Below are 56295 nucleotides of genomic sequence, written 5' to 3' on the forward strand. Positions count from 1 at the left end.
CTGGCGCAGAGCTTCAACCGCGCCGCCGACCAGATCGAACAGTTGGTGGGCGCGCACAAGACATTGCTGGCCAACGCCTCGCACGAGCTGCGCACGCCGCTGGCGCGCATCCGCCTGGCGCTGGAGCTGATCCCGGAAGGCATCGATCCGAAACGCCGCGCCGGCCTGGAACAGGACATCGCCGAGCTGAATCACCTGCTGGATGAAATTCTGCTGGCCAGCCGCCTGGGCGCGATTCAGGAAAACACCGACACCGAGGAGCTGGACCTGCTGGCACTGGCGGCCGAAGAATGCGCGCGTTATGACGATGCCGTGCTGGATGGCGAATCGGCCGTGATGAACGGCGATCCGCGCCTGTTGCGGCGCCTGTTGCGCAACCTGCTGGAAAACGCGCACCGGCACGGCGTGCCGCCGGCCAGTGTGCAGATCACCCGCGCCGATGGCATGGCGATTTTACGTGTGTGGGATAAGGGTCCGGGCGTGCCGGAGCCGGAATTCGAGCGCGTGTTCGAGCCCTTCTTCCGTCGTCGCGGCACTTTGGATAACACCGGTGCGGGCCTGGGTCTGGCGCTGGTGCGGCAGATCGCCCGCCGCCATGGCGGCGAAGCGCGCTGCGTCCTGATGCGGGATGGACGCAGCTGCTTTGAGGTACAGCTGCCGCTGGCCTGACCATCACTCCCGCGAACGCGGGAACGACGTTACGGCGATTCGCAGAGGCAGTGGGTGATGGCGGTGAACGGCTTGCGTTTCGCCGTCAGTTCCGACAACCAGGCGAAGTCGCCGGCCACCTCGGTCGCCGCGCTTGGCGGCAGGCCGGTGGTCGCCGCGGCGCCCAGTTTCAGTTGCGCCGACACCGCCTGCGCCACCGCTTGCGCCGTGCCGCCGCCGACCATCTCGATCAAGCGATCAAATTTGCTGATGTCGCGCTCCACATACACCACACGGTAGTCGCCCGCCAGCTTGGCGCGCGCGGCCGCCGATTTCAGCGCGTCGCCATAGCTGCCCAGACGATCGACCAGGCCGCGCTCCTTGGCCTGCGCGCCGGTCCACACGCGGCCCTGTGCCACTTCGTCGATCTTGGCCGGCGTGGTCTTGCGCGCCTGGGCCGCGCGGGCGGTGAACTCCGCGTAGATATGATTGACGCTACCCTGGATCACCTGGCCGAAGCGCGGGTCCAGTGGACGCAGCGGGTTGCCGGCGTCGGCCAGCCAGGTGGTCGGCTGACCGGCGGTATGGATGCCCAGCTTGTCGACCACCTTGTCGGCGGTGGGCAGCAGCGCGAACACGCCGATCGAACCGGTGATGGTGTTCGGCTCGGCGATCACCTCGTCGGCCGACATCGAAATCCAGTAGCCGCCCGATGCCGCCAGGTTGCCCATCGAAACCACCACCGGCTTGCCGGCGGCGCGCGTCAGTTCCAGCTCGCGACGGATCAGCTCCGAAGCGAAGGCGCTGCCGCCAGGCGAATCGACGCGCAGCACCACAGCCTTGATGCTGCTGTCCTCACGCGCGGCGCGAATCAGCTTGGAGGTCGAATCGCCGCCGATCGAACCCGGACCGGCGGTGCCGTCGCTGATTTCGCCCTGCGCCACGATCACGCCGACGGCGTCGCCGGTCAGTTTGCGCGGCACGCGCGCCAGGTAGTCCTCGAAGCTCACCTGGCGGAAGCTCTTGCCTTCCGCGTCCGGCGCGCCACGCTTGACCATCATCTCGCGGATTTCATCCCTGGTTTTCAGACCGTCGACAAACTTGGCCGACAGCGACAGCTTGGCCAGGTCGCCATTCACCGCCGCCACTTGCTGCGGAAGGTCGTTGATGGTCTTCATGATCTGCCCTTGCGGCAGCTTGCGCGCCTTTTCCACGTTGTCGGTGTACGAAGCCCACAGCGCGTTGTACAGATAGGCGTCCGCCTCGGCGGCGGCCGGCGACGGGCCGTTGGCGATGTACGGTTCGGCGGCGGCCTTGTAGGTGCCCACACGCAGCAGGTTGACCGTGATGCCCAGCTTGTCCAGCGCGTCGCGGTAGTAATTGCGATAGCGGCCAAAGCCCTCGATCATCACCATGCCCATCGGGTGCAGATACACCTCGTTGGCATGCGCCGCCAGCAGGTACTGGCGTTGATCATAGCTGGCGCCCCACGCCACCACCGGCTTGCCGGCGGCCTTGAAACGGTCGATGGCGCTGGCCACTTCGCGCAGCGTGGCCTGGCCACCGCCTTGCAGGTCGTCGGCCAGCAGCACCGCGCCGCCGATGTTCGGGTCCTTGGCGGCGTTGTCCAGCACCGCCAGCACGTCGCGCAACTGGATCATCTTGTGCACGTCACCGCCGCGCGCATTGGCCAGCAGCGCGTCGGTCGCATTGACGCTGGACTGCTCGACCAGTTGCCCCTTCAGGTTCAGCACCAGCGTGGTCTTGGGCTGCAGCGGCTTGGCGCCGCCGCCGAAGATCGCATACAGCAGCACCAGCACGAGCGCCAGGAAAATCAGGTTCAGCACCGTGCGGCGGCTGGCGTCCAGCGCGCGCCAGAAAAAGCTGAAGCCACGACGGACATAGGAAAACGGGGATTGACTCATCAACACTCCATGGTTGCGTAATTTGCAATGATGATACTGCTATTGCTGTTTTTTTGAAACAAGCATCAGGCCGGTAAAGACGATCAATCCGTTCAGGATCAGCAACTCCAAACCGATGCGATAACTGCCAAACAGCACTTCCTGATTGAAATCAATAACATAGCACAGTACCGGTCCGGCCAGTGCCACCACTGGCACCCAGCGGTCGCGCACCGCGCGTCGGGTCAGGATACCGAAGGCAAACAAGCCCAGCAATGGCCCGTAGGTATAACCGGTCAGCTTCAGCACCAGGCCGACCATGCTGGCGTTGTCCACCCATTTGAACAGCAGCACCAGCGCCAGGAAAATGGCGCAGAAAGCCAGGTGCACACGGTGGCGCAAGCGTGTCTTGGCCGCCTCGGTCAGGTCGGTGCGGCGCTGCACGCCGAGGATGTCGATGCTGAAGGAGGACGTCAGCGCGGTCATGGCGCCGTCCGCGCTGGGAAACAGCGCCGAAATCAGGCCGATGAAGAAGATCAGTTGCAGCGCCGCCGGCATGTGCCCCATCACCACCGCCGGGAAGATCTTGTCGCCGACCGCCGTCACACCGGCCGCCGGCGCGTACAGGTACAGCAGCCCGCCAAGGTACATGAACAGTACCAGTACAACGGTCAGCACAATCGTCATCAGCGCCATGTTCTTTTGCGCGTCGCGCAGCGTTTTGACCGAGATGTTCTTCTGCATGGTTTCCTGGTCCATGCCGGTCATGGCCAGCACGATGAAGAAACCGGCGCCGACCTGCTTCCACACATTGGCCGGACTGTCGATGGCGGTGGTGAGCACGCGGGTCAGATTTTGTTCATGCATGCGCGCCAGGCTGGCCAGCGGGCCGAGGTCCATTGCATGCAGCAGCCAGCCGGTGCAGATGACCAGGCTCAGCACCATGCCGGCGGTTTGCAGCGTATCGGTCCAGACGATGGTCTTGACCCCGCCCTCGTAGGTGTACAGCAGGATCATCGCCAGAATGACGACGGTGCTGAGCCAGAACGGCACGCCCATGCTGTCGAGGATCGTCATCTGCAGGATGTTCACCACCAGGTACAGGCGCGCCGACGCGCTCAGGGTGCGCGACAGAATAAAGAACGCCGCACCGCTCTGGTAAGAGCGCGGGCCGAGACGCCGCGCCAGATAGGTGTAGATGGACGTGAGCTTGAGGCGGTAGTACAGCGGCAGCAAAACGGCGATGACAGCGATATAGCCCAGCACATAGCCGAGGATCACTTGCAGGTAGCCGAAACCGTCGCGGCCAATGGCGCCCGGCACGCTGATGAAGGTGACGCCGCTCATCGTGGTGCCGACCATGCCGAAAGCGACCAGCAGCCAGTTGCTGTTTTTGTTACCGATGAAGAAGCTGTCGTTGTTGGCGTTGCGCGAGGTGCGCCAGGCAACAATCAGCAACAGGGCGAAGTAGGCGGAGATCAGGCTAAACAGCGAAACGGCGGACATGGTGTGGCGGCGAAGTTCAAATCGCCGCCACTATACACCGCACGGCGAGCCAGCGGGTGTCCAGGCGCGGTCGGCAAAACACTCAAGTTGTTGACGTTTTGTGACCGGCTGGCATGGGTGAAAAGGCATTATGATCGGGCTACCATTCACTTGACCGACCTCATCCATGACGACTGCCCGCGCCGCGTATCGCCGCCACCGATTATCCTTGCTGCCTCGCATGCTCGCGCTGGCCTGTGCAACCCTGACGCTGAACATCGGTGCTCAGGAACTGGGGATTCCGCAGGCTTCCGATGCGCAAAAGCAGCTGGCGCGCCAGCAGGTGACGGCCGATTCGCCGGTGTTTGTGCTGGCCGGCGCGCCACTGGCCAGCGGCGGCAAGCTCAGTCTGTACTCGTCTTACGATGGCGTGACCTTCACGCCGCTGGCGTCGGAAGCGCTGACGGCGAGCGGGGCGATGACCGACACCGTCATCGATGCCGCCATTGTCCGTCACGCCGGCCAATACTATGTGGCTTACGCACAGGGTGCGGGCATCGCCGTCGCCCGTTCGGCCGATCTGAAGCACTGGCAAGCGCTCAATCTCGCCGCACCGGCGCTGCCGGGCCTGACACAGGCGGCCGCGCCGCGCTGGGTAGACGGCGCCGATGGTCAGCCGCAACTGACCGTGTCGCTCGCCACGCAGGCCGGCGTACAAATCTATGTGCTCACGCCGAACGCCGACTTCACGCAATGGTCGGCGCCGCAACCGGCCAGCAACCTGCCATCTGATGCGGCGGTCGTGCGCATCAACGGTGGCACGACGACATCCTACGCCGCCCTGTTCCGCAATGCCGAAAGCGGTCAACTGCAACTGGCCACCGCGACCACGCTGACCGGTCCGTGGAAAACCGCAACGCACGCCAACCTGGCCGCGCTGGGTGCCGCCGGCGGCGCGCCGTCCCTGGTCAAACTGCCCAACGGCGGCTGGCGCCTGTACGCCAACAGCGCCGACGGCCGCCAACTCTGGTACGCCGACAGCGCCGACAACCTGCACAGCTGGAGCGCCAAAACCCAGGTCGGCGGCATCTCCGGCACCGTCGCCCACGCCTCGGTGCTGCTGGAGCCGCGCAAGGCCTACGCCACCACCACCCGGCCCAAGGGAACACCGCGCAAAGTCAGCTGGGACGAGCATTCGCTGATGGTCGATGGCAAGCGTATCGTCGTCTGGTCGGGCGAGATCCATCCGTTCCGCCTGCCCAGCCCCTCGCTGTGGCGCGACGTCATCCAGAAAATGAAAGCCGTCGGCTTCAACGGCATCGCCTTCTACTTCGACTGGGGCTACCACTCGCCGGCGCCCGGCGTGTACGACTTCAACGGCGTGCGCAACGTCGAGCGCGCGATCGAGATCGCCGAAGAGGAAGGCATGTACATCATTGCCCGTACCGGCCCCTACGTCAACGCCGAGCTGACCGGCGGCGGCTTCCCCGGCTGGATGTTCCGCAACAAGGCCGAGGCCCGCACCGACGACCCGGTCTACCTGGCCGCAGCCGATGAGTGGATGACGCAAATTAACGCCATCATCGCGCGCCACCAGATCACCGACGGCGGCGGCAACGTCATCGCCTACCAGCTTGAAAACGAACTGGGCAAGGTCGAGCCGAAACACGCGCGCCAGATGGCGCACCTGGCCAGCAAGGCCCGCGCCGACGGCATCACCGTGCCGTTCTTCCACAACGCCGCCGGCCGCCTGCCGGACTGGACGCCGCCGACCTCGACCGCACCATGGGCCAATCCCGGCCCGACCGACCTGTACGCCTTCGACGGCTACCCCGGCGGCGCCTGCAATGTTCACGGCGATCCGTCCGGCCCGAACCGCGCACCGGACTGGGGCATCTACGGCCAGCCCGGCTTCAAGGCCGGCGCGCTGTCGTCGCCAAAGACGCCGGGCTTCGCGGCCGAGCTGGGCGGTGGCTGGTTCGACTACTGGGGCTCCAACGGCACTTACCGCTGCACCGCCGAGCGCCAGGGCAGCGGCTACCAGCGGGTGTTCTACGGCACCAACCTGATCAACCGCATCACCATCCACAACATCTACATGACCTTCGGCGGCACCTCGTGGGGCTGGCTGGGCGGCCCGGTGGTCTACACCTCGTATGACTACGGCGCGCCGATTTCGGAAGACCGCGGCCTGCGCCCGAAAGCGCTGACGTTGAAGCAGCAAGGCATGTTCGTGCAGGCCGCCGAAGCGGCGCTGGCGCAAATGGACAAGGGCGCGCCGATCAAGACCTCGTCGCCGAAGGTCAAGGTCTACCACAACGTCAATCCGGCGCTGGGCACGCATATCCTGTTCGCCGTGCACAGCCCGTCCGACCAGTTGACGGACGACCGCTTCAGCTTCGAGCTGGACACCAGGGAACGCCGCTACACGGTGCCGCTGCGCCTCAACGGTCAGGACGCCAAAATGCTGCTGGCCTCCTACGCGCTGGAACGCCAGCACCTGGTGTACTCCACCTCCGAACTGCAAACCCACTTCCGCAACGGCGAGCGCGACATCGCCCTGCTACACGGCCGCGACGGCGAGGACGGCGAAACCGTGCTGCGCTACGCCAGCGCGCCGAAGGTCGACATCCTGGCCGGCAAAGTCGACACCAGCTACGACGCCGCCAGCGGCGACCTCAAGCTGCGCTACACGCACGACGGCCTGGCCCGCGTGCGCATCAGCGGCGGCGGCAAGGCGCCGCTGCTACTGCTGATCGCCGACAACAAGAACAGCATCAACTTCTGGACCCAGCACACACCCGCCGGCCAGGTGCTGCAACTGACGCCGGCACTGGTGCGCGGCGCCACGCTGACCGACGGCACGCTGGCGTTGACCGGCGACACCTCGGCCACCAGCGCGCTCGAAATCTGGGGGCCGGCGTTCACCAGCGCCAGCTTCAACGGCGAGCGCCTGACGCTGACCGCGCAGCCCGACGGCAGCTTCCGCAGCGCCGTCCTCGCCGGTCCGGAGGCGGTGACGCTGCCCGACCTGACCCACGCCACCTGGCTGCGCCGCGCCGACAGTCCGGAAGCCCAGCCCGGCTTCGACGACACGCAATGGCTCAAGGCCGACACGCGCGGGTCGGCGGCGCAGACCTGGACCATGCCGGAACGCGGCCAGCCGACGCTGTCCATGAGCGACTACGGCTTCCACCACGGCGACGTCTGGTATCGCGGCCGCGTCAACCTCAGCGATCCGAAAACCAACCAGCTGGAACTGTTCTACGGCGCCGGCGGCGCCGGCATGCTGCAGGTGTGGATCGACGGCCGCTACCTCGGCCAGCACGAGCTGGACACCGGCCGCTCCTTCCCGGAAACCACCGACAGCGTCAAGTTCACGCTCGGCCAACTGACGGCCGGCGAGCATGTCATCGCCGTCATGGTGCGCAACAATTCGCACAACTGGGACCTGATGGCCGACGACTACCACCGCGAAGCGCGCGGCCTGATCTCGGCCTCGCTGACGTCCAAGGGCGGCAAGCGCTTCGCCGTGCCGATCGCCTGGCGCATCCAGGGCAAGCGCGGTGGTGAAACGCCGACCGACATCGCCCGCGGCCCGCTCAACAACGGCGGCCTGTACGGCGAGCGCGAAGGCTGGCACCTGCCGTCCACGCCGTCGCAAGGCTGGAGCGCCGCGCAGTCGACCGACGCGCCGCCGGCGCCGGGCACCTACTGGCTGCGCACCGAGTTCACGCTGGACCTGCCGCGACAGCACGACGTACAGCTGGGCCTGGCCTTCGGCGATACCACCCAGCCGCGTTCGGAGCGCGAAAACCGCGCGCTGATCTTCGTCAATGGCTGGAACATGGGACAGTTCATCGCCCACGTCGGCCCGCAGCGCACGTTTGTGCTGCCGCCGGGCATCCTCAACCCGAACGGCCGCAACACCATCGCGCTGGCGGTCACCACCGACGGCCGGCCGGAGAACGCGCTGGAGCCGGTCCGCCTGGTCAATCTGCGCACCGCGCGCGGCGGCGTGCCGCTGGAGATGGTGTCGGCGCCGCGCTAGGTTTATCATGCCGGCATGAACTCGGAAAAACTCGCCCTGCTGCTGACCCGCGACATGCCTTATGGGAAGTATAAAGGCCGCAAGATCGCCGACCTGCCCGGCCATTACCTGGGCTGGTTCGCGCGCGAAGGTTTCCCGTCCGGCGAACTGGGCGGCCTGATCGCGCTGATGTACGAACTCGACCATAACAACCTGCGCGCGCTGCTCGATCCCTTGCGGCAAACCCGTCGGCAAGAGTGACGTCCCGGCAATGCAAATCCGTGTATAAATACGCTATTGCATTGTTTAGGAGAACGTCATGAGCGCGCACCCGCATGGCTGCACCTGCTTCATCATTCCACCCAAGATGTTGCGCACGCTGGCCGAGCAAACCGCCGACGCCAGCGAGCGCGATTGCCTGCTCGACGCCGCCGAGATCTCCGCCCATCTGCGCGGCCAGCGTTCGGTCGCGCCGGTGGTGCTGGGCATCACGGCGGGCGTGCGCGACGAGAAAAGCCGCCATGTCTACGATGCGCAAAACAAATCCACGCTGCCCGGCAAGCTGGCGCGCGGCGAAGGCGGCAAGCCGGTCACCGACAACGCCGTCAACCAGGCCTACGACGGCGCCGGCGCCACCTACGATTTTTACCGCGAGGTATTGCAGCGCCATTCGATCGACGGCAAAGGCCTGCGCATCGACTCGACCGTGCATTACCAGACGCGCTTCAACAACGCCTTCTGGAACGGCCAGCAAATGGTCTACGGCGATGGCGACGGCAAGCTGTTCCTCGGCTTCACCGGCGCGCTCGACGTCATCGCCCACGAACTGACGCACGGCGTCACGCAATACGCGGTGCCGGGCGGGCTGGTCTACGAGGACCAGAGCGGCGCGCTCAACGAATCGATCTCCGACGTGTTCGGCTGCGTGGTCAAGCAATGGACGCTGAAGCAGAACGTCGAGCAGGCCGACTGGCTGATCGGCGCCGGCATCCTGGCGCCGTCGGTCGGCAAGGCGCTGCGCTCGATGGCCGATCCTGGCAACCAGGCGCTCACCTGGTCGGGCGACGACCAGCCCAAAACTATGGCAGGATATCTGGAACACGGCGACGTGCACACCAACTCCGGCATTCCCAACCATGCGTTCTACGCGGCCGCCATCGCCCTCAAGGGCAACTCATGGGACAAGGCGGCGCCGATCTGGTACAAGGCACTCGGCCTGCTGACGCCCAACGCCACCTTCGCCGACATGGCCAGGGCCACAGCGGAATCGGCCGCGCTGCTGTACGGCGCCGGCTCGCCGGAGCGGCGCGCCGTGCAGGCGGCGTGGAAACTGGTCGGCGTCACGTGAAGGAAGCAGTATGCGCTTGATTTTGACATGCACCGGCGGCTTCGCCGGACCGGCCGGCGCACAAACGCGCACCGTCGATCTGGCGCAACTGCCGCCGGAACAGGCCAGCGAGCTTGAGCGATTGCTGCGGGCCAGCGACTTCTTCGAGCTGCCGTCCCGGCTGGTGAAGGACGCGCCGAAGTCATGGGACTTCAAGTACCAACTGGCGGTCGACGACGACCACGGCGCGCCGCACTGCGTGGTCTACCACCTGGACCAGGCATCGCCGTCGTTGCAACAACTGACCGCCAAACTCAACGACGAAGTCGCGCCGGATTAAGCCGTCAGCAGGCGCTGGAACTCGCCGCTGGCGATCAACCGTTGCAGATCGTTGGCGCCGCCGATCAGCGTGCCGTTGACGAAGATCATCGGGAAGGTCGACCAGCCACTCCACAGCTTGAGCGCCAGCCGCGGACGCCATTGTGAGAAGTAGTTGCCGTAGCTCAGATAGGTGTACGGCGTTCCCTGCGCGTCGAGGATCTTGCGCGCCTTGGCCGGAAAGGGATTCAGGCCCATGCCGACCACCACCACCTTGTGGGCGGCGATGGCGGCCCGCACCTGCGCCACCAGCGCCGGATGATTGTTCTCGATCTGCGCCAGCGCGGCGGGATGAATATGGGCTGAGTCCAGCGTGTTACGCGTCATTATTGCCTTACAAATTGAGTTTGGAAATCTTCGTGCCTTCGAGATTCAGGTTGGCCATCAGGCCGGCGTTGGTCAGCACAAAGCCCTGGATCGGGTTGTTGGCGGTGGCCGTGTCGATCTCGCCGTTGGCGCCAACCTTGATCAGCGCCACCGAACCGTCAACGCCGGCGGTCCAGCCTTTGCCGTTGCGGAACTTGTCGAGCGCCTCGCGGCTCATGAACAGCAGCACCACGGCCTTCGATTGCGCGCCGGCCTGGAAGCCGACCGACAACGAGGCGACGCTGTAGTAGTCGACCGTCTGGCCACCGCTGCGCAGCACGCCCTTGCCGTATTCGGCGCCCACCACCAGGCCGGCCGCCACCACATTCGGGAACACCAGCACGCCGTTGGCCTTGCGCACCAGTTCACGCGAGCCCGGCACTTCCTGGTACAGGCGCTCCAGCGTGTTGTAGGAACCTTGTTCGATTTCGGTCTTGATGGCGGCGGCGCTCGGCTTGGCCTCGCCGGTGGTGGTGGTGCAAGCGGTCAGCGCCAGGCCGGCGCAGGCCAGCGTCATTGCAGCAAATGTACGTTTAAGCATGGAAGTCTCCTTGGGTGGGTACAAACAGACCATTCTGTCAGTGTGTAACATAGCACGCTATCCGCCTTTCGTAGCACACTGATCAGCGGGGGGCGAACGCCAGGCGTTTACCTTCGCGCAACATGGCGGCGAATTCCGCCGCCGGCACCGGCTGGCTGAACAGATAGCCCTGCAACTGGTCGCAGCCCAGCTCGCGCAGGAAGCTCATTTGCTCAGGCGTTTCGACGCCCTCGGCGACGATTTCCTGGCGCAGCTGCTGCGCCATGGTGACGATGGCGCGCGCGATGGCGCAGTCGTTCTCCTCGTAGGGCAGGCCGATGACGAAGGAGCGGTCGATCTTCAGGGTGCTGATCGGGAATTTCTTCAGATAAGCCAGGCTGGAGTAGCCGGTGCCGAAGTCATCGAGCGCGAGCGCCATGCCCATCGCCACCAGTTCATTCATGATGGCGATCACCTTGTCGGTGCCGCGCACCAGCAGGCTTTCGGTGATCTCCAGGTTGATCTGGTCCGGCTGCACCTGGTGCTTGTCCAGCACCAGCGCGATGCGCTTGGGCAGCTCGCTGTCGAACTGGCGCGCCGACAGGTTGATGGCGATCGGCGGCATGATCAGGTTGGCGTCGCGCCATGCGCTGATCTGACGGCACGCCTCCTCCAGCACCCAGGCGCCGAGATTGTGGATCAGGCCGGTCTCCTCGGCGACCGGGATGAACACCCCCGGCGATACCATGCCGCGCACCGGATGGCGCCAGCGCAGCAGCGCCTCGGCGCCGACGATGCGGCCGCTGCGCAGGCTCACCTTCGGCTGGTAGTACAGCTGCAACTCGTGCTGCTGCAGCGCCTGGCGCAACTCGCTTTCGATGCGCAGATGTTCCTTGGCGCGCTGGTTCATCTCCTCGCTGTAGAACAGGAAGTTCGATTCGATGCTCTGCGCCGCCTTGGCCACCGCCACGTCGGCGTAGCGGATCAGCGTCGGCACGTCGGCGCCATCCTCGTTGTAGACGGTGATGCCGATGTGCGCGCCCACCTGCAGGCTGTGCGCGGCGACCAGGATCGGCGCCGCCAACGCCGCCAGCAGCTTCTCGGCAACGATGCCGGCGTGCTCGCGCTTTTCCACCTGCAACAGGGCGACGGCGAAACGGTGACCGTCCAGCCGCGCCAGCACGTCGCCCTCGCGCAGCGCCTGACGGAAGATGCGGCCGATCTGGCACAGCAGCCCGTTGCCGATGTCATGTCCCAGCGTGTCGCTGATGGCGCCGATACGGGTGATCTCCACCACCATCAGCGCGCCGTGGTCGCCGGAGCGCTTGGTTTCGGTCAGCGCCTGCCCCACCAGCGTGGTCAGCAGGCACAGATTCGGCAGACCGGTCAGCGGATCGTAGTTGGCCATGCGCTGCATGCGCGCCTCGGCGTCCTTGTGCACGCTGATGTCGGAAAACAGCGAGAACGTATGGCTGATCCTGCCGCGCTGGTCGCGCACCGCGCTGATGGTCACCGATTGCGGGAACAGCTCGCCGTTCTTGCGCCGGCCGATGATCTCGCCGCGCCACGGACCGCCGCCCTGCATCGCCGCGCGCACCTTGGCGTGGAACTCGGCGTCGTTGACGCCGGAACGCAGCAGGTCCGGCGTCTGGCCGATCAATTCGGCCGGTGTGTAGCCGGTGATGCGGGTAAAGGACGAGTTGATCGACACGATGCGCTCATGCGCGTCGGTGATCAGCACGCCCTGCTCGCTGTCTTCGATGATGCGCGCGTGCAGCTTGATCTGGTCCTGCGCCGACAGCGCCGGGCCGGCCTCGGCCACCCGCACCAGCATGCCGAGCGGATCGCCGCCGGCGTCGTGGCGCAACTCGACGTCCAGGCACACCCGGAGGATGCCGCCGTTCTTGTGGCGCCGCCGCACCTCGGTGCGCGCGGCGGACGCAGCGGGAGCGTGCGCGGCGAACAGCTCGGCGATATCGCCGCCGTCATCGTCCTCGGCGTACAGGCACAGCACATGCTGGCCGATCACCTCACCGGCGGCGTAGCCGAACAGAGCCTCGGCGCCGGCGCTCCACGCGGTCACATAACCTGTGAGGTCAAGCTCGAAGGTGGCGCCGGGATCGATCACCGCCGGCATATCGGCCGGCTTCATGGCCAGGCGCGCCAGCGTCAGGGCGGCGTCCAGCTCGCTCAGCTTGTGGTCCAGCGCCGCGCCCTGCAAACCGCGCGCCTGCCGGCTCAGTTCAAAGCAGTGCTCGATCGCATTAAGCATGCGCGCCACCTGCCTTGCCGGCGGTGACGTCCTGCATCCACCGATACGCATCGGCGACGATGCGATTGAAGGTGGCAGTGTCCAGTGGTAGTTGCGCCAGGCGCTGAACCAGGCCGTCGTAGTCCTCGCGCTCGGCCGATTCGACCAGCCACAGCAGCCGGCCCAGCTCGCCCTCGTGCGCCAGCAGTGCCTGTTGCACGGTCTCGCCGATGGTCAGCGGCTGCAGCACCTCGGCCAGCGGCATGCCGAACAGCATGCCCAGCAGCGAGAACATGCCGACCATAAAGGCTTGCTCCTGATGCTGCTTGTCTTCGCCAAGCGCCTTCGACAGCAGCTCCATCGAGCGTGCCCGCACCGCCACCCGCGCCAGCAGCATGGCCGCGCGCGGATCACCTTCGCGCGCCGAGAACAACATCAGATTGAGCCAGCGGCGCAGTTGCGAGCGGCCGAGAATCAGGATCGCCTGCGCAAAGCTGGTGACGCGGCGGCTGGCCCCCATGCCCAGCGAATTGACCAGCCGCAGCAGGTGGTACGACAGGGTCGGGTCCTGACGCAGCAGCGCTTCGATTTCGTGGGTGTCGGCATCGTCCGAGACCAGTTGCACCAGTTGCAGCGCCAGCGCGCGCGAGGCCGCTTGTGCGCCGACCGGCTTGGGCGGGGGCGCGAGGAACCAGTCGCCCTCGATCCACTGGATGGCTGGCGCCAGGTCTTTCGGCAACGCCTGGTCGGCGCGCTGCACCTTGTCGGCCGGCAGCGGCTTCCAGCCGGCCTGTTCCAGAGCCTGATTAAAGCCCGCGTCCGGGCCGGGCCGGTAAAAACAGCGCATGCCGCCATTGGCCAGTTCTTCCAGCGCGCTGACCGGTGCTTCACCCGCCGTCGCCGGCAGCCGCGCGGCGTCCAGCAGCAGCGCCGACGGACTGCCGTTGCGGTCAGCCAGAGGATGCAAGAACACGGGCGGCATGGCGGTCATGGAAAGTTTCAACGGGGACGTTAGGCAATCTTGGTATGTTGCCCGAAACTATTGGCCTCGGTCAATATATGATGCGGCAGCTGACTGACCAGGCGCGCGAACAAGCCGGGCTGACGCATGCGGTCGATCCACCAATTCAGCGCGGCGCCGTTCTCGCCGCTGCGCCAGGCCAGATAGAAGGTTTCGGCCGGTTTGGGCTCCTCGACCTCTTTCTCCACCAGCAAACCGGCGGCGATGGCCACGCGGGCGCACGGCTCGGGCAGAAATCCGAAGCCCATGCCGGCCAGTTGGTACTGGAATTTGGTCTGCATATTCGGCACGGTCAACGTGTCCTGCCCCAGCAACAGGCCGACCGTGCGCGGCGCCATCTGGCGTGCCGAATCGGCCACACTGACGGCACGATGGTGTTGCAAATGAGTGCGACCCAGCTTGCCCTGAACAGCCGCCAGCGGATGCGACGGCGCCACGGCAAACACGAAATTGAGCTTACCCAGCGGCTCGGACACATAGCCGCCGCCGGCCGGACCGTCGCCGGCCGCGCCTACCAGCAGGTCGGCGCGGCGATCCAGCAACGCTTCCCAGGTGCCGGACAGTGCTTCCTGCACGATGCGCAGCCTGGTCTGCTTGGCAACCGCATAGAACGCCGGCACATCGTCGTGCAGCAGGCAGGCCGAGAACATGGAATCCATGCCGACCGCCAGTTCCGTCTCCCAGCCGGACGCCACACGGCGCACGCGGTGCTCCAGGTCCAGCGCCGCTTTCAGCAGGTAGCGGCCTTCCTTCAGCAGTTCGGCGCCGGCCGGCGTCAGCCCCACACGCGGGCCGTTGCGCTCGAACACCTGCACGCCGAGATCATCCTCCAGCTTGCTGACGGTGTACGAAATCGTCGATGGCACGCGGTGCAACTCCTTGCCGGCGGCGGAGAAGGAACCGCGCCGGTCGATGGCGTCGACGATTTGCAGGGCTTCCAGGCTTAATCTGAGCATTCGATTTTTTCGATAATAGGACGGTAATTTTTCCGTTTTTTTATTTGGAATCAGCGGTCTACAATGTGATTCATGGATGCGGCGAATTGCGAACAGTGAACGAAAGCACTTTCAAAATTATCGCACATTAACCCAATCAAAAAGAAATGGAGCTCATCATGTTGCAAGTACGTCATTCCGATTCGCGCGGCAAAGCCAACCACGGCTGGCTCGATTCCAAACACAGCTTCTCGTTCGGCCACTATCACGATCCAGAACACGTCGGCTTCGGCCCGCTGTTGGTGATCAACGAAGACCAGGTGCAAGGCAGCCAGGGCTTCGGCACCCACGGCCACCGCGACATGGAAATCATTTCCTACGTGCTCAGCGGCGCGCTGGAACACAAGGACAGCATGGGGACCGGCTCGGTGCTGCACTACGGCGACGTGCAGCGCATGAGCGCCGGCACCGGTGTGCGTCACAGCGAGTTCAACCATAACCGCGATGAAATCGTGCACTTCCTGCAAATCTGGATTCAGCCTAACCAGATCGGCATTCCGCCAAGCTATGAGGAAAAGAACTTCGCCCCGCAGAGCAAACAAGGCAAACTGGCCCTGATCGCCTCGGACGATGGCCGCCAAGGCTCGGTGCTGATCCACCAGAATGCGGCGATCTACGCCAGCATCATGGCCGAGGGTGACAGCCTGAAGCATGAGCTGAAGGACGGCCGGCTGGGCTATGTGCACCTGATCCGCGGCGCGGTCACCGTCAACGGCGTCCATCTGAAAGCCGGCGACGCGCTGAAACTGAGCGACGAACCGCTGGTCACGCTGAACGACGCGGAAGACGCCGAGCTGCTGCTGTTCGATCTGCCTAAACCTGCATAAACAATAAGCAGGCTTGTCGGCCCGAGGGGGCCGTCAAAACATTTCCGCCAGTTTTGGTATCATGAAGGGCGCGCCGGGTCTGTTGGAACAGCCCGGCGCGCCTTTTTACCTCACATGAACAGAATAAAGAGCAAAACCATGTCGCAGAGCGCAGAACTCCCGTCCCAAGACGAACTGAACTACGTCACCTCCTGCGCCCTGCCCACCCCCTGGGCCCAGTTCACGCTGCACGCCTTCGTCGAGAAGGCCACCGGCAAGGAGCATCTGGCCATGGTGCTGGGCGAGATCGGCGACGGCGCGCCGGTGCTGGCGCGCGTGCATTCGGAATGCCTGACCGGCGACGTGCTGTTCTCGCAACGCTGCGACTGCGGCGCCCAGCTGGAAGGCGCGCTGAAGAAGATCGCCGAGGAAGGCCGCGGCGTGCTGCTCTACCTGCGCCAGGAGGGCCGCGGCATCGGCCTGGTCAACAAAATCCGCGCCTATCGCCTGCAAGAGGCCGGCGCCGACACGGTGCAGGCCAATGAACAGCTGGGCTTCAAGCCGGATCAGCGCACCTACGGTCTGGTCAAGCCGATGCTGGAACAGTTCAACGTGAAAAGCCTGCGCCTGATGACCAATAATCCGCGTAAGATCAACGCCATGACCAATCTGGGCGTTGAGGTGGCCGAGCGCGTGCCGCTGCTGGTCAACCGCAACGCTTTTAACCAGTATTATCTGGATACCAAGGCCGCCAAGCTGGGCCACATGATGACGCCGCTGATGCCGGCGCCAGTGGAGGACGGCGCGCTGTAACGTTGTTTTAAGGACTGCATGAAAGTCACCAAGCTCGCCAGTACTTTATTTGTCACCTGGGCCTGCGCCGGCGTCGCGCTGGCGGCGCCCTCATCCGCACAACAGCCCGCCACGCCGACGCCCGCCTCCGCGCGGCATGTCCCTCAGGCGCCCGCCGGCCCCGTCGCCGATGCGGCCGAGGCCGCCAGTGCCGACGGCGCGCCATTGCCGCCCCCGTCCAGCGCCGCGCAGCACCTGTACGCCGCCGCCAAGAACGACATCCTGCAAGTGCGCTCGCTGCTGAAAAGCGGCCGCACGCAATCGTCGGTCGGCTCCGGCTTCCTGATCGGCACCAGCAACCTGGTGCTGACCAACTACCATGTGGTGTCGCAATTCGCGCTCGATCCCGACACCTATGTCGGCGAATGGGTCGACACCAGCGGCCAGCGCGGCAATGTGGAACTGCTGGCGGTCGATGTGCTGCACGATCTGGCCGTGCTGCGCGTCAACCGCAGCGGCACCGGCTTCTTCAAGATGCCGGACCAGCTGGCGCGCCTGACGCAAGGCCAGTATCTGTATTCGATGGGCAATCCGCTCGACCTCGGCTTTGCGATTTCCGAAGGCGCCTACAACGGCGTCATCACCCGTAGCTTCTACGACCAGCTGATGTTCACCGGTCCGATCAACTCCGGCATGAGCGGCGGCCCCAGCGTGACGGCCGATGGCTCGGTGGCCGGCGTCAACGTCTCCAAGCGCCTCGACGGCGAACTGGTCAGTTTTCTGGTGCCGGCCCGCTACGCGCAAGACCTGCTGAAGCAGGTCGAGGCCCAGCAGAAAGCACCGACCGACTTCACGGCGGTGGTCGCCGGCCAGTTGCTGGCGCACCAGTCCGCCATGGTTAACCAACTGCTGTCCAGCCCGCTCAGCCTGAAGCCGATGGGCCCGTATCAGGTGCCGGTGCGCGAATCCGAGCAGATGCGCTGCTGGGGCCGCTCCAACGTCAAGGCCGACAAACCGTTCTCGGTGGACGACGCCAGCTGCGCGATGGAAACGGCGATCTTCGTCAGCGGCTCGCTGCAGACGGGACAGATCGCCATCCGCCACCAGTTCCTGCGCAGCACCGGCCTCGACAAGGCACGCTTCGCCCAGCTGTCCAGCACCTCGTTCAAGAACGAGCACTTCGGCAGCAACCGCGACGCGCGCCTGACCGGCCCGAACTGCACCGAAAGCTTCGTCAAGAACAAAACCCTGCCGCTGCGCGCCGTGCTGTGCGTGCGCGCCTACCGCAAGTTTAACGGCCTGTACGACTTCGCGCTGCTGACCGCCAGCACCGACCAGGGCTTGATGAGCCTGCAAAGCAGGCTCGACGCGCGCGGCGTGTCCTACGACAACGGCATGCGCCTGACGCGGGTGTTCCTCGATTCGCTGGCGCTGGCGCCGGCGCCGGCGGCGAAGAAAGGCGGCGCCAAATGAAGGCCCCCTACTTCGTCGAAATCCTCGCCCGCAATGGCGATGTGCTGCACCGTCACAAAGTCGCCGCGCTACCGATCCGCATCGGCCGCAGCTACGACAACGACATCATTCTGGACGACGCCCACAGCGCCGCCAGCCACGCCATCATCGAAACGGACAGCCACAACCAGGTGGTGCTGCGCGACCTCGGCAGCAAGAACGGCATCGTCCACAAGGGCCGCAAGCAGACCAGCATATCGCTCGACGGTGAAGCCGTGGTGCGCCTCGGCCACACGCGGCTGCGGGTGCGCGGCGCCGACTTCCCGGTGGCGCCGGAAATCGCCGACACCACCATGCACGGCTGGGAAGGCACGACACCGGCCATTATCGGCCTGGTGCTGATCGCCATCTTCAGTTGCCTTGAAACCTGGTTGTCGGACGTGGAGCCGTTCGCGCTGATCCGCTACCTGCTGGTGCTGGCGTCCAGCCTGGCCGTCGGCCTGCTGTGGGCCGGCGTGTGGGCGCTGGCCAACCGCCTGTTCGGCAGCCACGCGCGCATCGGACGGCATCTGTTCATTCTCGGCAGCGCGCTGGCGGTGGTGGGCTTGTGGCGCGTCGGCAGCGCGGTGCTGGCGTATGCCTGGTCGGCCGAATCGCTGACGCGCTATGGCAATCTGGTGACGCTGGGCATCGCCTGTGCGATGATCTTCTTCCACCTGATCACCATCAAGCCGCATCATCCGCGCCGCTTCCTGATCACATCCACAGTCATGCTGCTGGCGGGCTCGGCATTGATGGTGCTGTCCAACCTGCAAACCACCGGCCGCGCGGCGGACGAGCTGTACATGTCGGTGCTGCTGCCACCGGAAGTGCGGCGCAGCGCCGACCGCAGTGTCGATCAGTTCCTGGCAGACGCCGCCAAGCTGAAGGCCGGCGCCGACGCGGCCCGCTCGCAAACCGTCAAGGACGGCGCCGACAACGACGAGGAAGAAGACGACGGCAGCGCTGAATAGTCTGCGCCGGTTACAGTCGAATACGGCGATAGGCGCCGAGGAAGACCTCGGCGTCTTGGTCCGACAGCACCTTGATGGCGTCGCCGTGCCAGACATACAGGTACTGCGGACCGCCCAGGCGGTCGGTCAGTTTGGCCTCCACCAGGAAGCAGGTGCCGACCGGGTAGACGCTGGTGTCGCGCATGCGGCGCGAGCATTGCACCGGCAGGTCGGTCGAATAGGCTTGGCCGGGCAGCGGGTAAATCGCCACCTGCCCGCCCCACGCCACCGATTGCACCGCCAACTGGCGGTACGCAGTCATATCCCGCGCCATCTTCACTCCCTAAAAGGCGTCATAGTAGCAGAGACTTAGCGCCGCGCGACACGGGTGGCGCCGACGTCCAGCCCCATCCGCTCATCGCCTTGCCACACCAGGCAGGACGCGGCCTCGTTAGCGTGGTTGAACGACCAGGCCGGCATCGGCTCGCCCCGCGGTCGCTACGGCTGGGCAATGTGCCAAAAGTCCAGGCCTTGCCATAGCTGTCCATGTTGGTCTTCATCAGCGCCTTCTCGGTGACCTTGGGGACGCCGGCAACTGGCCGCTGAGGATCTCGCCGGTATGCGGCAGCCATAACACGCGCTCCGGCAACGGCAAAGTCGGAAACAGTTTTCCGAGATGATATACGCGACACCATTCATATTCGCGTTTTTCGCGCTCCCGTTCTGGGTAAAGTGAGAATAAGTGAGTTTTGCAGAATGGCAAGATGCTATCCTAGATGCCGTCGACAGCGTTCGGCCAAACCGGACCTTGGAAAAATGGGAAAACTAAACACCGTGACGTCTTCTGAACGCATCGTTCTTGTCGTGCTGTCAATTTGCCTTGCGGTGGGCGGCAGCACGCATGTTGTCGATATCATCTTAGGAGGATTCCTTCCTTACCGTGGAGTTCCACTTCCGTTGAATGCTTTCTGGACGTCGTTGGCGCTATTTGATTTCGTCGCTGTCTTTCTTCTTTGGAAGAGCCGAAAGGCTGGATTGCAGCTAACAGTGGCAATTATGTTTGCAGACGTGATTATCAACTCTTATGCAGCCTACGTTTTGAAAGTTTTTCAAAGCTTCGCACCGCTACAGGCCCAATCGCTATTCCTTGGGTTTGTCTTGGGGGCAATTACTATCCTTTGGCCTATTAAGTCAAAATAGCCGATTTTCAGCTGTCTCATATCGGCCAGAAGCGGCCAGTCAAAAAGCGAAAGACAATTAATACATGCTGAGCCTTGAGGATAAAAAGTGGCAAGAACTCCACGGCGGCTATAGAGTTCCATATGATGTGTCGGTAGCCTTGCGGTCGATGCAAGACGGAATTGATGTATGGGATGAGCTTTGGAATGAGCTTCACCATCAAGGTGACGTCGATATGGCTTCTTACGCGGCGGTTCCTCAACTTGTGCGCATCGCAAGCTGCGGGACAGGACGCGATTGGAATTTTTACGGACTGCTGGCTACCATAGAGGTTGCGCGCCATCGCAAAGGTAATCCCGCAGTACCCGCTTGGTTGAAAGCAGATTACGATGGCGCGTGGGCGCAAGCCTCCGCCTTAGCTTTGGCTGACATCGGCTCAAAAATCGACAGCCCAACTACCAGCGCCATTCTTGGCGTACTCGCTTTGGCAAAGGGAGAACTGAAGCTCGGTGCCATGCTTTCCGGCTTAGATGAATCCGAGCTAGATGAATGGCTGGAAGAACGACTAGCTTGGTCCGAGTTGTATGAATAATTCGCCTCTCGGCCAACAGCAGCCAGTCACTTCCTTAAGCCGTTACAGTTAGCGAGTTTTCTGTGTGTCTGACGAAGCTAAACTACGGGCCTCAACCCACTGGAGATTTGTGATGAAAAATACCTCGTGCTTCGCAATGTTAGTTGGCAGTGGACTGATGTATCTTCAATCTGCAAATGCTGCGTGCAATGTGCAGTCCGTGGCAATATCAAGCGGCAAGGTTGAAGTGGCACACTATGACGTTCTGTCTCCTGAAATTCGCCGACTTACACTACCAAATGGTTTTTCTTTAGGTTTGAAAATTGAACCTGCGTCGCCAGAAAAACTTCAACAGATTGCAAAAGGAAGCGAGGGGCGAGCACCCACCGAGTGGGTAAAGATCTCTCTCTATGACCTCCGGAAAAGTCCAGCCAAGGAACTTACTTCCACTTGGGGGCCGGTAAATTCTTATCAGGGATACGGGCCTGCTGGCGGGGCAGATCGGGTGGTAGAAATCGGTGAGCCAGGGATAGATCTTAAACTTAGCAAGCCCAAATGCAGTTCCTGATTCTTTGCCCGTAATCGGCCACAAGCGGCCGGTCAGTTTCGCAAGGATTTTAAGAAAGTCTGCACATGAAAGTAATTGCTGCGATTAGCGCTTTTCTTTTCATTGCACTCGCTGCGATGTTCGGTAGCAATGCTAGTTCAGCTCAGACGGCCCTTGGCTTTCAGCGCTGTTGATTCTTGTGTTCATTGCAGGGACGTCGCTTTTGATGGATATCATTTTCGGTCGAAGTACGTTGCGCGTCACAACAATTTCTGGTGGCTTGGCGTTACTTATCATGTGGCTTTCATTTCAATATTACGCGACTGAAGAATCGTTCATTCGCTCTGCAACGGCGCTTCTGCTTATAATCCTCGCACAAGTTCCGTTGTTTTTAATCGGTGGGTTAGCCCGAGCTTGCGTAGAAACACGGATGCTACGTGAAAATTAGGTCGGCTGTTGATGGTCATAGCCAGACTCATCCGAATGGGAAACACTGCTGAAGCCGCTACAGCAGTAGAAAGGAAATTTATGAGTTTTTACGTTGAGCCAGTTTATCTTAATGAGAAAATGGTTTTGAACTGTGCTGCCTATGTATTTAAAGGCGTTTCTATGGAGTCAGAGGTTTCTGAAGGTAATATTTCAAAAAATAAAGGAAATCTCAACATCGGCTTTAAATTCTTGAATGACTTAATATCTCCCCTGTCAGCATCAGCAGAGCAGCATAAAGAAATAACTCTGGCCACGAAGACCGCAAGGCGATACACCTTAGGCGGATTACACATGTCCTTAATTGACGCGCTGAAGGATAGTGAACACCTTGTGGAACTGACCGAATTGGAAAGCTCCGATAGTCATAAGCACTATGTGGAAATGGACGTCATTCTCCGTCCAATTGACTTTTACTCAATAATTGAGGCGTTAAAAGTTGCTTCACCGTTAATCTCTCAAGTGCTTCAAAATTTTGGTGAAAAAATTAATGCACATGTTTTTAACAAGGGCATGAAGACTGATTTGGTTAAATATGAATCTTTGATAGCAAAAGTATTGTCGGAGCTTGAAAGTGATTACCTGAAATCTGGGCAGCTTGAGATGATAATGATAGACCCTGTAACGAAAATGCAACTAGGTGTTGTTGATATTGACGTCAATGACATGGAGCCACTAGCTGTCAAAGCGAAACTAACTGACGGCCGATTTAAAGTTATTGGTAGAATATCCCGTTATGTCGAAGAAGGAGAGAGCATTAGCCTTGTTCAAAGAACGGTGTTGTCGTCGGCTTTAGATATTCTAGAAAAGCTTGTGGGGCTCGGCACAGGTATTGACCAGTACAGAGAGGGAATGGGAGCGGCAAAAGTCGTTGCGCAACAGGTTTGTCAGTTGTCGATGCCAGGACCTGCAATTCGAATTATGGCTATGTCTGTATGTATATGAAGAAGATTACGTCCCGTAAAATATTTCGCAGAGAATTCGACTTCCGCTTTGGGGCGGAAGCTGCCAATCGCACCGGGCACTGAGCGCGTGGTACTCATTTACAGCAAAATCAAGCGGCGTTTTTGCAAGCGCATCGCTGGCCGGTCTGCGATGCCAAACGGTGGTGGGTTCGATGCTAAAACTCACGGCAGGACTATGGCCGCATTGCTGCACGACTATCCGGCCATCTCGCGGTACATGGCGACGACGGTGCTCGACGGCGACGCCACACTTCTCTATGCGTCAATCAGCATAGCTTTGGATAAAATAGGGCACGTCCCAAGCGAAAGACCTCTTCATGCATGACATTGCGTCCCAGTATCCCCAATCCACTTCCACCGTCATCAATCTCGAACACGGCTATTTCGGCGCGATGGCGTTGCCGGTGCAGACGGCTTTCGAGGACGCTGTCCGCCACGCGAACGCGCATCTGAGTCCTTTCGTGCGAGGGGAATTCACCGCACGGCATGTGGATATTCTGCGCACGCGTCTGGCCGAGCTGATCAATGCGGAACCACACGAGATACTGCTGACCCGCAGCGGCACCGAATCGATGCAGGTGCTGATCGGCCAGTACGTCCCGTTGCAACGCGGCGATGTGGTCTTGTGGAGCAATCTCGATTATCCGGCCATGCGTGACAGCATGGCCTGGCTGGAGCAACGACGCGGCGTCACGCCGCTGGCGCTGCGGTTTGAATTGCCGATCAGCCAGGAGCAACTGCTGGAGCAATACCAGGACGCCATCCGCAGCACACCCAAGCTGAAGCTAATGCTGTTGTCGCAGGTCTATCCATGCAACGGCCAGCAGGTGCCGGTACGCGAGATTGTCGCGTTCGCCCGCGAGCACGGCGTCGATGTGCTGGTCGACAGCGCTCACGCACTGGGCCAGTTGCCGGTGGATGTGCAGCAGATGAACGTCGACTTTGCCGGCTTCAACTTGCACAAGTGGATCGGCGGGCCGCCGGGGCTTGGCTTCGTCTTCATCCGCGCCGCGCAATTGCAAAAGATCGAGCCGCACATGGGCGACAAGGATTATCCGGTCACCGACATCCGCTGCCGGCTGCACGCGGGCATGCCACCGCTGGGCGCCATCCTGGCCACGCCGGCAGCGCTCGACTTACACGCCACCCTTGGTGGCACCGAAGCCAAGCAGGCGCGCCTCGCCGAGTTGCGGGAATACTGGATCAGCCGCGTCGCTCACCTGCCCGGCTTGCGCCTGCTGTCACCGCGCGCTGCGGAGCACGGTACGGCGCTGGCCGCCTTCACCATCGACGGCATGAGTGCACGCGCGTTGCAGCAAGCGCTGCTGCAACGCTTCAACATCTTCACGGTCGAACGCAATGTCGGCGATACCAACGTCGTCCGTGCTACGGTGGCGCTCACCACGACCACCGAAGAACTGGATCAACTGGTAACCGGGCTCACCGCATTGGCGCAGGAAGCTTACGAGGACATCAGCAAGGCGATGGATTCGGCGGCGATGCCTTCTTCGCGGCCCAGGTAGCCAAGCTTTTCGTTGGTCTTGGCTTTGACGTTGACCTGGCTGATGTCCACACCCAGATCCTCCGCGATGTTGGCGCGCATCTGCTGGATGTGCGGCGCCATCTTCGGACGCTGGGCGATGATGGTGCAGTCGATGTTGCCGATGCTGTAGCCGGTCGCCACCACGCGCTTGGCCGCCTCCTGCAGCAGCTTGCGCGAGTCGGCGCCTTTGAATTCCGGATCGGTGTCCGGAAAGTGTTTGCCGATGTCGCCCAGCGCCGCCGCGCCGAGGATGGCGTCGGTGATGGCGTGCAGCAGCACGTCGGCGTCCGAGTGGCCCAGCAGGCCGACGTGGTGCGGGATATCGACACCACCGATAATCAGCTTGCGACCTTCAACCAGCGCGTGGCAATCATAGCCCTGGCCGATGCGGAATGGGAGTTTGTTCATGCTTAGTCTTCCTTCTGTGCCAGATACATCTCGGCGATGCGGATATCGGCCGGCAGCGTTACTTTCAAATTTCTTGGATGGCCTTCGATCAGCCGTGGCGCGTAGCCGAGCATTTCGACGGCGCTGGCGTCGTCGGTGATGGCGTTGGCGTCGGGCGCGCTGCCCAGTGCCCGCAGCAGCAGCGCGTAGCTGAACATCTGCGGCGTTTGCGCCGACCACAGACCGTTGCGCGGCACGGTGGCGGCGCTGACGCTCGCGCCATCGGCACCAGGCGCGCCGCGTTTCATGGTGTCGACCACCGGTAAAGCCAACAAGCCGCCAGCCGGATCATCACCGACGCCCTCAATCAGCCGCGCGATCAGCGCCGGCGTCAGGCCCGGACGGGCGGCGTCATGCACCATCACATGGTCATGGGCGGCGAGTTGACCGGCCAGCGCGCGCAGGCCGTTCAGCACCGAATCCATGCGGGTGGCGCCGCCAACGCGCAGCACCGTCACGCCGTCCAGCTCCGACGGCAGCACGGCATCGATCACGCCGTCGTCGGGGCTGACCACGACATAAGTGTGATTCACCAGCGGCGAGGCGCGAAACGCATCCACAGCGTGACGCAGCATCGGCTTGCCGCCAACGATCAGATATTGTTTGGGGCCGTTCGCCGCCATGCGCGCGCCAACGCCGGCGGCGGGTAGCAGCGCGAAATAGCGTGGTGTCGTGTTGTCTGTCATAACTCTCTTTACTTGCGGCGGCGCGCCAGAATCTGCGCGATTTCGCCGTTACATGCCTTGCCCAAACGGGCGTATTCTTCCGGCGAGTCGATCTTCTCCTGATCGGCTTTGCCTTTTTCAAATTCGTCGCGGATGAAGTTGAACCAGGTGCTGCTGATCTCATGCTGCAACGCCGACATCGCGGTGCCGGACGGCGCATACATCGGCTGCCCGGCGAAGCGCTTGTTCAGCGCGTCGCCGACCACTTTCTGCACCCGCGCCAGATTGTCCATGTGCGCTTTCAGGTGCCGCATCTCGTGCGCCAGGATTTCCTGGTACGCGCACGTGCCGGGCGCGAATTCGTTGCCGACATAAATCCGCACCGGCGCATAGTACAACTGGATATCCACCTTGGGCGCGATGCACTCGTAGCCGCTGGCCGGGTCTTGCAGAATCGGGCCGCCCACCAAGGCCTTGTGCATGCCTTGGGTGACGGTCAGGCCCAATGTCTGCATGCCGCGGTTGCTGCTGCCGGTGCGCGTGGTAAGCGCTCGGTATGGCAGCTGGTTGTTGACGGTGTAGCCTTCCTGCTGCGCCTTCAGCACCGACACCGACTTGGTGATCGTGTCCTCACAACGGATCTGAAACGGCGTGCGCTGCGCCGCTGCCTGGGCGCCGCCAAAGGCGGCAAGCAGCATGGCGAACGCCAGCCAGTGTTTCATAGCTTCCAGTCGCCCGCGCGCAGCTTGTCCAGCCAGAAAATGCCGATGACGGTTTTAACATCGGTAATCTTGCCCTCGCGGACCCACTGCAACAGCTCGTCGATGGTGGCGGTGAAGGTTTCCAGGAACTCGCCTTCGTCCAGCTTCTGCGCGCCGGCTTTGAGGCCGCGTGCCAGATACAGGTCCAGATGTTCGTCCGAGTAGGCGATGGCGTTATGGATCTTGGTGACGAACTGCCATGCGCCGCCGCTGTAGCCGGTTTCTTCTTCCAGCTCGCGCTTGGCGGCGACCAGCGGGTCTTCGCCCGGATCGATTTTCCCTGCGGGGAATTCAATGAACACGTCGCGCAAGGGATAGCGGTACTGGCGCTCCATCAGCACCGTGCCGTCGTCCAGCAGCGGCAGTATCACCACCGCGCCGGGATGCAGGATGTATTCGCGCTTGGTGCGGTTGCCGTTGGGGAGTTGTATGGTGTCGCGCTGGACTTTGAGGAAGTGGCCGTCATAGGCCAGTTCGCCGTCCACATGCGTTTCTTTGAGGTTGTCCATCCCTGCTCCACGATCGTATGAGAACGATAGTGTATCAGCCGTGACGCTTGCGCAGGTAGCGGACGATGAATCCCGGAAAACCGAGAACGATGAACAGGCAGGCGGAGATCGCGTAGAACTCCCAGGTCTGCGGGAACCGGGCCCCGATCTGGGTCTCCAGCGCGAATCCCACCGCGCCAACGACAAAGTACAGCACCGTCATTTCCAGCAGGCGCACAAACAGCGGTTTGCCCTGCCATTTGGTGCCGACGACGGCGAACACTTTGTCGTTGAAGAACGGCAGGTTGGCCGCCGCGAGTGCCATCGCGATGACCAGCCAGCCGGCGGTGGAGGTATCCATCAGGCAGCCAGCGTGGCTTTGATGGCTTTGAGCGACACGTCCAGCAGCGGGCCAGGCAAAATACCCAGCGCCACGATCGCCAGACCGTTCAGGCTCAGCACCAGTTTCATGTCGGCCGGCGCGGCCAGCGGCGCGTTGTCGACCGGCTCATCGAACCAGATATGCTTGATCACGCGCAGGTAGTAGAACGCGCCGATCAGCGAGAACATCACGGCCAACACGGTCAGCCAGATCTGGCCGGTGGCCAGCACCGAGTTCAGCACGGCGAACTTGGCGGCGAAGCCCATCATCGGCGGCACGCCAGCCAGCGAGAACAGCAGGATGGTCATCACGGTGGCGAACCAGCCGCTGCGCTTGCTCAGGCCTTTGAAGTCGGCGATGTTGTCGGCGTCGAAGCCGGCGCGCGACAGCAGCATCAGCGTGCCGAAGGTGCCGACGGTGGTCAGCACATAGGTCAGCACGTAGTACATGGCCGAGCTGTAGGCGGCGTCCATGCCGGTGCGGTTGGTGGTGCCGGCCACGCCAGCCAGCAGGCCCAGCAACACGAAGCCGATCTGTGCAATGGTCGAGTACGCCAACATACGCTTGATGTTGGTTTGCGCGATCGCGGTGACGTTACCCACCACCAGCGACATCACGGCCAGCACCATCAGCATTTGCTGCCAGTCGAACGCCATCGGCAGCAAACCTTCCACCAGCAGGCGGATGCAGATCGCGAAAGTGGCGATCTTCGGCGCGCCGCCCAGCAGCAGGGTCACGGCGGTTGGGGCGCCATCGTAGACGTCCGGCACCCACATGTGGAACGGCACGGCGCCCAGTTTGAAGGCCAGGCCGGCAACCAGGAACACCAGGCCGAACACCAGGATGGTCGGCTTGATGGTGCCGGCGGCAACCGCGGTGGCGATTTCACGGATGTCCAGCGTACCGGTCGCGCCGTACAGCATCGACATGCCGTACAGCAGGAAACCCGACGCCAGCGCGCCCAGCACGAAGTACTTCATCGCCGCTTCGGTCGCGCGCACGTTGTCGCGGCGCATGGCCACCAGCGCGTACAGCGACAGCGACATCAGTTCCACGCCGAGGTAGATCGACAGCAGGCTGGAGGCCGAGATCATGATCATCTGGCCCAGCATGGCGAACAGCGCCAGCACGTAGAACTCGCCGCCCAGGTTGCCGCTCAGCATGTCGCGGTCGGCCGCATACTGGCGCGAGTAGACCAGCGTCATGCCCACGGTCAGGTAGGTGAACAGTTTCAGCAGGTTGGCCATCGGGTCCGCGACGAACATGCCGTGGAAGGTGTAGGCCGTGGTGCCGGCGGCGAAGTCGGCATAGCTGATGCCGGCCAGTACCACCAACATCAGCAGGGACAACACGTAAGTGATCGAACGCTGCGCCTTGGACAGGAACATGTCGATCAACAGGATGGCCGAGGCGCCGATCAGCAACGCGATCTCGGCATGGGCCGGGACCAGGTTCATGACCTCTTGAGGAATAGGTGTAGTCATTTATGTCGTTCCGTTTCTTCTTAAGGCAGCTTGCTGTGCGCTACGTGGGCCAGCAGGTCAGCGACCGAGGTTTGCATCGTGTCGGTGAAGGGTGCTGGATACAAGCCCATGTACAGCGTGGCCACCGCCAGAATGCCCAGCATGAAGAACTCGCGGCCGTTCAGGTCGACCAGTTCCGCCACGTGGTGGTTGGTCACCTTGCCGAAGATGACGCGCTTGGCCATCCACAGCGAGTACGCTGCGCCGAAGATCAGTGCCGTTGCCGCCAGCAGACCGATCCAGAAGTTGTACTGGGTCGCGCCGAGGATCACCATGAACTCGCCAACGAAACCGGAGGTCGCTGGCAGGCCGCAGTTGGCCATCGAGAACAGAATGAAGAAGGCGGCGAACTTCGGCATCTTGTTGACCACGCCACCGTAGTCGGCGATCTGGCGCGAGTGCGCCTGATCGTACAGCACGCCGATGCACAGGAACATCGCGCCCGACACGAAGCCGTGCGAGATCATTTGCATCAAAGCGCCCTGCACCGCCATGTCGTTGAACATGAAGAAGCCCAGCGTGACGAAGCCCATGTGCGCGATCGACGAGTAGGCGACCAGCTTTTTCATGTCTTTCTGTACCAGCGCCACCAGACCGATGTAGATCACGGCGATCAACGACAGCGTGATCACAAAGCCCGACAGATAGTGCGAGGCGTCCGGGGTGATCGGCAGCGAGAAACGGATGAAGCCATAGGCGCCCAGTTTCAGCATGATCGCGGCCAGCACGGCGGAACCGCCGGTTGGCGCTTCCACGTGGACGTCCGGCAGCCAGGTGTGGACCGGGAACATCGGCACTTTCACGGCGAACGCCATGAAGAAGGCCAGGAAGATCAGCACCTGCTCGGTCATCGTCAACGGCGTTTTGTGCCACATCAGGATGTCCCAGCTACCGGTGACGTTGTACAGGTAGACGATGGCGACCAGCGTCAGCAGTGAGCCGAAGAAGGTGTACAGGAAGAACTTGAACGACGCGTACACGCGGTTGTCGCCGCCCCAGATACCGATGATGATGTACATCGGGATCAGCGTCGCTTCAAAGAAGAAGTAGAACAGCAGGCCGTCCATCGCGGTGAACACGCCGATCATCAGGCCGGACAGGATCAGGAACGCGCCCATGTACTGGGCGACGCGTTTCTGGATCACTTGCCAGGCCGAGATCACCACGATGATGGTGATGAAGGCGGTCAGCGGCACGAACCACAGCGACAGGCCGTCGATACCCAGCGAGTACCAGATATTGAAGCGCTCGATCCACGGCGCCTTCTCGACGAACTGCATGCCGTGGGCGGCGTTGTTGAAGTGGGTGATCAGCGGGATCGTCGCGGCGAAGCTGACAACCGCGCCGATCAGCGTCAGCACGCGGGTGAACGGCGCGTTGCTGTCACGCCCTACCGCCAGCACGATCAGGCCGAAAATAATCGGAAGCCAGATCGACAGGCTCAGGTACGGAGGTAATGAAGATAGTGTTGACATCATGGTTATCGTTATCTCTTTGCGTATCAGCTAATTAAGCGTGCCAAAACGGCAGGAAGTAGACCAGGAACCCCAGAATGCCGAGGATCATCACGAAGGCATAGTGGTAGATATAACCCGTCTGCGCCAGGCGGGTGATCGAGGAGAACCAGCCGACCAGCTTGGCGCTGCCGTTGACCAGCAGACCGTCGATCAGTTTCTTGTCGCCGAAGTTCCACAGGCCCTCACCCAGCAAGCGCGCGCCACCGGCGAACACGGTCTGGTTGAATTTGTCCATGTAGTACTTGTTGTCCAGCAGCGTGTGCACTGCCTTGAACTGGGCGAAGAACCAGGCCGGTACGCGCGGGTTGATCATGTAGCAGTAGTACGCCGAAGCGACACCCGCGATGGCCAGCCACAGCGGCAGCGTGGTCAGCGAATGGATCGCCATGCCGACGGCGCCGTGGAACTCTTCGCCCAGTTTTTCCATCGCGTGATGGTTTTCACCGATGAAGATGACGTCCTTGAAGAAGTCGCCATGCAGCATCGGCTGGATGGTGAAGAAGCCGATCAGCACCGACGGGATGGCCAGGGCCACCAGCGGGAACCAGACCACGAATGGCGATTCGTGCGGTTTCTGGCCAGGCGCCAAACCGTGGTGCGCGTGGTCGTCATGATCGTCGTCATGATCGTCGTCATGACCGTGGTCATCGTGCGCGTGGTCGTCATGCGCGCCATGTGCGGCGGCGGGAGCATGATGGTCGTCATGGCCGTGCGCCTGACCGAAGCGCTCTTTACCGTGGAACACCAGGAAGTACATGCGGAACGAGTAGAACGCGGTCACGAACACGCCAGCCAGCACGGCGAAGTTGGCGAAACCGGCGCCCCAGATATGGGTCTCGTGCACGGCTTCGATGATCGAGTCTTTCGAGTAGAAGCCCGAGAAGAACGGCGTACCGATCAGCGCCAGCGAACCCAGCAACGAAGTGATCCAGGTGATCGGCATGTATTTGCGCAGACCGCCCATGTTGCGGATGTCCTGGTCGTGGTGCATGCCGATGATGACCGAACCGGCGCCCAGGAACAGCAGTGCCTTGAAGAACGCGTGGGTCATCAGGTGGAACACCGCGACCGAGTACGCCGACGAACCCAGCGCCACGGTCATGTAGCCCAGCTGCGACAGCGTCGAGTAAGCGACCACACGTTTGATGTCGTTCTGGATGATGCCCAGGAAGCCCATGAACAGCGCGGTAATCGAACCGATCACCAGGATGAAGCTCAGCGCGGTGTCCGACAATTCGAACAGCGGCGACATGCGCGACACCATGAAGATGCCGGCGGTAACCATGGTCGCCGCGTGGATCAGTGCGGAAATCGGGGTCGGACCTTCCATCGAGTCCGGCAGCCAGACGTGCAGCGGGAACTGCGCCGACTTGCCCATCGCGCCGATGAACAGGCAGATGCAGGCCACGGTCAGCAGCGCCCAGTCGGTGCCCGGCAGGGTCAGCAGGGACAGCGCCTCGCGCTTGGCGAATACTTCCTGATAGTTCATCGAACCGGCGTAAGCCAGCAGCAGGCCAATGCCCAGGATGAAGCCGAAGTCACCCACGCGGTTGACCAGGAAGGCCTTCATGTTGGCGAAGATGGCGGTCGGACGGGTGTACCAGAAGCCGATCAGCAGGTAGGACACCAGGCCCACGGCTTCCCAGCCGAAGAACAGTTGCAGGAAGTTGTTGGCCATCACCAGCATCAGCATGGAGAAGGTGAACAGCGAAATGTACGAGAAGAAGCGGTTGTAGCCCTCGTCTTCCGCCATGTAGCCGATGGTGTAGATGTGCACCATCAGCGACACGAACGTCACCACGCACATCATCATCGCCGACAGCGAATCGATCTGGAAGCCGACCTCCAGCTTCATGCCGGCCACCGTCATCCAGGTGTAGATGGTTTCGTTGAAGCGCGCGCCGTCGAGCACGGCATTCAGCGTCATCGCCGAAATGATGAATGCCACCAGCACGCCCAGGATGGTCGCCGCGGTCACGGTCTTGCGACCGACCACGTTGCCGAAGAATTTAGTTCCCAGCAAGCCGGCCACCGCCGCCCCCGCGAGGGGCGCCAGTGGAACAGCTAGCAAGAGATTAGCGTTAAGTGTACCCGCCATGATGAACCTTAATCGTTATTTTTCGGAGGTTAAAACTTAGCCCTTCAGGCTATCCAGGTCTTCTACGTTGATGGTGTCCAGATTACGGAACAGCACCACCAGGATCGCCAGGCCGATCGCCGATTCGGCGGCGGCAACGGTCAGGATAAAGAAGACAAAGATTTGGCCTGCCGCATCACCGAGGTAATGCGAGAACGCGATGAAGTTCATGTTCACTGCCAGCAGCATCAGTTCGATGGCCATCAGAATAACAATGACGTTCTTGCGGTTCAGGAAAATACCGACGATCGAGATCGCGAACAGGATCGCGCCCAGAACCAGGTAGTGAGCCAGGGATAAAGTCATGGTGCCTCCTTAACTTCAGCATTCGAGTCAGCCGCGCCTGCTACGCGCGTGGTCACCGGATCGATCTTGACGATCTTCAGGCGGTCATTACGCTTGACGCGGACGGCGTCGGCCGGGTCGAAGAATTTGGTGTCTTTGCGCTTGCGCAGCGTCAGCGCCACGGCGGCGATGATCGCCACCAGCAGCACCACGGCGGCAATTTCAAAGCCATAGATGTATTTGGTGTAGATCAGCATGCCCAGTTCCTTGGTGCCGCCGATGTTGCCTGGATTGGCCACTTGCTGATCGAAGGTCAGGAACGAGCGCCACAGCACGGCGGCCATTTCCAGCACGATGATCACGCCGACGAACGACGCCACCGGCAGGTAGCCCCAGAAGTTGGCGCGCAGCTTTTCGGTGTCGATGTCGAGCATCATGACCACGAACAGGAACAGCACCATCACGGCGCCAACGTAGACCAGCACCAGCACGATGGCCAGGAACTCGGCTTCGAGCAGCATCCAGATGCCGGCGGCGTTGAAGAACGCCAGCACCAGGAACAGTGCCGCGTGCACCGGATTGCGGGCCGTGATAACGCGCAGCGAGGCCAATATCATGATGGCCGCGAAGACGTAGAACAAAGCAGTTTTAAATTCCATAACTAACCCAAGAGACGTACAGTTTTATTGATCGAATCCCTGATTAACAGGTGCCTGCCGGTGGCCTCGCCTTGGCGAGGTCAGGACAGGCGCCGTCTCAGCGATAAGGAGCGTCCGCTGCGCGGGCCGCGGCGATATCGTTTTCGTAACGGTCGCCGACGGCCAGCAGCATCTCTTTCGTGTAGTACAGATCGCCGCGCTTCTCGCCGTGGTATTCCAGCACATGCGTTTCGACGATCGAATCAACCGGGCACGACTCTTCGCAGAAGCCGCAGAAGATGCACTTGGTCAGGTCGATATCGTAGCGGGTGGTACGGCGCGAGCCGTCCGCGCGCTGCTCCGACTCGATGCTGATCGCCATCGCCGGGCACACCGCTTCGCACAGTTTGCAGGCGATGCAGCGCTCTTCGCCGTTCGGGTAGCGGCGCAGCGCGTGCAGGCCGCGGAAGCGCGGCGACATCGGCGTCTTCTCTTCCGGGTACTGCACGGTGATCTTGCGCGAGAACATGTACTTGCCCGTCAGCGCCATCCCTTTGATCAGTTCGGTCAGCATGAAGCTGCCGATGAAGTCTTTTAATCGTTCCATAGTCTCTATTCCTTACTTCCAGATATTCCAGGAGGTCTGCATCCAGCCGGCGACGAACACCAGGTACACCAGCGTCAGCGGAATGAATACTTTCCAGCCCAAACGCATGATCTGGTCATAACGGTAGCGTGGGAAAGTACCGCGCACCCAGATGAAGACCGATACCAGGAAGAACGCCTTGGCGAACAACCAGAAGAAGCCGCCGAAACCGCCCCAGAATTCGAGGAAGGCAAACGGCGCGGACCAGCCGCCGAGGAACATGATCGACGCCAGCGTGGCGATCAGGATCATGTTGGCGTATTCGGCCAGCATGAACATGGCGTAGGCCATGCCCGAGTATTCCACCATGTGACCGGCGACGATCTCGGACTCGCCCTCGACGACGTCGAACGGGTGACGGTTGCACTCGGCCAAGCCGGAGGTCAGGTAGACCACGAACAGCGGCAGCAGCGGCAGCCAGTTCCACGACAGGAAGTTCAGGCCGTGCTCGACCATCATGCCTTTTTGCTGGCCGGCGACGATGTCGCCGAAGTTCAGCGAGCCGGACACCATCAGCACGACCACCAGCACGAAGCCCATCGGGATTTCGTAGGAAATCATCTGTGCCGAGGCGCGCATCGCGCCCATGAACGAGTACTTCGAGTTCGAGGCCCAGCCGGCGATGATGATGCCGTAGACTTCCATCGAGGTGATCGCCATCAGCAGCAGCAGGCCGGCGTTGACGTTGGCCAGCACGGCTTCCGGACCGAACGGCACCACCGCCCAGCACGCCAGCGCCGGCATGATGGTCATGATAGGACCGATGACGAACAGGCCGGGATTGGCCTTGGCCGGGGTGATGATCTCTTTGAACAGCAGTTTCAGCGCGTCGGCGATCGGCTGCAGCAGGCCCATCGGACCAACGCGGTTGGGGCCGACGCGGATCTGAATCCAGCCGATGAACTTACGCTCCCACAGGGTCAGGTAAGCAACCAGACCCATCAGAGGCAGCAGCACGACAACGATACGGATCAGCGCCCACACGGCCGGCCACACAGGGGCCAGCACGCTGTTCGCGCCGAGCGAATGGATGGTATTGACGAATTCAGGCAGAGCCATTATTTCACCTCTCCTGCTTTTTCAACGGTGATGGAACCAAACATGCCGCCCAGGGCGGCGGTCGACGCGTGCGCGGCGGCCACGCGCACGGCGTTGGCCGGCAGTTTGGCGTCGACGGTCGCGACCAGGATCGCGCTGCCGGAACCTTGCGTGACCTTGACCTTGTCGCCCTCGGCGACACCGATCCGCTGCGCCAGGGTGCTCGACAGGTGGGCTTTCGGCGCGGCGGCGTCGGCCATCTTCTGCAGCGACTCGGCGCGGCGGACCACGGCGTCGGCGAAGTAGATCGGCACATCGGCGATCCGTTCGGTGCCGGTCGAGGTCGATGTGGCGGCGGTCAGCGGCAGCTTGGACACGTTGTTCAGCTTGGCCGATACATCGGTCACGCCGGCGCCCAGCAGTTTGTCGCGGATCTGTTCCGAGGTGTCGTAGTCGAAACCGGTCAGGCCCAGGATGTTGCCCAGAACGCGCAGCACTTTCCACGCCGGACGGGTTTCGGCCAGCGGCTTGACGGTGCCGTTGAAGCTTTGCGCGCGGCCTTCGGCATTGATGAAGGTGCCCGAGGTTTCGCTGAATGGCGAGATCGGCAGCAGCACGTCGGCGTAGTCCATGCCGTGCTTGTAGGCGGACATGACCACCACCATATCGGCCTTCTTCAGCGCGGCGACGGCGGCTTGCGGGTTGTGTGCGTCCAGCTCCGGCTCGACATTCAGCAGCACGTAGGCGGCTTTGGTTTCCGAGAACACCGGCGCCTTGCCGGCGTTGGCGTTGGCGACGTAGGCGCCGACGGTGTTGGCGGCTTCGGTCAGGTAACCCAGCTTGGCGCCGGTCTGTTCAGCGATCCACTGTGCGGCAGCGTGCAGCGCGGCGGCTTGCGGGTGCTGGACAGCGGCGTTACCGAGGAACACGCCTTTGTTTTCGCCCGACAGCAGCGAGGCGGCGATCGCGGTGGCGGCGTCCGAGGCTTGCACACCCTCGAAACCGGCCGGTGCGGCGACGTCCTTGGCTTTGGCCACGGCCACCACCACTTGCGACAGCGCCGACAGCCATTCCGATGGCGCGGCGATCAGCTTGTTCGCCACGGTCATCAGCAGGTCGTCATCGGTGGCGTGCAGCATCGACAGCTTGGCGCCGCCCTTCACCGCGGTACGCAGACGGGTCGCCAGCAGCGGGTGATCCTTGCGCAGGAACGAGCCGATCACGAAGGCGCGGTTCAGCGCGCCGAATTCGGCGATCGACATGCCCAGCCATGGCGTCACGTCCAGCGAGAAATCGCTGTGGCGCAGGCGGGTGTCGACGCTGTCCGAGCCCATGGCGCGGGTCAGCTTTTGCAGCAGGTGCAGCTCTTCCAGCGTCGAGTGCGGCGTGGCGACGGCGGCCAGCGCGTTGGCGCCGTGTTCGTGACGGATGTTTTTCAGGCCGTGCGCGACGTATTCCAGCGCGGTCTGCCAGTCGACTTCCTTCCACTCGCCGCCCTGCTTCAGCATCGGCCGGGTCAGGCGGTCGGCGGTGTTCAGGCCTTCATACGAGAAGCGGTCCTTGTCGGAAATCCAGCACTCGTTGACGGCGTCGTTTTCCAGCGGCAGCACGCGCATGACTTTGCCGGCCTTGACCTGAACGATCAGGTTGGCGCCGAGGCCGTCGTGCGGCGAGACCGATTTGCGGCGCGACAGTTCCCAGGTACGGGCGCTGTAGCGGAACGGCTTCGAGGTCAGCGCGCCGACCGGGCACAGGTCGATCATGTTGCCGGACATTTCCGAGTTGACGGTCTGGCCGACGAAGGCGGTGATTTCCGAGTGTTCGCCGCGGCCGATCATGCCCAGTTCCATGACGCCGGCCACTTCCTGGCCGAAACGCACGCAACGGGTGCACTGGATGCAACGCGCCATTTCCTGCATCGACACCAGCGGGCCGGCGTCCTTCGGCACGACCACGCGCTTGTCTTCCTCGTAGCGCGATTCGCCCTTGCCGTAGCCCACGGCCAAATCCTGCAACTGGCACTCGCCGCCCTGATCGCAGATCGGGCAGTCCAACGGGTGGTTAATCAGCAGGAATTCCATGACCGACTTCTGTGCCTGCGTGGCCTTGTCGGAATTGGAGCGCACAATCATGCCCGCCGAGACCGGCGTTGCGCATGCTGGCAAAGGCTTGGGCGCCTTCTCCACTTCGACGAGGCACATGCGGCAGTTCGCGGCGATCGACAATTTCTTGTGATAGCAGAAGTGCGGAATGTAGGTTCCCAGTTTGTTGGCGGCGTCCATCACCATGCTACCAGCAGGGACTTCGACTTTTTTGCCGTCTATTTCGATTTCAACCATGATGATCGTTACCTGACGCAGCTTAGATATATGCGGGCACACAGCATTGCTTGTGCTCGATATGGTGTTCAAATTCTTCGCGGAATTGCTTGATGAACGCACGCATCGGCATAGCCGCCGCGTCGCCCAGCGCGCAAATCGTGCGGCCCTGGATGTTGTCGCAGATCGAGTTCAACACGTCCAGGTCCGACTTGCGGCCTTGACCGTTTTCGATACGGTGGATCATGCGGTACATCCAACCGGTGCCTTCGCGGCACGGGGTGCACTGGCCGCACGACTCTTCAAAGTAGAAGTACGCCAGGCGTTCCATGGCCTTGACCATGCAGCGGGTCTCGTCCATGACGATGACCGCGCCCGAACCCAGCATCGAACCGGCTTTGGCGATCGAATCGTAGTCGAGGTCGGTTTGCATCATGATCTCGCCGCGCACCACCGGGGCGGACGAGCCGCCAGGGATGACCGCCTTGATTTTTTTACCGCCGCGCATGCCGCCCGCCAGTTCCAGCAGCTTGGCGAACGGGGTCCCCAGCGGCACCTCGTAGTTGCCCGGACGCTCGACGTCGCCCGAGATCGAGAAGATCTTCGAGCCGCCGTTGTTCGGGCGGCCAATCGCCAGGTACTTCTCCGGGCCCATGTTCAAGATGAACGGCACGGCGGCGAAGGTCTCGGTGTTGTTGATGGTGGTCGGCTTGCCGTACAGGCCGAACGACGCCGGGAATGGCGGCTTGAAGCGCGGCTGGCCCTTCTTGCCTTCCAGCGATTCCAGCAGCGCGGTTTCCTCGCCGCAGATGTAGGCGCCATAGCCGTGGTGCGCGTGCAGCTGGAAGCTGAACTCGCTGCCGAGAATCTTGTCGCCCAGGAAGCCGGCGGCGCGCGCCTCTTCCAGCGCTTCTTCAAAGCGGGTGTACACCTCGAAGATCTCGCCGTGGATGTAGTTGTAGCCGACGGTGATGCCCATCGCGTAGGCGCCGATGGCCATGCCTTCGATCAGCGCGTGCGGGTTGTAGCGCAGGATGTCGCGGTCCTTGAAAGTGCCCGGCTCACCCTCATCTGAATTGCAGACCAGGTACTTCTGGCCCGGGAACTGGCGCGGCATGAAGCTCCACTTCAGGCCGGTCGGGAAACCCGCACCACCGCGACCGCGCAGCGACGACGCTTTCAGGTCGGCGATGATCTGTTCCGGGGTGATCTTTTCTTCGATGATACGGCGCAGCGCGCTGTAACCACCGCGCTTGACGTAGTCTTCCAGGTGCCAGTTATCGCCATTCAGGCCGGCCAGGATGACTGGATCAATGTGTCGGTCGTGGAGTGACGTCATTTCTTCAGTTCCTCCACGAGGGAGTCAATTTTGTCGTTGGACATAAAGCTGCACATGCGGTGATTGTTCACCAGCAGCACCGGTGCGTCGCCGCAGGCGCCCATGCACTCGCCTTCCATCAGCGTGAACTCGCCGTCCGCCGTGGTGTCACGGTAGTCGATGCCCAGCTTCTGTTTCAGGTGATGCGCCGCGCGCTCGCCGCCCGACAGGGCGCAAGGCAGGTTGGTGCACACGGTGATCTTGTGCTTGCCGACCGGCTTCAGGTTGTACATATTGTAGAACGTCGCGACTTCCTGCACGGCGATGGCCGGCATGCGGATGTAGTCGGCCAGTTCCTGCATGGTGTCCGGCGAGATCCAGCCCAGTTCGACCTGGGCGTGCGCCAGCGCGGCCATCACGGCCGATTGACGCTGATCGTCTGGGTACTTGGCCAGCTCGCGATCGATTTTTTTGTAGCACTGCTCAGATAACAACATACTTTTTGCCTCTCGCACTTAGCGGTCAATACTGCCGAACACGATGTCCTGCGTACCAATGATGGTGACGGCATCGGCAATCATGTGGCCACGCGCCATTTCATCCAGCGACTGCAAGTGTGCATAGTCTGGAGCGCGCAGTTTCACGCGGTATGGCTTGTTGGCGCCGTCCGACACCAGGTAGACGCCGAACTCGCCTTTCGGGTGTTCCACCGCGCAGTAGGCTTCGCCAGGCGGCACGTGGAAGCCCTCGGTGAACAGCTTGAAGTGGTGGATCAGCGATTCCATGTTGGTCTTCATGTCCACGCGGCCCGGTGGCGCCACCTTGCGGTTGCTGGTCATGACGGGACCCGGATTGTTGCGCAGCCATTCGACGCACTGCTTGATGATGCGGTTCGACTGGCGCAGCTCTTCCACGCGCACCAGGTAGCGGTCGTAGCAGTCGCCGTTGGTGCCGATTGGAATGTCGAAGTCCATCAGGTCGTACACTTCGTACGGCTGGTGCTTGCGCAGATCCCACTGCACGCCCGAGCCGCGCAGCATGGCGCCGGTGAAGCCCATGGCTTTCGCGTCTTCCGGCGAGACCACGCCGATGCCGACGGTACGCTGTTTCCAGATACGGTTGTCGGTCAGCAGCGTTTCATATTCGTCGACATAGGTCGGGAAGCGCGCGGTGAAGGCTTCGATGAAGTCCAGCATCGAGCCCTGACGATCCTTGTTCAGGTTGTCGATGGCCTTGGCCGAGCGGATGATCGATGGCTTGTGCTGTGGCATCGCGTCCGGCAGGTCGCGGTAGACGCCGCCCGGACGGTAGTAGGCCGCGTGCATGCGCGCGCCCGACACCGCCTCGTAGCAGTCGAACAAATCTTCGCGGTCGCGGAAGCAGTACAGGAACGGGCCCATGGCGCCGACGTCCAGCGCGTGCGCGCCCAGCCACATCAGGTGGTTCAGGATGCGGGTGATCTCGTCGAACATCACGCGGATGTACTGCGCACGCAGCGGCACTTCGATGCCCAGCATCTTTTCGATGGCCATCACATAGGCGTGCTCGTTGCACATCATCGACACATAGTCCAGACGGTCCATATACGGCACCGACTGCAGGTAGGTCTTCTGTTCCGCCAGCTTCTCGGTGCCGCGGTGCAGCAGGCCGATGTGCGGGTCGGCGCGCTGGATCACTTCGCCGTCCAGCTCCAGCACCAGGCGCAGCACGCCGTGCGCGGCCGGGTGTTGCGGACCGAAGTTCAGGGTGTAGTTCTTAATTTCAGCCATGTTTTACTTCCCGTAATTTTCTTCGCGGATCACGCGCGGCACGTTTTCACGCGGCTCGATGGTGACCGGCTGGTAGACCACGCGCTTCTGCTCGGCGTCGTAGGTCATTTCCACGTAGCCCGAGACCGGGAAGTCCTTGCGGAACGGGTGGCCGATGAAGCCGTAGTCGGTCAGGATGCGGCGCAGGTCGTTGTGGTTCTCGAACAGGATGCCGAACATGTCGAACGCCTCGCGCTCGTACCAGTTCAGCGAACGCCACAGCGGGGTCAGCGACGGCAGCAGCGGCATCTCGTCGTCGGCGCAGAAGGCGCGTACACGGACGCGCCAGTTGTGCTGGACCGACAGCAGATGGGTCACGGCGGCGAAGCGCAGACCATCCCAGGCGCCGTCGCCGTAGTTCAGATAGTCGACGCCGCACAGGTCGATGGCGGTGTCGAAGCCCAGCGTGGGATCGTCGCGCAGCGTCTGCATGACGGCGTAGTAATCGGCGGCCTTGACGGTCAGCGTGATCTCGCCCAATGCCACGACCGTAGAAACGCGGTCGCCCAGGGCGGAGCCGAGGGCGGTTTGGAGTTGTTCCAGATGTGTAGTCATAGTGTGTTGCGCCCCCGTTAGCGTGCGATCGTGTTGGTGCGCTTGATCTTGTTCTGTAACTGCATGATGCCGTACAGCAGGGCCTCGGCGGTGGGCGGGCAGCCCGGCACGTACACATCGACCGGCACGATGCGGTCGCAGCCGCGCACCACCGAGTAGGAATAGTGGTAGTAGCCGCCGCCATTGGCGCAGGAACCCATCGAGATGACCCAGCGCGGCTCCGGCATCTGGTCGTAGACCTTGCGCAGTGCCGGGGCCATCTTGTTGCACAGCGTGCCGGCCACGATCATCACGTCGGACTGACGTGGCGATGGACGGAACACCACGCCGAAGCGGTCCATGTCGTAACGGGCCGCGCCCACGTGCATCATTTCGACCGCGCAGCAGGCCAGACCGAACGTCATCGGGAACATCGAACCCGTGCGCGCCCAGTTGATCAGCTTGTCGGCCGAGGTGGTGATGAAACCTTCGTTTAATACGCCTTCAATAGCCATGGCTTATTCCCAATCAAGGGCACCTTTCTTCCAGATATACCAAAAACCGACCACGAATTCGGCGATGAACACCATCATCGTCACGAAACCTTGCCAGCCCAGTTCGCGCATCGAGACGCCCCACGGGAAGAAGAATGCCGTTTCCAGATCGAACAAAATAAAGAGAATTGCGACGAGGTAGTAACGCACGTCGAACTTCATGCGCGCGTCTTCGAACGCTTCGAAGCCGCATTCATACGGGGACAGCTTGGCCGCGTCGGGCTTTTTCGGGCCCAGCAGATGGCCCAGCACTTGGGGAGCGATACCTACGCCGAGACCGACGAGGATGAACAACAGGACGGGGAGATAATTTTCGAGGTTCACGATTGAAGAGCTTATGTTGAACGATCAGTTTAAAGGACACATCGCGGTGCTCTGCGGTGCGCTTAACGTTCGCCCCAATCGTAAAAATGCTCTGACCAGGATCGAACGACACATCCTCGTAAAAAAGCCAGCTTGGTACACCCTTGCTGGCCTATATTCTGGTGCCGACGACGAGACTCGAACTCGTACAGCTTGCGCCACTACCCCCTCAAGATAGCGTGTCTACCAATTTCACCACGTCGGCATAAGGCCGTTATTTTACTTTGTTTTCACGCGCTTGTTAATGCCGTATTGCGTCAAAACAAGGAAAAATCAAATAAATCCTTAAGTATTTTCTCTGCCCACAAAGATACTGCCAAAACTATGAGCAAACAACTTAAAAAAATACCAACAGCACCAAATTACTACAGCGATTATATTACTTCGGGATCGAGTTCGCAGGGGCCGGGGCGGCCGGCGCCGAAGCGGCCGGTGCCGCTGGCGTGGCGCCCGGTGCGGCGGCAGGCGCCGCCGGCGTGGTGGTTTGCACGCGATCCATGACGCCGCCGCTGACATTGTTGGCCTGGTGGGTCGTGATGTACGACAGGCTCAGCGTGGCGATAAAGAAGATCGCGGCGGCGACGCCGGTCGACTTCGACATGAAGTTGGAGGAGCCGGTGGCGCCGAACAGGCTGCCGGACGCGCCGGAGCCGAAGGCCGCGCCCATGTCGGCGCCCTTACCGTGCTGCAACAGCACCAGACCGATAATGGCGATGGCCGAAACCACCTGCACGACGACAACCAGATTAAAGAAGTTCATGTTATTCCGTTCCAAATTAAAAGTTTTGTATCGTTTTGTTTCTACTGCTTAAACGGCCTGAATAATCCCGAGAAAATCACTCGACTTTAATGCGGCGCCGCCAATCAGGCCGCCGTCAATATCCGGCTGCGCCATCAATTCTTTTGCATTCTCCGGCTTCATACTGCCGCCGTAGAGTATTTTCACCGCCACCGCCGCGCCGGCGTGCTTGTTCGCCAGGCACGCGCGCAGCGAGCGGTGCGCCTGCTGCGCCATCTGCGGCGTGGCCGTCTTGCCGGTGCCAATGGCCCATACCGGCTCGTAGGCCAGAACGACATTCGCCACCGCTTCCGGCGCGATCGCGTCCAGCACCGCCTGCAACTGAGCGCAGATCACCTCGTCGGTCCGCCCCGCCTCGCGCTCGGCCAGCGATTCGCCAACGCACACCACCGGGGCCAGGCCCGCCGCCAGCGCCACGACCGCCTTTTGCGCCACCAGCGCGTTGCTCTCGTGGTGATAGGCACGACGCTCGGAGTGACCGCACAGCACGTAAGTGGCGCCAAAATCCTGCAGCATGGCCGCCGACACTTCGCCAGTATACGCTCCGCCGGCGTGGATGGACACATCTTGTGCGCCCCATGCCACCGGCGTACCGGCCAATTCCGCCTGGCACTGCGCCAGGTAAGGCGCCGGCACACAGACCGCGCAATCGGCGCCAAAGTCATTCAGACCGGCGACTATTCCCGACAACAGAGCCGTGTTGGCGGCGCGATTGCCGTTCATCTTCCAGTTGCCGATAACGAGTTTGTGACGCATAAGCTTGCCCAAGGGTTTAATTAACCCGGCATTCTACCGCGCTCAAAAACGCATGGTCAAACAGGCAAAGCCCGTCCCCGGCCAAGCAAAGCCGTAAATTTACTACGCATTTTACATCGAAACGCCCTTCAAATCACCTGCAACATGATTTTTCCGACATGGCTGCTACTCTCCATCAGCGCATGCGCCGCGGCGGCCTGCTCCAGCGGGAAGACGGTGTGGATGACCGGCTTGAGCTTGCGCTCGGCCATCATCGGCCAGACTTTTTCCTTTAGTTTTTTGGCGATGGCGCCCTTGAATTCCGCCGAACGCGGGCGCAGCGTGGAGCCGGTGACGGTCAGCCGGCGACGCAGCACCTGCCCCATGTCCAGCGTGCCCTTGGCGCCGCCCAGCGTGGCGATGATCGCGATGCGGCCGTCGTCAGCCAGGCAGGAAACCTCGCGTGGCAGGTAGTCGCCGGCCACCATGTCGAGAATCACGTCAACGCCACGGTCGTTGGTCAGCGACTTGACGACGGCGGCGAAGTCCTCGGTTTTGTAGTTGATGCCGCGCTCGGCGCCGAGGACGACGCAGGCCGCCACCTTGTCGTCCGCGCCGGCGGTGGCGAACACCCGGTGCCCTATCGCCGAGGCCAGCTGGATGGCGGTGACGCCGATGCCGGAGCTGCCGCCCTGGACCAGCAAAGTCTCGCCGGCGCTCAGCTGGGCGCGGTCAAAAACGTTGCTCCAGACTGTGAAGTAATTTTCCGGAATTGTCGCCGCCTCAAGCATCGACCAGCCTTTCGGGACCGGTAAAACCTGCTGTATCGGAGCAACAACGTACTCGGCATAGCCGCCGCCCTGCACCAGCGCGCAGACGTGGTCGCCGACATCGAGGGTGGTGTAGTCGAGATCGCCGTCGACGATTTCGCCGGCCACTTCCAGGCCGGGAATGTCGGACGCGCCCGGTGGCGGCGCATAGTTGCCGGTGCGCTGGAACACGTCCGGACGGTTGACGCCGGCCGCGTGCACCTTGATCAGCACCTCGCCGGCCTTCACCACCGGCATCGGGCGTTCACACAGTTTCAGGACATCGGCCGGGCCGGGATGGGTGATTTCAATTGCGCGCATGGGGTGCCTTTCACAGAAAGTGCGATTTTACCCCTGTCGTCGCTGCCGCGCAGGCACGCAACGACGATGGCCTCAGCCGCCACCGCCGGTACGCGACTTTTGCGGCAGCGGCGTGTTCGGACGCCAGGCCGCCGACAGCGCCTGCCCTTCCTCGATCTGCTCCAGCGTCATGTGCTTGAGTACCTGGGTGCGCTGCTCGACCGCGTTCGCCGAGCCGTTGGCCGCCGCCAGATTCCAGAGCATGTAAGCGATCACATTATCCTGCGGCACGCCGCCCATGTGATAGCGGTACATCAGCCCCAGCACTTGCTGCGCCTGCGTGTGGCCCTGCTCGGCGGCCTTGCGGAACCACGCCACCGCCTCCTTGTGATCCTGAATCACCGCGTTACCGGTGTAGTACATCGCGCCCACCACGTATTGCGCGTCGGCCTTGCCCTTGAGCGCGGCTTTGCGGTGCCACTCCAGCGCGATCTTGTAGTCCTGCGGCACGCCGCGGCCCATGTAGTACATCAGGCCCAGCAGATGCTGCGCGTCCGGATTGCCGGCCTGCGCCAGCGGGCGTATCTCTTTTAATGCCACCGCATAGTTTTTATTGTTGTACGCGGTCGCCCCTTCGGCGAATCCCGCCATCGCGGCCGGCTGCCAGCCGAGGGCGAGGACGATCGCTAGTATGAATTTGCTCATATCGCGTTATATATTAGGTATGTTTATTTCCAGCTGACCTTGCCCAGACCGTCGACCGACACATTACGGTTCAACGGCTTGCCATACACAGTGACCGATCCGAGGCCACTGAGGTTCAGCGTCGCGTTGGTTTTGGCGGTGACGGTGGCGTTGCCCAGGCCGCTCAGGTCGACATTGACCGACTCCGCCTGGAACTGCTGCGCGTTCAGGCCGCCGACGCCGCCCAGACTGGCCTTGAGCAGCTTGCTGCGTCCGCCCAGCGTGATGTAGCCGGCGCCGCGCAGGTCAAGGTCGGCCTCGTCGTTCTCGCTCAGCCACAGATTCATGCTGCCGACGCCGCCCAGGTTGGCGCGCAGCATCTTGTAGTCGCACACCACCTTCATGCTGCCGGCGCCGTCCATGGTCAGCTCCAGCAGGTCGCCGCTAAAGCCGTTGATTTCGGTCTGACCGACGCCTTCGGACACCACTTCCCGCAGGTTCGGCAAGATCAGCTCGGCGCGGGTGGTGTTGCGGCCGATTTTGATGCCGCGTGCCTCGCTTTCCAGATGCAAGGTGTCGCCAGATTGCGACGCGGTCAACTTGTCCAGGTAGCGCTTTTCGCCGATGATGCGCAGCGTCGGCGTGTCACCCTGGCGCAGCTTGAGGTCGACGACGCCGTCGATCTTGACCCGCACCACGCGGGCGTCGATCGGAATCATGCGCGTTTCGGTGACGTCCTCGGCGGCGCCGGCGCGGCCGAACAAGGCGCAGAACGCGGCGAACAGCAAGCCGAACTGGAAAAGCTTCTTCATATCGAATCCTCTGATGTTGACGCAATCATCATAGCCCGCGCGCGCGGGCCGGCCACCGGGGATTGCGACGAACTGCATAAAACGGTGGCTGGATGGCAAAAAAGTCGTCCTTCCCGCGCAGGCGGAATGACGCGGCATGGTCAGCGGTTGATGATGCGCGCCACCATGCCGGCGCGGCCGGTGCGGTCGAAGGCGGCGGCCGAGATCGTACCCTTGGCGGCGATCAGCCCGGTCACTGGCTTGCTGCGCGCGGTCGGCGCGCTGCCGTCGGTGGTGTAGCGCAGCGTCAGCCCCGGCAGCACATGATTGACCAGCACCTTGCCGCCCTCCACCACCATCCCCGGCGGCGCGATGCGATAGGCCACGTCGCCCCGCTCCAGATCCAGACGCGGCAACACCCGCTGTCCCAGCACATTGACAAAGCCCGACCACGCCGCCCGCCGCAAGGCCGCCGCCCGCGCCGCGTCGCCGGCCTGCGCCCAGTCCGGATCGGGCGCCCAGGCGCGCTCGGCCACGGCCAGCAAGCGCGGCATCATCAAGTAATCCAGTTGGCTGGTCGTGCGGACCGTCTCCGAAAACAGCGTCGCCTCCACGCCACGGATGCGCTTCCTGCCCGCCTCGGTTAGCTGCGCGCTCATCGGCTGAAAGTTGTACACCGTCTCCAGCTCCACATACCCGCCCCAGTTGACGCCAGGCTCCTCCGGGTTGGCGTTGGTCGCCATGTCCAGATACATATTGGTCACCGGCGCCAGCACGATGTCATAACCGGCGTTGGCCGCCCGATAGGCGAAATCCTCATTGCCCGGCGTGTTGTTCCACACGTACAAACTGAAACCGCGCTGCGCGAAACGCGGGTTGACCGACAGCGGCGCGTCCTCCTTCGCCGTGCGCCGCGCGCCCAATTCCTCCCAGCCGGACGCCGTCACGCCATGCTTGCGCAGGATGCCGTCGACGCGGTCATAGAAGTAATCCCACAGATCGGCAATGCTGGCCAGCTGCTCGCGCCGCATCAGCGCCTGACTGGCCGGCGAACGCTCCCACGCACCAAGCGGTAGCTCATCGCCACCGACATGCATGGTCGTCAGCGGCACGCCTGCCTCGCGATGCATGGCCGCGATCTGGCCGACCACATGATCGATAAAGGCATAACTGGATTCCAGTCCCGCATTGATCACATGGTCGTTGTACTGCTGCGGCGAGCGATACACCGAACGGTCGTCGAAATCGGTCAGCAGGAATTGCGCCGCGTCCTTGTCGCCGGCCGCCGTCATGTGGTGATAGCGCGCCTCCATCGACTTGACCGCCGCCCGCGCGTGGCCCGGCATCTCCACCTCCGGAATCACCTCGATGTGGCGCGCGGCGGCGTAGCGCAGAATCTCGATGTAATCGGCACGCGTGTAATAGCCGCTGCCATGCGGATCATTGATGCGCGGACCGGAACCGTAAGCCGGCGGCAGACGCACGCCTTCCAGCGCGCTATGGCCACGCACCGCGCCGATGCTGGTCAACTCCGGCAGGCCGCCGATCTCCAGCCGCCAGCCCTCATCGTCGGTCAGGTGAAAGTGCAGCTTATTCAGTTTGTAGGTGGCCATCAAATCCAGCGTCTTCATCACCACTTCCTTCGGCTGGAAGTTGCGCGCCACATCGAGCTGGAAGCCGCGATAGGCGAAGCGCGGCGCATCGGTGACAGACAATTCCGGCAGGTCGAACTGCGCTTCGCCGGGCGTGGGCAAAGGCAGCAAATCATGCAGTGACTGCAGGCCACGCGCCACACCCGCCGCGCTATTGCCGGTGATGCTGATGCCATCGTCGGCGCTGATGCTCAGCTCATAGGCCTCCGGCGACCGCTGCCCGTCCACTACGCCGATGCGCAAGCGCAGCGGCACCGGCGTGCGTGACGCGTCGCCTTGCGGCAGATAGCGCGCAAACAACGCGCGCGCAAGCGCTGTCTCGTATTTCAGCCCTGGTCCGGAAATGACCTGCGGCGCGCGCGCCAGGTGCACGCGCCCGGCGCCGGGCTTCAACGCCAGCGGCGTCGGGAACACCAGCGGCAGCGCGGCGGCGGGCAGCACGTCGGCTCCCGCGTTGTTGCGGTATGTCTGCTGCGGCGTCACCAGCTCATGCTCTCCCGCCGGCCGTTGCAGCTGCGCAGAACGTGTCGGCAGCAGCATCTGATAATCGCCGATCACGTGCGCCACATCCGGCTCGGCGTCGTAGACCAGATAAGGCCCGGCCGGCGCGCGCTCCATCTTGATCAGCAGACCGGAAAAATAATAATCCACATGCAGCGTGCGTCCCGCGTTCAATCCCTTGAAACCAGCGGCCGGCCGCACGCGATACAGGCCGCCGCTGACCTTCTCCATCGTCAGTTGCCCATCCAGCTGACCGGTGACGATGCCGTAAGCGGTATTGAAATACAGCGACCATCCTTGCGCCGGCAGCGCTTTTCCCTTCAGCGCCGTGATGCTGATACGTGCCTTGGTGCGGGAACGTGGCTGGGCCAACTCATTGCGCAGCACCTCCCAACGCATCTTCAGCGGTTCGCGCTGGGCCGCATGGACGGGAAAAGTCAGCGTGCTTAAAGCCAGCACGCAAGCCGCAAGGTGGTATCTCATCATGTTTAGTGAACCTGAATAAGGAGGGCGACGCCGACTTGTCAGATTGCCACATCCCGGGCGCGTGCGCATCAATATTCGGCGAATGACCACTCTAATAACACCAAGGGGAGCAAATGCCGCAACCTGCGGGTCAACGTTCGACGAGCGCTGTTCCGACTTTGCTGCGCACCAGATCGAGCCAGGCGCGCGCAGCGAACGACAGATGTCCACCGCGCCGCCAGGCCAGCATCAGCTTCCAGTCCAGCGCCGGTTCCTGCAGTTTGACCACGGTGAACTGGCCCTTCTCCAGGGTATCGCAAAACACCTTGGGCAGCAGCGTGACGCCCACGCCCAGCCGCACCAGCGAGGCGACAAAGTCCCATTGGCCGCTGCGGCTGCTGATGCGCGGCTTGAAGCCGGCGCGCAGACAGGCGTCGGCAATCACCTCGTTCAGCGCGAAGCCCTCGCCGTAAAAGATAAAAGCGCAGTCGGCCAGCTCGGTCAGCGCCACGCCGCGCCGCCCTCGCCACGGCGAGTCCCTGGGCGCCAAGAGGCAGATGGGCGATGTCGTCAGCGGGAAGGAATCAAAATCCTGCCACGCCGCCGCGTTGGACGGATAGTCCAGCATCGTCCCCATTTCCAGCACGCCGCTGCGCAGGTCCGCTTCGATGCCCTGCGAGCCGCCTTCAAACAGCTTGAGTTCTATCTGCGGATAGCGCTTGTGATACGCCGCCAGCAACGGCGCCAGCGGCGCGTGCGCCTGCTGGGTGACGCCGATGCGCAAGTCGCCACGCCGCAGTTGCTGAAGGTCCGCCAGCTCGACGCCCATCTCTTCATGCATCGCCAGCAGCGCGCGGCCGCGTTGCAGCACCACGTTGCCGGCATCGGTCAGCGTGAAGCGCTTGCCGACGCGCTCCAGCAGCGCAAGGTCGAGCGACTGCTCCAGTTGCTGGATCATCTTGCTGACGGTGGGCTGGGTGACGTGCAGTGCTTCGGCGGCGCGGCTGAAACCCTGATGATCGACGACGGCAACGAAGTAGCGCAGCGCGCGGATATCCATTATTTATTCCACTTTAGAATGATTTTCATAATTTTAATTCATTTTATCTTTTAAACGGTGGCGCCTAGAATGGCAGCATGAAACGGATTCTCTACACACTGGCGCAGGTTCTGGGGCTGATCGCGGCATGGTATGCCGCCGACCGCTTCTCGACATGGGTCGGCTTACCCTTCTCCGGCGGCGTGGTTGGCCTGATCATCATGGTGGTGCTGCTGCAATGCGGCTTGCTGCATCCCGCCGCCATCGAGCATGGCGCGGACTGGCTGCTGTCGAACATGCTGCTGTTCTTTATTCCGCTGGTGGTGTCGGTGGTGCAGTTCACCGGCCTGCTGGAGCATGAAGGACTGAGGCTGTTCGCCGCCATCGGCATCGGCTTTACCTGCGTGATGCTGGCCACCGCCTTCACCGTTGAATGGGTGTGCCGCTTTGAGCGCGGCCGCAAGCTGCGTCGCCTGCGCACGGAGCGTGCCGCATGAAGCCGCTGCTGTTCCTGCTGCTGACACTCGGCCTTTTTTACGCGAATCAGGCTTTGCACAACCGCTATCCGCGTTTGTGGCTGACGCCCGCCATCGCCACGTCGGCGGTGCTGATCGCGGTGGTGCAACTGTCGTCCACGCCCTTCCCTGTGTACTTTGGCGACACGCGCTGGCTGTCGTGGCTACTCGGCCCGGCGACCGTGGCGTTCGCGCTGCCAATCTATCAGTATCGCGATCTGGTGAAAGAGCACTGGCTGGCGCTGACGCTGGGCAGCCTGGCCGGCATCGCCGCCTCGGTGGGCAGCACGCTGCTGCTGGACCGCCTGCTTGGGCTGCACGGCAGCATGGCGCAAAGCCTGCTGGCGCGGTCGGTATCGACGCCGTTCGCGCTGGAAGCCACGCGCCACCTGGGCGGCTCGGCGCAGTTGACCGGTGTGTTTGTCATCATCACCGGCTTGTTCGGCATCCTGCTGGGGCAAGTGCTGCTGGCGCGCCTGCCGCTGCGCATGCGCATTGCGCGCGGTGCGCCATATGGCGCGGCGGCGCACGGATTCGGTTTGAGCAAGGCGCGCTCGATCGGCCCGCAGGAAGGCGCGGTCGCCAGCCTGACCATGATCTTCAGCGGCGTGCTGATGGTGCTGCTGGCGCCCATGCTCGGCCACCTGATCACCAGCGCATAATCTCCCGCACCTGCGGCAGCAAATCGTCGGTCATCTTGACGTGCTGCTCGCGCGTCGGATGCGCATCGGTGGCGTCGCCCGGATAGTGGCTGGACGCGATGGCGCGCAAACGCGGATCGGCCACCAGACGCACGGTGTCGGCGATGTAGCTGTGCAGCGCGGCCTGTTTTTCGCCATGCAGGATACTGCCCTCGGTAAGCATGATCCGCGCCTGCGGATGGTCGCGCAACAGAGTGCGCACAAGCGAGACATAGGCTTGCACATACTGCTCGCGTTCCGGTATGCCGGTGGTCATGTCGTTGGTGCCGATGGCGACGATGATCGCGTCCGGCTGATAGTCGCGCTGGTCCCACGACACGCCGGCCGGCTGCGTCGGCAGCGCCATGCCGTAGTAGTCCGCCAGATTCAGTTCATTGGTTTTGCCTTCCCAGGTGCGGATCAGGCCACGACCGCCATAGCACACCAGTTGCACCTGCGCGTTCAGACGGCGCGCCAGCAACATGCCATAAGATGCGCGCGGATCGCCCCAGGCGGCGGTTGGTTTTTCATCCGCCACCCGATCAATCGCCGCGCCACAGGTGACGGAGTCGCCCAGCACCATCAGCTTGCGCGCCGGCAGAGCGGGAGTGGATTCCCACGTGCCGTCCGTGTCGAACGACAGTAGCGCGGCCGTGCCCTGCCAGGTTTCCGAGCGGTTGACGATTTCCGCCGTGTGCGGGCCGGCGTGGAGGCCTTCGGCCAGCACCACGCTGTGGCGCCCCGACGCCAGCAGCAGCTTTTGCGGCACGCCGTCGATCAGCACATCCAGATAACTGTCCTTGCCGCTGGCCTCCGCGATGACGCTGAGCAGCGTTCCCTCAAAATTCAGGTAGAAACTCACGCCCGGATAACTGAAACGCACGCCGCCATCGCGACTGATTTGCGCACGCCCCATGCGGGCCACATGCGCATCGCTGGCGGTGATGGGCGCGCCGGCCACGCCACCCGCCGCCAGCGCGGCAAGCAGCACGGCAATGGCATGCAGCCGCATGGCTTAGTCCATCAGCTTGCGAACTGCCGGCAGCATGGCGTCTGCCCAGATCTGGTAGCCCTTGGCGCTCGGATGCAGGAAGTCGCCCATCACCTCCGCCGATATGTCGCCATTCGGCTGCAGGAAGAACAGACCATAATCCTGATAGAACACATGTTGGCCGTCGTTCAGGCCCGCCACCATGCGGTTCAACTCCACCACTTTGACGCGCTGCGGGCTATGCGTGAACTGGCCATACGGCAGCACCGCGTTCAGCAGGATGCGCGCCTCCGGATAGATCTTGCGCAGTTGCTCCACCACCGCCTTGACGCCTTTGTAGGCCTGCTCCGGCGTCGCATCGCAGAAGCCGAAGTTGTTAACGCCAATGGTCAGCACCACCGCCTTGGGATGCAGCTTCTCGGCGTGGCCATTTTGCAGGCGCCACAGCAGATTGCCGGTATGGTCGCCGCCGATGCCGAAATTGGCGGTGCGCCAGCCGCCGAAGGTCCGCTGGAAAATCTCCTGGTTCCACATCTCGGTGATCGAGTCGCCAACGAACAGCAGGTCCACGCCTCCTTTGTCGGCAACGGCGACGTCTTCATCGTAGAACTGCTGCCACTTCACGCGCGACATCCATGGATAGTCCTTCTGGCGCGGCGCCGGCGTCAGGCTGCAAGCGCCGCCGTCCAGCTTTTCAACTGCCGGCGCATCCACCGCCAGAACCGGAGCACAGGCCGCCGCCAGCAGCACCGATATCATCAACTTACGCATCAACTTACGCATCATCTTACTTATCCTTTGGTTTTCAGACGCAGCAACAACACACTATGCGGCGCTACTTTGGCATCCAGCTTTGCGCTGGTGTCGCCGGACTTGCCGCCCCAGATGTCGTGCCAGGCATAGGTGGCCTTCTTGAAGTCGACCTCACGCTTGCTCACCTCGTCGCTGACAAAATGCGCCTTCCAGTCGTAGTTGGTCGACACCACCTGCTCGCCGCGATTGAGCACCATCACAGCCCACTCGTTGTTCGCCAGCGGCTTGGCCCAGTATTCCAGCCGACCGTCATCGAAGAACTTCCAGGCTTGAATGCCCGCCTTGTCCTGATTGATGGCGATGACGTCCTTGTTACTCAGGATGCGGAGTGTGGATTCAGGCATCTTGCGCAGGTCATTGCCCAGAATGAGCGGTGACGCCATCATCGCCCAGATCGAGAAGTGCGCGCGGTCCTCGTCGGCCGTCATGCCCATGCCGACTTCCAGCATGTCCATGTCGTTCCAGTGACCAGGGCCGGCATATTTGCGCAAGCCGGCCTGGCGGTCGAGGATGCGCAACACGCCCAGGCGCGAGAAGGCGTCGTGATTCAACTCGCAGTTCCAGCATGGGTAGATATCGGCGCTGGTGCGCCACGAATGGCCAACGTCCTTGGCCCATTCCCACGGCTTGTTCTCGCCCCATTCGCACATGCTGAACAACATCGGCCGGCCGGCGGCTCGGATGGCGTCGCGCATGGTGGTGTACGCGCCTTGCGCGCTGAGGCCCTTGGTGTCGCACCAGTCGTACTTGACGTAGTCGATACCCCACTCCGCGTAGGTCTTGGCGTCCTGGTACTCGTGGCCACGGCTGCCCGGTTTTCCGCCGCAGGTGGTGGCGCCGGCGTCCGAGTAGATGCCCAGCTTGAGGCCCTTGCCGTGCACATAATCGGCCAGCGCTTTCATGCCCGATGGGAAGCGCTCGGGATCGGGATGAATGAAGCCATCCTTGTCACGCTTGCCGTGCCAGCAATCGTCGATGTTGACGTACTGATAGCCGGCATCCTTGAGACCCAGCCTGACGATGGTGTCCGCCGTGTCGCGGATCAGCTTTTCATTGATGTCGCAGGCGAACGAATTCCAGCTGTTCCAGCCCATCTGCGGCGCGTCGGCCAGCCCATCGAATTTCTGGGCGTGGAGGTTAACGCTGACGAGCAGCGTCAGTAAAAGGAACAGGCGCTTCATCGTTTGATCCCCTGCAGTTTGTCGGCGTATTCCTTGATCAGCAGCAGCGAGCTGACATCGGAGTCGAACACCGAGTAAAGGCCCTGCTCTTCCTGCGGCGGATCGCCAACGAAGTCATTGCCCGGCTTCCACCAGTAATCGGCGTTGGCCGCGCGACCCATGCCGCCCCATGCCCAGAAATTGAAACCGGCGATCGGATCGCCTTTCTGCGCGCGGGTGGTGACGATGTCGAATACTTCACGGTAGAAGCGGTCGCGGATCTTGGTGGTGGCCTTGATGCTGAACGAAGGGCCGTCACGGTCCAGTCCAAATTCTTCCAGCACGATAGGCTTGCCCAGTTTCTTGGCAAGATCGATGTGCGAGTTCAGATAGTCGCGGCTCTTGCCGATGGCGTTATCCCAGCTGCCGGTCGGGTTATTGGAATCGAACCAGCCCCAGTTCTTCGGCCACAGGTGGTAGGTCAGGTAGTCGACATTGCTGCTGCGGTGGGCGTCGAGGAACAGCTGCACATCCTGCGCGGAGCCTGCCAGGCCTTCGCTACCGGTACTGACCATGTGGTTCTTGTCGAGGCTATGAATATAGCCCGCCGTCTCGTCGATCCACTTGACGTAGACCGCCTTCTCTTCCGGCGTCGCCTTGCCGTTGCCCGGACGCGGCTCGTTGGCCAACTGCCAGGACAGGATATGCGTGTCGTCGGAATACGGCTTGCCGGTGATGGTGTTGACGCGCTTGACGATCCTGGCGATCACGTTGCGGTACTCGGCCTGCGCGGCGGCGTTGCGGTAGAAGCCCGCGGTCTTCTGCATGTAGGTGTCGTAGTCCTTGGTCACGTTCGGGTCCAGCGCCGGCGTGCCTTCAAACCAGTTCAGATACTGCGTCATGCCGCCCGACCACTGCCAGAAATTATTCAGATAGATCACCACGGTCATGTCGCGCTTGGCCACTTCCGCCATCAGGAAGTCCAGGCCGGCCAACAGGTTCTCGTCGTACTGCCCTGGCGCGCTGGTGGTGGCCGGGCTGACGGCGCTCTTCATGTCGGTCTTCTCGGAGACAGCCAGCACGCGCAGATTGTTGATGCCGATGGCCTTCATGTTATCCAGCTCTTTCAGCAGGCGCGCGCGGTCGCCCACGCCGCTGGGCGCGCCCAGATAGCCGCCGTACCAGAAGTTGGCGCCGGCGATGTAGTAGGCCTGTCCCTTGCGCGAAAAGTGGGTTTTTTTGACGGTGACGAAATCGCCCTTTGCGGCCGGCGCGGCTTCGACCACGCAACAGGCGCCGATCATCATCGCGGCGGCGCACAATTTGTACAGTTGTTTCAAGTCTCGCTCCTCTGTTTATGAATGGTTTTTATATTGTTGATAAAAACACAGTTGGCACCAACCGGTCAAATAACAAACGAATTTGGGTCGCAGTTTAGCCCTATTCACTAAACGGATAGCGTTTAGTAAATTACGCTAAACTCAAAGGCTAACTTGATGTCGCGGTTGACCGTCCGTAGACGTTAATGCAAGACTTCCATCACAGCGAGGAGACATCAGAACAATGGATAACAACGTCACGATCAGGGACATCGCACAAGCCGCCGGCGTATCGGCGGGCACGATCTCGCGCGCGTTGAAAAATGAACCCGGCCTGACCGAGGCCACCCGCCAGATGGTGCTGGAAACCGCGCGCAATCTGGGCTACGACTTTTGCAAGCTGCGCCCGAAGCGCCTGCGTCGCCTGACCTTCCTGCTGCACCGTCAGCACAACACTGCCGCCAGCAGCCCGTTTTACTCGCCGGTGCTGCACGGCGCGGAGGAAGCCTGCCGCAAACAGGGCATCGTGCTGTCGTTCATGGCGGTGGGTCCGGCCGATGGGCTGATCGACCAGATTCGCATGCACGCGCCGGACGGCATTGTGTGCGCCGGCTTCTTTGAACCGGAAACCCTGAGCGCCCTGCGCTCGACCGGCAAGCAGTTGGTACTGATCGACATGCAGCTGCGCGGTTACAGCTCGGTCAATCCTGACAATATGATGGGTGGCTATCTGGCGACCCGGCACTTGATCGACACCGGCCGCTCCCGCGTGGGCTTCATCTCCGGCCCGCTGGGGCACTACTCGATCCGCGAGCGCGCGCGCGGCTACCGGCAGGCCTTGTTCGAGGAAGGCATCCTGGCCGATCCGCGCATGGAAGCCTATCTGCCGGATGGCGTGGATCTGGAAACCGGCGCCTGGGAGGCAACCGAGCAGTTGCTGTCGCTGCCGCATCCGCCGGACGCGCTGTTCTGCTACAACGACAGCGCCGCGCTGGTCGCCATGCGCTGCTGCCTGGCCAAGGGGCTGAAGGTGCCGCACGATGTGGCCATCGTCGGCTTCGACGATATCTCGACCGCCGTGCTGGGACACCGCCCACTGACCACGCTACGCATCGATAAGAAAGCGCTGGGCGCGTTGGGCGTGGAAATGCTGCTCAACGGCCAGCAGGAAGCACCGATGGAAAAGATCTCGCCGGTGGAATTAATTGTACGCGCCAGCACCGTCACAGAGGGCTGGCGGCCCAAGAACCTCGTGAACTTCAAACGAACCTGATACCTGATACCTGATACCTGATACCTGATAATGGCCCCTGATTTCCGATCCCCCGCCACACTGCTGAACCACATCCGCCACACCAAGCA

The 56295-nt window shown here is 62.3% G+C and carries 56 protein-coding genes and 1 tRNA gene (2 of these 57 only partly in view); 18 read left to right on the forward strand and 39 right to left on the reverse strand.

Annotation, left to right across the window (positions count from 1 at the left end; genetic code table 11):
• Positions 1-669, forward strand: partial view of a sensor histidine kinase gene (locus GTP44_RS06125; protein ID WP_160991694.1) — the 3' portion only. Its footprint begins 585 nt before the window's first position; 669 of the gene's 1254 nt are visible here — the last part of the coding sequence; its start codon lies beyond the left edge, outside the window; the stop codon is at positions 667-669.
• Between the two features lie 29 nt (positions 670-698).
• Here the strand turns inward: GTP44_RS06125 and sppA are convergent, their stop codons facing one another.
• A complete protein-coding gene (sppA, locus tag GTP44_RS06130; protein ID WP_161018731.1) occupies positions 699-2573 on the reverse strand; it encodes a signal peptide peptidase SppA in 1875 nt (624 codons plus the stop codon).
• Positions 2574-2612: 39 nt separating this feature from the next.
• The gene (locus GTP44_RS06135; RefSeq protein WP_160991692.1) at positions 2613-4058 is read right to left on the reverse strand and encodes a sodium:solute symporter; all 1446 of its coding nucleotides are present in this window, start codon (positions 4056-4058) and stop codon (positions 2613-2615) included.
• 166 nt (positions 4059-4224) lie between these two features.
• Here GTP44_RS06135 and GTP44_RS06140 point away from each other — a divergent pair, with 166 nt between their 5' ends.
• Genes GTP44_RS06140 through GTP44_RS06155 form a run of 4 tightly spaced genes read left to right on the forward strand, consistent with a single transcriptional unit; the run spans position 4225 to position 9734 of the window.
• Positions 4225-8088 (forward strand): beta-galactosidase, encoded by a 3864-nt coding sequence (locus GTP44_RS06140; RefSeq protein ID WP_229256801.1) that lies wholly within the window; start codon positions 4225-4227, stop codon positions 8086-8088.
• 15 nt (positions 8089-8103) lie between these two features.
• Complete coding sequence (locus tag GTP44_RS06145) at positions 8104-8328, forward strand: DUF3820 family protein (protein ID WP_160991690.1); 225 nt, start codon at positions 8104-8106, stop codon at positions 8326-8328.
• 58 nt (positions 8329-8386) lie between these two features.
• Positions 8387-9415 (forward strand): M4 family metallopeptidase, encoded by a 1029-nt coding sequence (locus GTP44_RS06150; protein WP_161018732.1) that lies wholly within the window; start codon positions 8387-8389, stop codon positions 9413-9415.
• Positions 9416-9425: 10 nt separating this feature from the next.
• Entirely contained in the window at positions 9426-9734 is a 309-nt protein-coding gene (locus GTP44_RS06155) for a protealysin inhibitor emfourin (RefSeq protein WP_161018733.1), read from the forward strand.
• Here GTP44_RS06155 and GTP44_RS06160 read toward each other — a convergent pair.
• From GTP44_RS06160 to GTP44_RS06180, 5 genes are all read right to left on the reverse strand, one after another.
• Positions 9731-10099, reverse strand: coding sequence for a glutaredoxin (locus tag GTP44_RS06160; protein WP_161018734.1), 369 nt, complete (start codon positions 10097-10099; stop codon positions 9731-9733). The two genes, GTP44_RS06155 and GTP44_RS06160, sit on opposite strands and share 4 nt — an antisense overlap.
• A 7-nt stretch (positions 10100-10106) precedes the next feature.
• Complete coding sequence (locus GTP44_RS06165) at positions 10107-10679, reverse strand: BPSL1445 family SYLF domain-containing lipoprotein (protein ID WP_160991686.1); 573 nt, start codon at positions 10677-10679, stop codon at positions 10107-10109.
• Between the two features lie 82 nt (positions 10680-10761).
• Positions 10762-12930, reverse strand: a complete 2169-nt coding sequence (locus GTP44_RS06170; RefSeq protein ID WP_161018735.1) for a putative bifunctional diguanylate cyclase/phosphodiesterase — start codon at positions 12928-12930, stop codon at positions 10762-10764.
• On the reverse strand, positions 12923-13900 hold the full coding sequence (locus tag GTP44_RS06175; protein WP_161018736.1) for an EAL and HDOD domain-containing protein: 978 nt from the start codon (positions 13898-13900) through the stop codon (positions 12923-12925). The genes GTP44_RS06170 and GTP44_RS06175 overlap by 8 nt, the downstream gene beginning before the upstream one ends.
• Positions 13901-13920: 20 nt before the next feature.
• Complete coding sequence (locus GTP44_RS06180; protein ID WP_161018737.1) at positions 13921-14886, reverse strand: LysR family transcriptional regulator; 966 nt, start codon at positions 14884-14886, stop codon at positions 13921-13923.
• A gap of 158 nt (positions 14887-15044) precedes the next feature.
• Here GTP44_RS06180 and GTP44_RS06185 point away from each other — a divergent pair, with 158 nt between their 5' ends.
• The 4 genes from GTP44_RS06185 (at position 15045) to GTP44_RS06200 (ending at position 18988) form a co-directional block, all read left to right on the forward strand.
• Complete coding sequence (locus GTP44_RS06185) at positions 15045-15752, forward strand: pirin family protein (protein ID WP_161018738.1); 708 nt, start codon at positions 15045-15047, stop codon at positions 15750-15752.
• A gap of 138 nt (positions 15753-15890) precedes the next feature.
• A complete protein-coding gene (ribA, locus tag GTP44_RS06190; RefSeq protein WP_160991681.1) occupies positions 15891-16544 on the forward strand; it encodes a GTP cyclohydrolase II in 654 nt (217 codons plus the stop codon).
• 18 nt (positions 16545-16562) lie between these two features.
• Positions 16563-17996: a trypsin-like peptidase domain-containing protein gene (locus GTP44_RS06195; protein ID WP_161018739.1), complete on the forward strand. Its 1434-nt coding sequence runs from the start codon at positions 16563-16565 to the stop codon at positions 17994-17996.
• The gene (locus GTP44_RS06200; protein WP_161018740.1) at positions 17993-18988 is read left to right on the forward strand and encodes an FHA domain-containing protein; all 996 of its coding nucleotides are present in this window, start codon (positions 17993-17995) and stop codon (positions 18986-18988) included. The genes GTP44_RS06195 and GTP44_RS06200 overlap by 4 nt, the downstream gene beginning before the upstream one ends.
• A gap of 10 nt (positions 18989-18998) precedes the next feature.
• Here the strand turns inward: GTP44_RS06200 and GTP44_RS06205 are convergent, their stop codons facing one another.
• The gene (locus GTP44_RS06205) at positions 18999-19289 is read right to left on the reverse strand and encodes a hypothetical protein (RefSeq protein ID WP_229256574.1); all 291 of its coding nucleotides are present in this window, start codon (positions 19287-19289) and stop codon (positions 18999-19001) included.
• A 512-nt stretch (positions 19290-19801) separates the two neighbouring features.
• Here GTP44_RS06205 and GTP44_RS06210 point away from each other — a divergent pair.
• From GTP44_RS06210 to GTP44_RS06230, 5 genes are all read left to right on the forward strand, one after another.
• Complete coding sequence (locus GTP44_RS06210; RefSeq protein WP_202424000.1) at positions 19802-20167, forward strand: hypothetical protein; 366 nt, start codon at positions 19802-19804, stop codon at positions 20165-20167.
• A 64-nt stretch (positions 20168-20231) separates the two neighbouring features.
• Entirely contained in the window at positions 20232-20738 is a 507-nt protein-coding gene (locus GTP44_RS06215) for a hypothetical protein (RefSeq protein ID WP_161018741.1), read from the forward strand.
• A 112-nt stretch (positions 20739-20850) separates the two neighbouring features.
• Positions 20851-21285 carry a hypothetical protein gene (locus GTP44_RS06220; protein ID WP_161018742.1) on the forward strand — a complete coding sequence of 145 codons (435 nt, stop codon included), beginning with the start codon at positions 20851-20853 and terminating at the stop codon, positions 21283-21285.
• 507 nt (positions 21286-21792) lie between these two features.
• Positions 21793-22695, forward strand: a complete 903-nt coding sequence (locus tag GTP44_RS06225; RefSeq protein WP_161018743.1) for a DUF6414 family protein — start codon at positions 21793-21795, stop codon at positions 22693-22695.
• A gap of 337 nt (positions 22696-23032) precedes the next feature.
• Entirely contained in the window at positions 23033-24238 is a 1206-nt protein-coding gene (locus GTP44_RS06230; protein ID WP_161018744.1) for an aminotransferase class V-fold PLP-dependent enzyme, read from the forward strand.
• Here the strand turns inward: GTP44_RS06230 and ispF are convergent.
• The 27 genes from ispF to GTP44_RS06365 form a co-directional block, all read right to left on the reverse strand.
• Positions 24178-24666, reverse strand: coding sequence for a 2-C-methyl-D-erythritol 2,4-cyclodiphosphate synthase (gene ispF, locus GTP44_RS06235; protein WP_161018745.1), 489 nt, complete (start codon positions 24664-24666; stop codon positions 24178-24180). The two genes, GTP44_RS06230 and ispF, sit on opposite strands and share 61 nt — an antisense overlap.
• A 2-nt stretch (positions 24667-24668) precedes the next feature.
• Positions 24669-25391, reverse strand: coding sequence for a 2-C-methyl-D-erythritol 4-phosphate cytidylyltransferase (gene ispD / locus GTP44_RS06240; protein ID WP_161018746.1), 723 nt, complete (start codon positions 25389-25391; stop codon positions 24669-24671).
• 8 nt (positions 25392-25399) lie between these two features.
• Positions 25400-26092: a hypothetical protein gene (locus GTP44_RS06245; protein ID WP_161018747.1), complete on the reverse strand. Its 693-nt coding sequence runs from the start codon at positions 26090-26092 to the stop codon at positions 25400-25402.
• Positions 26089-26640, reverse strand: a complete 552-nt coding sequence (locus GTP44_RS06250) for an NUDIX domain-containing protein (RefSeq protein WP_161018748.1) — start codon at positions 26638-26640, stop codon at positions 26089-26091. Before GTP44_RS06250 ends, GTP44_RS06245 begins: the two co-directional genes overlap by 4 nt.
• Before the next feature lie 34 nt (positions 26641-26674).
• Positions 26675-26980, reverse strand: a complete 306-nt coding sequence (locus GTP44_RS06255; RefSeq protein ID WP_160991422.1) for a DUF2818 family protein — start codon at positions 26978-26980, stop codon at positions 26675-26677.
• On the reverse strand, positions 26980-28458 hold the full coding sequence (gene nuoN, locus GTP44_RS06260) for an NADH-quinone oxidoreductase subunit NuoN (protein ID WP_229256802.1): 1479 nt from the start codon (positions 28456-28458) through the stop codon (positions 26980-26982). The genes GTP44_RS06255 and nuoN overlap by 1 nt, the downstream gene beginning before the upstream one ends.
• A 47-nt stretch (positions 28459-28505) precedes the next feature.
• Positions 28506-30002 carry an NADH-quinone oxidoreductase subunit M gene (locus GTP44_RS06265; RefSeq protein WP_161018750.1) on the reverse strand — a complete coding sequence of 499 codons (1497 nt, stop codon included), beginning with the start codon at positions 30000-30002 and terminating at the stop codon, positions 28506-28508.
• Positions 30003-30033: 31 nt separating this feature from the next.
• Positions 30034-32139 carry an NADH-quinone oxidoreductase subunit L gene (gene nuoL / locus GTP44_RS06270; RefSeq protein WP_161018751.1) on the reverse strand — a complete coding sequence of 702 codons (2106 nt, stop codon included), beginning with the start codon at positions 32137-32139 and terminating at the stop codon, positions 30034-30036.
• Positions 32140-32175: 36 nt separating this feature from the next.
• Entirely contained in the window at positions 32176-32484 is a 309-nt protein-coding gene (gene nuoK, locus GTP44_RS06275) for an NADH-quinone oxidoreductase subunit NuoK (RefSeq protein ID WP_090177157.1), read from the reverse strand.
• A complete protein-coding gene (locus GTP44_RS06280) occupies positions 32481-33122 on the reverse strand; it encodes an NADH-quinone oxidoreductase subunit J (RefSeq protein WP_160991426.1) in 642 nt (213 codons plus the stop codon). Before GTP44_RS06280 ends, nuoK begins: the two co-directional genes overlap by 4 nt.
• Positions 33123-33219: 97 nt before the next feature.
• On the reverse strand, positions 33220-33708 hold the full coding sequence (gene nuoI, locus GTP44_RS06285) for an NADH-quinone oxidoreductase subunit NuoI (RefSeq protein ID WP_160991427.1): 489 nt from the start codon (positions 33706-33708) through the stop codon (positions 33220-33222).
• A 12-nt stretch (positions 33709-33720) separates the two neighbouring features.
• Entirely contained in the window at positions 33721-34806 is a 1086-nt protein-coding gene (gene nuoH, locus GTP44_RS06290; protein ID WP_160991428.1) for an NADH-quinone oxidoreductase subunit NuoH, read from the reverse strand.
• Entirely contained in the window at positions 34806-37124 is a 2319-nt protein-coding gene (gene nuoG, locus GTP44_RS06295; protein WP_161018752.1) for an NADH-quinone oxidoreductase subunit NuoG, read from the reverse strand. Before nuoG ends, nuoH begins: the two co-directional genes overlap by 1 nt.
• Positions 37125-37146: 22 nt before the next feature.
• A complete protein-coding gene (gene nuoF / locus GTP44_RS06300) occupies positions 37147-38442 on the reverse strand; it encodes an NADH-quinone oxidoreductase subunit NuoF (protein ID WP_160991430.1) in 1296 nt (431 codons plus the stop codon).
• Entirely contained in the window at positions 38439-38918 is a 480-nt protein-coding gene (gene nuoE / locus GTP44_RS06305; RefSeq protein ID WP_160991431.1) for an NADH-quinone oxidoreductase subunit NuoE, read from the reverse strand. The genes nuoF and nuoE overlap by 4 nt, the downstream gene beginning before the upstream one ends.
• A gap of 18 nt (positions 38919-38936) precedes the next feature.
• Complete coding sequence (locus GTP44_RS06310) at positions 38937-40190, reverse strand: NADH-quinone oxidoreductase subunit D (RefSeq protein WP_160991432.1); 1254 nt, start codon at positions 40188-40190, stop codon at positions 38937-38939.
• Between the two features lie 3 nt (positions 40191-40193).
• Positions 40194-40784 (reverse strand): NADH-quinone oxidoreductase subunit C, encoded by a 591-nt coding sequence (locus tag GTP44_RS06315; RefSeq protein ID WP_160991433.1) that lies wholly within the window; start codon positions 40782-40784, stop codon positions 40194-40196.
• A gap of 17 nt (positions 40785-40801) precedes the next feature.
• Complete coding sequence (locus GTP44_RS06320; protein ID WP_008450353.1) at positions 40802-41278, reverse strand: NuoB/complex I 20 kDa subunit family protein; 477 nt, start codon at positions 41276-41278, stop codon at positions 40802-40804.
• Positions 41279-41281: 3 nt separating this feature from the next.
• The gene (locus tag GTP44_RS06325; RefSeq protein WP_160991434.1) at positions 41282-41641 is read right to left on the reverse strand and encodes an NADH-quinone oxidoreductase subunit A; all 360 of its coding nucleotides are present in this window, start codon (positions 41639-41641) and stop codon (positions 41282-41284) included.
• Between the two features lie 159 nt (positions 41642-41800).
• Positions 41801-41885 (reverse strand) — tRNA-Leu (locus tag GTP44_RS06330).
• Positions 41886-42059: 174 nt separating this feature from the next.
• Positions 42060-42440, reverse strand: a complete 381-nt coding sequence (secG, locus tag GTP44_RS06335) for a preprotein translocase subunit SecG (RefSeq protein ID WP_161018753.1) — start codon at positions 42438-42440, stop codon at positions 42060-42062.
• Between the two features lie 48 nt (positions 42441-42488).
• Entirely contained in the window at positions 42489-43235 is a 747-nt protein-coding gene (gene tpiA, locus GTP44_RS06340) for a triose-phosphate isomerase (protein WP_161018754.1), read from the reverse strand.
• A gap of 128 nt (positions 43236-43363) precedes the next feature.
• A complete protein-coding gene (locus GTP44_RS06345) occupies positions 43364-44344 on the reverse strand; it encodes an NAD(P)H-quinone oxidoreductase (RefSeq protein WP_161018755.1) in 981 nt (326 codons plus the stop codon).
• Between the two features lie 72 nt (positions 44345-44416).
• The gene (locus tag GTP44_RS06350) at positions 44417-45028 is read right to left on the reverse strand and encodes a tetratricopeptide repeat protein (protein WP_161018756.1); all 612 of its coding nucleotides are present in this window, start codon (positions 45026-45028) and stop codon (positions 44417-44419) included.
• Between the two features lie 23 nt (positions 45029-45051).
• Positions 45052-45819 carry a GIN domain-containing protein gene (locus tag GTP44_RS06355; RefSeq protein ID WP_160991439.1) on the reverse strand — a complete coding sequence of 256 codons (768 nt, stop codon included), beginning with the start codon at positions 45817-45819 and terminating at the stop codon, positions 45052-45054.
• A gap of 140 nt (positions 45820-45959) precedes the next feature.
• The gene (locus GTP44_RS06360; RefSeq protein WP_161018757.1) at positions 45960-48437 is read right to left on the reverse strand and encodes a family 20 glycosylhydrolase; all 2478 of its coding nucleotides are present in this window, start codon (positions 48435-48437) and stop codon (positions 45960-45962) included.
• A 130-nt stretch (positions 48438-48567) separates the two neighbouring features.
• On the reverse strand, positions 48568-49476 hold the full coding sequence (locus GTP44_RS06365) for a LysR substrate-binding domain-containing protein (protein WP_161018758.1): 909 nt from the start codon (positions 49474-49476) through the stop codon (positions 48568-48570).
• Between the two features lie 77 nt (positions 49477-49553).
• Between GTP44_RS06365 and GTP44_RS06370 the strand changes: the two genes are divergently transcribed.
• A complete protein-coding gene (locus GTP44_RS06370) occupies positions 49554-49952 on the forward strand; it encodes a CidA/LrgA family protein (protein ID WP_161018759.1) in 399 nt (132 codons plus the stop codon).
• Positions 49949-50632: an LrgB family protein gene (locus tag GTP44_RS06375; RefSeq protein ID WP_160991443.1), complete on the forward strand. Its 684-nt coding sequence runs from the start codon at positions 49949-49951 to the stop codon at positions 50630-50632. The genes GTP44_RS06370 and GTP44_RS06375 overlap by 4 nt, the downstream gene beginning before the upstream one ends.
• Here GTP44_RS06375 and axe2C read toward each other — a convergent pair.
• From axe2C to GTP44_RS06395, 4 genes are read right to left on the reverse strand one after another with little or no spacing between them, the layout of a single operon-like run.
• Complete coding sequence (axe2C, locus tag GTP44_RS06380) at positions 50619-51662, reverse strand: bifunctional acetylxylan esterase/glucomannan deacetylase AxeC2 (RefSeq protein WP_161018760.1); 1044 nt, start codon at positions 51660-51662, stop codon at positions 50619-50621. The two genes, GTP44_RS06375 and axe2C, sit on opposite strands and share 14 nt — an antisense overlap.
• A gap of 3 nt (positions 51663-51665) precedes the next feature.
• Positions 51666-52427 (reverse strand): GDSL-type esterase/lipase family protein, encoded by a 762-nt coding sequence (locus tag GTP44_RS06385; RefSeq protein WP_161018761.1) that lies wholly within the window; start codon positions 52425-52427, stop codon positions 51666-51668.
• 5 nt (positions 52428-52432) lie between these two features.
• Positions 52433-53635, reverse strand: coding sequence for a glycoside hydrolase family 27 protein (locus GTP44_RS06390; protein WP_161018762.1), 1203 nt, complete (start codon positions 53633-53635; stop codon positions 52433-52435).
• Positions 53632-54954: a glycoside hydrolase 5 family protein gene (locus GTP44_RS06395; protein WP_229256803.1), complete on the reverse strand. Its 1323-nt coding sequence runs from the start codon at positions 54952-54954 to the stop codon at positions 53632-53634. The genes GTP44_RS06390 and GTP44_RS06395 overlap by 4 nt, the downstream gene beginning before the upstream one ends.
• Positions 54955-55177: 223 nt before the next feature.
• Here GTP44_RS06395 and GTP44_RS06400 point away from each other — a divergent pair, with 223 nt between their 5' ends.
• A complete protein-coding gene (locus GTP44_RS06400) occupies positions 55178-56206 on the forward strand; it encodes a LacI family DNA-binding transcriptional regulator (RefSeq protein ID WP_160991447.1) in 1029 nt (342 codons plus the stop codon).
• 30 nt (positions 56207-56236) lie between these two features.
• Positions 56237-56295: the 5' end (the start) of an AGE family epimerase/isomerase gene (locus GTP44_RS06405; RefSeq protein ID WP_161018763.1), read on the forward strand. Its footprint extends 1153 nt past the window's final position; the window shows 59 of its 1212 coding nt (coding positions 1-59); it begins with the start codon at positions 56237-56239; the stop codon falls past the right edge of the window.

Origin of the sequence: Duganella lactea, from assembly GCF_009857505.1 — a bacterium.
Classification (GTDB): Bacteria; Pseudomonadota; Gammaproteobacteria; order Burkholderiales; family Burkholderiaceae_D; genus Rugamonas; species Rugamonas lactea.

Bases quoted from the DNA above. Each gene is read 5' to 3' on its own strand.
- GTP44_RS06145 (WP_160991690.1), top strand. From the start codon at position 8,104: ATGAACTCGGAAAAACTCGCCCTGCTGCTGACCCGCGACATGCCTTAT.
- GTP44_RS06320 (WP_008450353.1), bottom strand. From the start codon at position 41,278: ATGGCTATTGAAGGCGTATTAAACGAAGGTTTCATCACCACCTCGGCC.
- GTP44_RS06350 (WP_161018756.1), bottom strand. From the start codon at position 45,028: ATGAGCAAATTCATACTAGCGATCGTCCTCGCCCTCGGCTGGCAGCCG.
- ispF (WP_161018745.1), bottom strand. From the start codon at position 24,666: ATGAACAAACTCCCATTCCGCATCGGCCAGGGCTATGATTGCCACGCG.
- GTP44_RS06255 (WP_160991422.1), bottom strand. From the start codon at position 26,980: ATGGATACCTCCACCGCCGGCTGGCTGGTCATCGCGATGGCACTCGCG.
- axe2C (WP_161018760.1), bottom strand. From the start codon at position 51,662: ATGCGGCTGCATGCCATTGCCGTGCTGCTTGCCGCGCTGGCGGCGGGT.
- GTP44_RS06250 (WP_161018748.1), bottom strand. From the start codon at position 26,640: ATGGACAACCTCAAAGAAACGCATGTGGACGGCGAACTGGCCTATGAC.
- GTP44_RS06205 (WP_229256574.1), bottom strand. From the start codon at position 19,289: ATGACTGCGTACCGCCAGTTGGCGGTGCAATCGGTGGCGTGGGGCGGG.
- nuoF (WP_160991430.1), bottom strand. From the start codon at position 38,442: ATGACGTCACTCCACGACCGACACATTGATCCAGTCATCCTGGCCGGC.
- GTP44_RS06220 (WP_161018742.1), top strand. From the start codon at position 20,851: ATGAAAAATACCTCGTGCTTCGCAATGTTAGTTGGCAGTGGACTGATG.
- nuoL (WP_161018751.1), bottom strand. From the start codon at position 32,139: ATGGCGGGTACACTTAACGCTAATCTCTTGCTAGCTGTTCCACTGGCG.
- GTP44_RS06360 (WP_161018757.1), bottom strand. From the start codon at position 48,437: ATGATGAGATACCACCTTGCGGCTTGCGTGCTGGCTTTAAGCACGCTG.
- secG (WP_161018753.1), bottom strand. From the start codon at position 42,440: ATGAACTTCTTTAATCTGGTTGTCGTCGTGCAGGTGGTTTCGGCCATC.
- GTP44_RS06165 (WP_160991686.1), bottom strand. From the start codon at position 10,679: ATGCTTAAACGTACATTTGCTGCAATGACGCTGGCCTGCGCCGGCCTG.
- GTP44_RS06225 (WP_161018743.1), top strand. From the start codon at position 21,793: ATGAGTTTTTACGTTGAGCCAGTTTATCTTAATGAGAAAATGGTTTTG.
- GTP44_RS06230 (WP_161018744.1), top strand. From the start codon at position 23,033: ATGCATGACATTGCGTCCCAGTATCCCCAATCCACTTCCACCGTCATC.
- ispD (WP_161018746.1), bottom strand. From the start codon at position 25,391: ATGACAGACAACACGACACCACGCTATTTCGCGCTGCTACCCGCCGCC.
- GTP44_RS06195 (WP_161018739.1), top strand. From the start codon at position 16,563: ATGAAAGTCACCAAGCTCGCCAGTACTTTATTTGTCACCTGGGCCTGC.
- GTP44_RS06185 (WP_161018738.1), top strand. From the start codon at position 15,045: ATGTTGCAAGTACGTCATTCCGATTCGCGCGGCAAAGCCAACCACGGC.
- GTP44_RS06150 (WP_161018732.1), top strand. From the start codon at position 8,387: ATGAGCGCGCACCCGCATGGCTGCACCTGCTTCATCATTCCACCCAAG.
- GTP44_RS06370 (WP_161018759.1), top strand. From the start codon at position 49,554: ATGAAACGGATTCTCTACACACTGGCGCAGGTTCTGGGGCTGATCGCG.
- GTP44_RS06310 (WP_160991432.1), bottom strand. From the start codon at position 40,190: ATGGCTGAAATTAAGAACTACACCCTGAACTTCGGTCCGCAACACCCG.
- nuoN (WP_229256802.1), bottom strand. From the start codon at position 28,458: ATGAACCTGGTCCCGGCCCATGCCGAGATCGCGTTGCTGATCGGCGCC.
- GTP44_RS06175 (WP_161018736.1), bottom strand. From the start codon at position 13,900: ATGACCGCCATGCCGCCCGTGTTCTTGCATCCTCTGGCTGACCGCAAC.
- GTP44_RS06375 (WP_160991443.1), top strand. From the start codon at position 49,949: ATGAAGCCGCTGCTGTTCCTGCTGCTGACACTCGGCCTTTTTTACGCG.
- tpiA (WP_161018754.1), bottom strand. From the start codon at position 43,235: ATGCGTCACAAACTCGTTATCGGCAACTGGAAGATGAACGGCAATCGC.
- nuoE (WP_160991431.1), bottom strand. From the start codon at position 38,918: ATGTTGTTATCTGAGCAGTGCTACAAAAAAATCGATCGCGAGCTGGCC.
- GTP44_RS06355 (WP_160991439.1), bottom strand. From the start codon at position 45,819: ATGAAGAAGCTTTTCCAGTTCGGCTTGCTGTTCGCCGCGTTCTGCGCC.
- GTP44_RS06170 (WP_161018735.1), bottom strand. From the start codon at position 12,930: ATGCTTAATGCGATCGAGCACTGCTTTGAACTGAGCCGGCAGGCGCGC.
- GTP44_RS06345 (WP_161018755.1), bottom strand. From the start codon at position 44,344: ATGCGCGCAATTGAAATCACCCATCCCGGCCCGGCCGATGTCCTGAAA.
- GTP44_RS06155 (WP_161018733.1), top strand. From the start codon at position 9,426: ATGCGCTTGATTTTGACATGCACCGGCGGCTTCGCCGGACCGGCCGGC.
- ribA (WP_160991681.1), top strand. From the start codon at position 15,891: ATGTCGCAGAGCGCAGAACTCCCGTCCCAAGACGAACTGAACTACGTC.
- GTP44_RS06245 (WP_161018747.1), bottom strand. From the start codon at position 26,092: ATGAAACACTGGCTGGCGTTCGCCATGCTGCTTGCCGCCTTTGGCGGC.
- GTP44_RS06280 (WP_160991426.1), bottom strand. From the start codon at position 33,122: ATGGAATTTAAAACTGCTTTGTTCTACGTCTTCGCGGCCATCATGATA.
- GTP44_RS06135 (WP_160991692.1), bottom strand. From the start codon at position 4,058: ATGTCCGCCGTTTCGCTGTTTAGCCTGATCTCCGCCTACTTCGCCCTG.
- GTP44_RS06315 (WP_160991433.1), bottom strand. From the start codon at position 40,784: ATGACTACACATCTGGAACAACTCCAAACCGCCCTCGGCTCCGCCCTG.
- GTP44_RS06385 (WP_161018761.1), bottom strand. From the start codon at position 52,427: ATGATGCGTAAGTTGATGCGTAAGTTGATGATATCGGTGCTGCTGGCG.
- GTP44_RS06400 (WP_160991447.1), top strand. From the start codon at position 55,178: ATGGATAACAACGTCACGATCAGGGACATCGCACAAGCCGCCGGCGTA.
- nuoH (WP_160991428.1), bottom strand. From the start codon at position 34,806: ATGGCTCTGCCTGAATTCGTCAATACCATCCATTCGCTCGGCGCGAAC.
- GTP44_RS06180 (WP_161018737.1), bottom strand. From the start codon at position 14,886: ATGCTCAGATTAAGCCTGGAAGCCCTGCAAATCGTCGACGCCATCGAC.
- nuoG (WP_161018752.1), bottom strand. From the start codon at position 37,124: ATGGTTGAAATCGAAATAGACGGCAAAAAAGTCGAAGTCCCTGCTGGT.
- GTP44_RS06390 (WP_161018762.1), bottom strand. From the start codon at position 53,635: ATGAAGCGCCTGTTCCTTTTACTGACGCTGCTCGTCAGCGTTAACCTC.
- GTP44_RS06200 (WP_161018740.1), top strand. From the start codon at position 17,993: ATGAAGGCCCCCTACTTCGTCGAAATCCTCGCCCGCAATGGCGATGTG.
- GTP44_RS06215 (WP_161018741.1), top strand. From the start codon at position 20,232: ATGCTGAGCCTTGAGGATAAAAAGTGGCAAGAACTCCACGGCGGCTAT.
- GTP44_RS06140 (WP_229256801.1), top strand. From the start codon at position 4,225: ATGACGACTGCCCGCGCCGCGTATCGCCGCCACCGATTATCCTTGCTG.
- nuoK (WP_090177157.1), bottom strand. From the start codon at position 32,484: ATGACTTTATCCCTGGCTCACTACCTGGTTCTGGGCGCGATCCTGTTC.
- GTP44_RS06160 (WP_161018734.1), bottom strand. From the start codon at position 10,099: ATGACGCGTAACACGCTGGACTCAGCCCATATTCATCCCGCCGCGCTG.
- sppA (WP_161018731.1), bottom strand. From the start codon at position 2,573: ATGAGTCAATCCCCGTTTTCCTATGTCCGTCGTGGCTTCAGCTTTTTC.
- nuoI (WP_160991427.1), bottom strand. From the start codon at position 33,708: ATGGAACGATTAAAAGACTTCATCGGCAGCTTCATGCTGACCGAACTG.
- GTP44_RS06265 (WP_161018750.1), bottom strand. From the start codon at position 30,002: ATGATGTCAACACTATCTTCATTACCTCCGTACCTGAGCCTGTCGATC.
- GTP44_RS06365 (WP_161018758.1), bottom strand. From the start codon at position 49,476: ATGGATATCCGCGCGCTGCGCTACTTCGTTGCCGTCGTCGATCATCAG.